At 41.5% G+C, this 44,611-nt stretch carries 39 protein-coding genes and 1 tRNA gene; 21 read left to right on the top strand and 19 right to left on the bottom strand.

All coding sequences use genetic code 11. The features are described from left to right. Positions 1-49 precede the first annotated feature (49 nt). Positions 50-125 (top strand) — tRNA-Val (locus BCU84_RS03250). Between the two features lie 332 nt (positions 126-457). Here BCU84_RS03250 and BCU84_RS03255 read toward each other — a convergent pair. After that, a complete protein-coding gene (locus tag BCU84_RS03255; RefSeq protein WP_102526672.1) occupies positions 458-2,287 on the bottom strand; it encodes an ABC transporter ATP-binding protein in 1,830 nt (609 codons plus the stop codon). Between the two features lie 184 nt (positions 2,288-2,471). On the opposite strand from BCU84_RS03255, the gene BCU84_RS03260 reads away from it, so the two are divergent. The 7 genes from BCU84_RS03260 (at position 2,472) to sstT (ending at position 10,806) form a co-directional block, all read left to right on the top strand. Beyond that, the gene (locus BCU84_RS03260) at positions 2,472-4,100 is read left to right on the top strand and encodes an Ada metal-binding domain-containing protein (protein WP_241906348.1); all 1,629 of its coding nucleotides are present in this window, start codon (positions 2,472-2,474) and stop codon (positions 4,098-4,100) included. Beyond that, on the top strand, positions 4,090-4,602 hold the full coding sequence (locus BCU84_RS03265) for a methylated-DNA--[protein]-cysteine S-methyltransferase (RefSeq protein ID WP_241906349.1): 513 nt from the start codon (positions 4,090-4,092) through the stop codon (positions 4,600-4,602). Before BCU84_RS03260 ends, BCU84_RS03265 begins: the two co-directional genes overlap by 11 nt. 253 nt (positions 4,603-4,855) lie before the next feature. After that, positions 4,856-6,199, top strand: a complete 1,344-nt coding sequence (locus BCU84_RS03270) for a DEAD/DEAH box helicase (protein ID WP_102526674.1) — start codon at positions 4,856-4,858, stop codon at positions 6,197-6,199. A gap of 97 nt (positions 6,200-6,296) precedes the next feature. Next, positions 6,297-6,767 (top strand): dual specificity protein phosphatase family protein, encoded by a 471-nt coding sequence (locus BCU84_RS03275; protein ID WP_102526675.1) that lies wholly within the window; start codon positions 6,297-6,299, stop codon positions 6,765-6,767. 114 nt (positions 6,768-6,881) lie between these two features. Continuing rightward, a complete protein-coding gene (locus BCU84_RS03280) occupies positions 6,882-8,399 on the top strand; it encodes a phospholipase D family protein (RefSeq protein ID WP_102526676.1) in 1,518 nt (505 codons plus the stop codon). 88 nt (positions 8,400-8,487) lie between these two features. Next, positions 8,488-9,366 carry a chemotaxis protein CheV gene (locus BCU84_RS03285; protein WP_102526708.1) on the top strand — a complete coding sequence of 293 codons (879 nt, stop codon included), beginning with the start codon at positions 8,488-8,490 and terminating at the stop codon, positions 9,364-9,366. 216 nt (positions 9,367-9,582) lie between these two features. Continuing rightward, positions 9,583-10,806: a serine/threonine transporter SstT gene (gene sstT, locus BCU84_RS03290; protein ID WP_102526677.1), complete on the top strand. Its 1,224-nt coding sequence runs from the start codon at positions 9,583-9,585 to the stop codon at positions 10,804-10,806. Between the two features lie 128 nt (positions 10,807-10,934). Here sstT and BCU84_RS03295 read toward each other — a convergent pair whose 3' ends face one another. Continuing rightward, positions 10,935-11,594, bottom strand: coding sequence for an RluA family pseudouridine synthase (locus tag BCU84_RS03295; protein WP_102526678.1), 660 nt, complete (start codon positions 11,592-11,594; stop codon positions 10,935-10,937). Positions 11,595-11,733: 139 nt separating this feature from the next. Beyond that, positions 11,734-12,330: an ACP phosphodiesterase gene (locus BCU84_RS03300; RefSeq protein WP_102526679.1), complete on the bottom strand. Its 597-nt coding sequence runs from the start codon at positions 12,328-12,330 to the stop codon at positions 11,734-11,736. Between the two features lie 183 nt (positions 12,331-12,513). On the opposite strand from BCU84_RS03300, the gene BCU84_RS03305 reads away from it, so the two are divergent. The 6 genes from BCU84_RS03305 (at position 12,514) to secF (ending at position 18,414) form a co-directional block, all read left to right on the top strand. Continuing rightward, entirely contained in the window at positions 12,514-12,708 is a 195-nt protein-coding gene (locus BCU84_RS03305) for a hypothetical protein (protein ID WP_133146614.1), read from the top strand. Positions 12,709-12,902: 194 nt separating this feature from the next. After that, positions 12,903-13,943: a tRNA preQ1(34) S-adenosylmethionine ribosyltransferase-isomerase QueA gene (gene queA / locus BCU84_RS03310; protein ID WP_102526681.1), complete on the top strand. Its 1,041-nt coding sequence runs from the start codon at positions 12,903-12,905 to the stop codon at positions 13,941-13,943. A gap of 144 nt (positions 13,944-14,087) precedes the next feature. Beyond that, on the top strand, positions 14,088-15,221 hold the full coding sequence (gene tgt, locus BCU84_RS03315; protein WP_102526682.1) for a tRNA guanosine(34) transglycosylase Tgt: 1,134 nt from the start codon (positions 14,088-14,090) through the stop codon (positions 15,219-15,221). A gap of 31 nt (positions 15,222-15,252) precedes the next feature. After that, the gene (gene yajC, locus BCU84_RS03320) at positions 15,253-15,585 is read left to right on the top strand and encodes a preprotein translocase subunit YajC (RefSeq protein WP_102526683.1); all 333 of its coding nucleotides are present in this window, start codon (positions 15,253-15,255) and stop codon (positions 15,583-15,585) included. Between the two features lie 17 nt (positions 15,586-15,602). Next, a complete protein-coding gene (secD, locus tag BCU84_RS03325) occupies positions 15,603-17,453 on the top strand; it encodes a protein translocase subunit SecD (RefSeq protein ID WP_102526684.1) in 1,851 nt (616 codons plus the stop codon). 13 nt (positions 17,454-17,466) lie between these two features. Beyond that, positions 17,467-18,414: a protein translocase subunit SecF gene (gene secF, locus BCU84_RS03330; protein ID WP_102526685.1), complete on the top strand. Its 948-nt coding sequence runs from the start codon at positions 17,467-17,469 to the stop codon at positions 18,412-18,414. A 90-nt stretch (positions 18,415-18,504) separates the two neighbouring features. On the opposite strand, the gene BCU84_RS03335 is transcribed toward secF, so the two are convergent. Next, on the bottom strand, positions 18,505-18,729 hold the full coding sequence (locus tag BCU84_RS03335) for a hypothetical protein (RefSeq protein WP_102526686.1): 225 nt from the start codon (positions 18,727-18,729) through the stop codon (positions 18,505-18,507). Next, positions 18,726-19,124, bottom strand: a complete 399-nt coding sequence (locus BCU84_RS03340) for a DUF3224 domain-containing protein (RefSeq protein ID WP_102526687.1) — start codon at positions 19,122-19,124, stop codon at positions 18,726-18,728. The genes BCU84_RS03335 and BCU84_RS03340 overlap by 4 nt, the downstream gene beginning before the upstream one ends. A gap of 130 nt (positions 19,125-19,254) precedes the next feature. Between BCU84_RS03340 and BCU84_RS03345 the strand changes: the two genes are divergently transcribed. The 5 genes from BCU84_RS03345 (at position 19,255) to BCU84_RS03365 (ending at position 22,848) form a co-directional block, all read left to right on the top strand. Further along, a complete protein-coding gene (locus BCU84_RS03345; protein ID WP_102526688.1) occupies positions 19,255-19,572 on the top strand; it encodes a DUF2007 domain-containing protein in 318 nt (105 codons plus the stop codon). 164 nt (positions 19,573-19,736) lie between these two features. After that, entirely contained in the window at positions 19,737-20,690 is a 954-nt protein-coding gene (locus tag BCU84_RS03350; protein ID WP_102526689.1) for a bifunctional precorrin-2 dehydrogenase/sirohydrochlorin ferrochelatase, read from the top strand. A gap of 144 nt (positions 20,691-20,834) precedes the next feature. Further along, entirely contained in the window at positions 20,835-21,371 is a 537-nt protein-coding gene (locus tag BCU84_RS03355; RefSeq protein ID WP_102526690.1) for a YaeQ family protein, read from the top strand. A 297-nt stretch (positions 21,372-21,668) separates the two neighbouring features. Continuing rightward, on the top strand, positions 21,669-22,244 hold the full coding sequence (locus BCU84_RS03360) for a CBS domain-containing protein (RefSeq protein WP_102526691.1): 576 nt from the start codon (positions 21,669-21,671) through the stop codon (positions 22,242-22,244). A 142-nt stretch (positions 22,245-22,386) separates the two neighbouring features. Continuing rightward, a complete protein-coding gene (locus tag BCU84_RS03365) occupies positions 22,387-22,848 on the top strand; it encodes a GNAT family N-acetyltransferase (protein ID WP_102526692.1) in 462 nt (153 codons plus the stop codon). Between the two features lie 158 nt (positions 22,849-23,006). On the opposite strand, the gene BCU84_RS03370 is transcribed toward BCU84_RS03365, so the two are convergent. The 14 genes from BCU84_RS03370 to BCU84_RS03435 all read right to left on the bottom strand — a co-directional run bounded on the left by BCU84_RS03370 (position 23,007) and on the right by BCU84_RS03435 (position 39,990). After that, entirely contained in the window at positions 23,007-23,393 is a 387-nt protein-coding gene (locus BCU84_RS03370; RefSeq protein ID WP_241906350.1) for a rhodanese-like domain-containing protein, read from the bottom strand. A gap of 11 nt (positions 23,394-23,404) precedes the next feature. Continuing rightward, a complete protein-coding gene (locus tag BCU84_RS03375) occupies positions 23,405-23,623 on the bottom strand; it encodes a DUF2892 domain-containing protein (RefSeq protein WP_102526693.1) in 219 nt (72 codons plus the stop codon). Between the two features lie 23 nt (positions 23,624-23,646). Beyond that, positions 23,647-27,027, bottom strand: a complete 3,381-nt coding sequence (locus BCU84_RS20795; protein ID WP_198589522.1) for an efflux RND transporter permease subunit — start codon at positions 27,025-27,027, stop codon at positions 23,647-23,649. Between the two features lie 4 nt (positions 27,028-27,031). Next, entirely contained in the window at positions 27,032-28,066 is a 1,035-nt protein-coding gene (locus tag BCU84_RS03385) for an efflux RND transporter periplasmic adaptor subunit (RefSeq protein ID WP_102526694.1), read from the bottom strand. A gap of 222 nt (positions 28,067-28,288) precedes the next feature. Continuing rightward, complete coding sequence (locus BCU84_RS03390; protein ID WP_102526711.1) at positions 28,289-29,545, bottom strand: outer membrane protein transport protein; 1,257 nt, start codon at positions 29,543-29,545, stop codon at positions 28,289-28,291. Positions 29,546-29,916: 371 nt separating this feature from the next. Beyond that, complete coding sequence (gene putP, locus BCU84_RS03395; protein ID WP_102526695.1) at positions 29,917-31,368, bottom strand: sodium/proline symporter PutP; 1,452 nt, start codon at positions 31,366-31,368, stop codon at positions 29,917-29,919. Between the two features lie 153 nt (positions 31,369-31,521). Further along, the gene (locus BCU84_RS03400; protein ID WP_102526696.1) at positions 31,522-32,226 is read right to left on the bottom strand and encodes a DUF3379 domain-containing protein; all 705 of its coding nucleotides are present in this window, start codon (positions 32,224-32,226) and stop codon (positions 31,522-31,524) included. Beyond that, positions 32,219-32,782 (bottom strand): sigma-70 family RNA polymerase sigma factor, encoded by a 564-nt coding sequence (locus tag BCU84_RS03405; RefSeq protein ID WP_102526697.1) that lies wholly within the window; start codon positions 32,780-32,782, stop codon positions 32,219-32,221. Before BCU84_RS03405 ends, BCU84_RS03400 begins: the two co-directional genes overlap by 8 nt. A 72-nt stretch (positions 32,783-32,854) precedes the next feature. After that, complete coding sequence (locus tag BCU84_RS03410) at positions 32,855-34,483, bottom strand: BatD family protein (protein ID WP_241906351.1); 1,629 nt, start codon at positions 34,481-34,483, stop codon at positions 32,855-32,857. After that, complete coding sequence (locus BCU84_RS03415) at positions 34,477-36,495, bottom strand: VWA domain-containing protein (RefSeq protein WP_102526698.1); 2,019 nt, start codon at positions 36,493-36,495, stop codon at positions 34,477-34,479. Before BCU84_RS03415 ends, BCU84_RS03410 begins: the two co-directional genes overlap by 7 nt. Then, positions 36,495-37,499 (bottom strand): VWA domain-containing protein, encoded by a 1,005-nt coding sequence (locus BCU84_RS03420; protein WP_102526699.1) that lies wholly within the window; start codon positions 37,497-37,499, stop codon positions 36,495-36,497. Before BCU84_RS03420 ends, BCU84_RS03415 begins: the two co-directional genes overlap by 1 nt. After that, positions 37,487-38,026, bottom strand: a complete 540-nt coding sequence (locus BCU84_RS03425; protein WP_102526700.1) for a DUF4381 domain-containing protein — start codon at positions 38,024-38,026, stop codon at positions 37,487-37,489. The genes BCU84_RS03420 and BCU84_RS03425 overlap by 13 nt, the downstream gene beginning before the upstream one ends. Then, on the bottom strand, positions 38,027-38,971 hold the full coding sequence (locus BCU84_RS03430) for a DUF58 domain-containing protein (protein WP_102526701.1): 945 nt from the start codon (positions 38,969-38,971) through the stop codon (positions 38,027-38,029). 62 nt (positions 38,972-39,033) lie between these two features. After that, complete coding sequence (locus tag BCU84_RS03435) at positions 39,034-39,990, bottom strand: MoxR family ATPase (RefSeq protein WP_102526702.1); 957 nt, start codon at positions 39,988-39,990, stop codon at positions 39,034-39,036. A 397-nt stretch (positions 39,991-40,387) separates the two neighbouring features. On the opposite strand from BCU84_RS03435, the gene fadI reads away from it, so the two are divergent. Together fadI and fadJ are read left to right on the top strand one after the other, a co-directional pair. Next, on the top strand, positions 40,388-41,698 hold the full coding sequence (fadI, locus tag BCU84_RS03440; RefSeq protein WP_102526703.1) for an acetyl-CoA C-acyltransferase FadI: 1,311 nt from the start codon (positions 40,388-40,390) through the stop codon (positions 41,696-41,698). A 5-nt stretch (positions 41,699-41,703) separates the two neighbouring features. Then, positions 41,704-43,824 carry a fatty acid oxidation complex subunit alpha FadJ gene (fadJ, locus tag BCU84_RS03445; RefSeq protein WP_102526704.1) on the top strand — a complete coding sequence of 707 codons (2,121 nt, stop codon included), beginning with the start codon at positions 41,704-41,706 and terminating at the stop codon, positions 43,822-43,824. The last annotated feature ends 787 nt before the right edge of the window (positions 43,825-44,611 follow it).

Consider the following 44,611-nt stretch of genomic DNA (forward strand, 5'->3'; position numbering starts at 1 on the left):
TATCGACCACCATTCTTTTCGTAAAGAATTAAAACATTATGAAATCCCAGGTCGATTAGCTCAGCTGGGAGAGCACCTCCCTTACAAGGAGGGGGTCACTGGTTCGAGCCCAGTATCGACCACCATTTCTTTTTTATTCCTGTTTTACCTATCTAAAAATTCTTCATTTCAAATATTAAATTCGTACTTTAAAGTCGTTGTGTTTTCTTTACTTACTTCATAAATCTAAGTCTATTTTTGTGTCTGTCTCTAACTCTATTTCTATCTCTATTTCTATTTCTAATTCCCTCTACATCTCTGATCTTTTTTGTGGAATGCTCAGTTTTCGCAGGTAACCCAATACATGTGTGATTGACTGGGTTCGTTTAATTAGAGCTTGATTAAACCACTAAAAAAGCCGCTCAACATGCATTGAACGGCTTAGTAGGGGATAACGAATCGTTATTTTATTAAGCGATTAATCTATACCGAGGAAGCCACCTGTTTGGTGTGCCCATAACTGCGCATAAATACCCCCCGACTTTATCAATTCCTGGTGCGTACCTTGTTCAACAATCTTGCCCTTGTCCAAGACAATTAACCTGTCCATTGCTGCGATGGTTGATAAACGATGGGCAATGGCAATCACAGTTTTACCTTGCATTAATTCATATAAACTTTCCTGAATCGCTGCTTCTACTTCAGAATCGAGAGCTGATGTTGCCTCATCGAGTAACAAAATTGGCGCGTTTTTAAGCAGCACACGGGCAATCGCGATACGTTGGCGTTGACCACCTGATAATTTAACACCGCGCTCGCCGACCTGTGCATCAAGTCCAGTATTACCAAAGGGATCTGATAAGTCTTTAATGAACTCACTAGCTTGGGCTTGTTCAATCGCTGCTAATAATTGTTCATCAGATGCGGTTGGGTCGCCATACAAAATGTTTTCACGAATTGAGCGATGCAGTAATGAGGTATCTTGAGTCACCATGCCAATCATCGAGCGCAAAGAGTCCTGAGTGACATCGGTGATCTTTTGGTCATCAATTGCAACGTGGCCTTTTTCGACATCATGAAATCGCATTAGCAAATTTACCAATGTAGATTTACCTGCGCCAGAGCGGCCGACTAAACCAACTTTCTCGCCCGCTTTGATGTTCAAGTTCAAGTCGTTAATGACATCAGATGCTTCACCATAATTAAAGCTGACATCATTGAAATCAATTTTACCATTGTCTACAACGATATCTTTCGCATCTGTTTTATCTTCAATTTCAATCGGTTTCGATAAGGTGTTCATCCCATCTGTTACTGTACCTATGTTCTCGAACAGTGAGCTGATTTCCCACATGATCCATTGAGACATGCCATTTAGGCGCAATGCCAAGCTGACAGCGATTGCAATCGCACCCACAGTGATGGCGTTATCTGCCCATAACCAAATCGATACTGCCGCAATGGTAAATGCCAACAAATAGTTAATTGCTTGAACCAGCACGTTAATGATAGTCACTAGACGCATTTGACCATACACAGTCTGTAAGAAGCCCATCATGCTGTCTTGGGCGTAATCTGCTTCTTGTTTGGTGTGCGAGAATAACTTTACAGTTGAAATATTGGTGTAACTGTCAACAATTCGTCCTGTCATGGTCGAGCGTGCATCAGCTTGCTTAGTAGAAATTGCTTTTAGTTTCGGCACGAGTTTCCACTGAATAGCAACATAAGCAAATAACCACACTAGCATCGGTAGCATTAAACGCACATCAGCACTGGCAATCATCACTAGCATTGAGGTGAAATAAATAATGATGTACATCAGTACATCAAGCAATTTCATCACGGTTTCTCTGACAGCTAGTGAGGTTTGCATGACTTTGGTGGCAATACGTCCGGCAAAGTCGTCCTGATAAAACGAAACGCTTTGTTTAAGCAAATAACGGTGTGCTTGCCAGCGTATCGCCATCGGGTAGTTACCCAGAAGTGTCTGATGAACAATAGAAGCATGCAGCCAGACCAATGCAGGGATCACCACTAAGACAATTACGGACATACCAATGAGGGTGTTCCCTTCATCCTGCCATAATGTCTCAGGGTTTTTAGTGACTAACCAGTCTACTAATTTGCCCATAAAACCAAATAAAGACACCTCTAAAATGGCCAAAATAGCGGTTAATATCGACATAATGATTAGATGCTTTTCAAACCCGCGAGTGTAATGACGGCAGAAAGCATATACGCCTTTAGGGGCTTGCGACGGCTCTTCTTGAGGAAGGGGATTGGTTAACGATTCGAAAAATTTAAACATCAACAGCTCAAACAAATATTAGTTAACGATAGGATACCGTAACTTGTGAACGAAGTGTTGAATTGATTATGACAATTGATGTCAGCATTAAATCTACATTGAGTTCCGTTTTCCGCTAGTGAGTGGCGACAACTTTGGTTAAAGTAGATTCACATTTTAAGATTGTGAGTTAGTTTACGCCGCCATGAAAACTATTAATAAAACGGATACCCATCAATCAAACGAGATGCCAGTGGGTTTGTCTTCGCTTGCTTACAATCATTGCCATTTACCTGATGATACCTGCAGACAAGCAAGACTAAGTCGAGATGCACGTTTTGATGGCCGATTTTTCATTGGGGTTAAAACCACAGGTATCTTTTGTCGCTCAATTTGTCCAGCATCGCCGCCAAAAGAGCAAAATGTGATTTATTTTGATTCAGCGATCAAAGCTGCAGAAGCAGGGCTTAGACCTTGTTTACGCTGCAGGCCTGACAGTGCGCCGCAATCTAACGCTTGGAAAGGCACCAACACCAGTTTACTGCGGGCCATTAGCTTGATTGATGCAGGGTGTTTAAGTGGTGAGAATGCAGAATCTTTAACCCAATTGTCTGCACGTCTTGGCATAAGTTCTCGCTATTTGAGTCAGTTATTTAACAAACAGCTTGGAACATCGCCCAAAAAATATGCTCTATACCGCCAGTTAATGTTTGCTAAACAATTATTGCATCAAACACAGCTACCTATTACTGATGTGGCCATGGCGGCAGGTTTCAATAGTATTAGACGATTTAATGAAGTGTTTAAAGCGCAACTGCAACTGACGCCATCTCAATTAAGGCGTTCACCGTCTGCTAAAACGAATACTAATCCTATTGCCAGGAAAGGGATTAAAAACAAACCAGCTCTTGATACACATGCCAGTTTCTCCCATGGGATTAACTTATTGCTGGATTACCGTCCGCCATTTTTATGGTCTGATTTATGGGCATTTTACAAAGTTCGCGCGGTTGAAGGTATGGAGTGGCTTGATGAACAGTCGCTCATATATGGACGTAGTTTTTCACTGGATTTTGATGATATTTCAATTAGAGGCACATTTGAAATCTCAGAAGTTAACGCAAAAAACCAGTTATTACTGAATGTGCAATTCGAACGTGAGCAAGATATTGGCTATTTATTTCAAGTTGTTCAATATGTAAGAAAAATATTAGATTTAGACGCTGATATGGATGTAATAGAAGCTTCTTTTTCTCCATTAGTGTCTATGGGGATGCATGTATCATCTGGCCTTAGGATCCCCGCGGCAGCATCAGTTTTTGAGGCGGGTTGCCGAGCTGTGTTAGGGCAGCAGGTGAGCGTCATTCAGGCGAGTAAATTGCTTAATGTGCTAGCAGTAAATTACGGCGATAAAGCAGTCATAGGCCAGCGAGAAGTGCTGTTTTTTCCTAAAGCTGAACAGGTTGCCACAGCAGGACTTGATGAGTTTAAAATGCCTGGCGCCAGAAAACGTGCATTAAACGGCTTAGGTCAATTCGTTGCTGATAACCCGTTAGCCTCACCCGAAGCCTGGATTGAGGTGAAAGGCATAGGCCCGTGGACGATTGCTTACGCCAGAATGCGCGGAGAAAGTGACCCTAATATCTTTTTAGGTGGCGATTTAGTGATTAAAAATAGACTTAAAGCACTCATAGCAAAGCAAGACATTACTTTAGGAACTACGACAGACTTTACACCTAAATATTATCAACAGCTTGTAGAGAAAATCAGTCAGCAAGTCAGCCCTTGGGGCAGTTATTTAACCTTTCAATTATGGAAAAATGATGAAAATTAATAATCAACCGCCAGTGTTTCAACAGGTTATTGCTAGTCCTGTTGGCTATCTGAAACTACAAGCATCAACGCATGGGCTGACTCACTTACAAGTGGTTGCCGAATCAACCACACTGGATGCGTTATCTAAGGCGGACTCAGGAGAGGTCAATCAAGCGAAAGCTATTGTTATTCAAGCTATTGAAGAATTACGCGAGTATTTTTCAGGTGAAAGGCAAGATTTTGATGTCAAATTAGCAGCCAAAGGAACTGAGTTTCAGCAGCAAGTTTGGCAAGCATTAAAGGCGCTGCCCTTTGGCGATATTTGTAGTTATGCGGCCATTGCCGATACGATTGAACGCCCCAAAGCGGTTAGGGCTGTTGGCGCCGCAAATGGCGCAAACCCAATTGCGATAATTGTGCCTTGTCATCGAGTGATTGGCAAAGATGGCAGCTTAACGGGTTATGCTTACGGACTTGAAATGAAGCAATTTTTATTGAACTTGGAAGGGGTCAACTTGTAAAGGATGGACTCACTAAGATTAAGCTAAGAGCGAATGAAGTCATTCATTAAATATTAGCGAGCTATTGATGAGGGCATTTCTTTAGTTTTAATCATTTCTAATCTAGCTTGAGTCCACTTTTTAGCTGCTATGTATCATTTAGCTTATTAAATGCGCATAGCATGCGCAATATCGCTAACTTAACCTGCTCAAATAAGCTAAAATACTCTCAAAGCTATATCCAATTTCTATTTTATTTGAGCATCCATAATTAATGACATCAGCTAACAACTCTCCTGTTACTTCGCAGACAAGTGCAACATCTTTTGCCGAGCTTGGCCTTATTGCACCTATTAACAATCGTCTTGCGGAAATGGAATATAAAACGCCAACACCTATTCAGGCACAGGCTATTCCGAGTGTTATTGCAGGAAAAGATCTATTAGCTGGCGCCAATACGGGTTCAGGTAAAACTGCTACATTTGTTTTACCTATTCTGCAAAAGATCCATCAAGCCCAACAAGGCGCTAAAAAAGATAAAGGCAACTTTGTTTCGGCATTAGTGCTAGTGCCTACACGAGAGCTTGCAAAACAAGTTGCTGACAGTGTGAAGTCTTATGCTGTTCATTTTAATGGTGCAATTAAATCAACAGCCGTGTTTGGTGGTGTATCAGCCAATACGCAAATGTTAGCGCTACGTGGCGGCACAGATGTCTTAGTGGCAACTCCTGGGCGTTTACTTGATTTGATTTCGAGCAATGCGATTAAGTTAGATAAAGTTGAAACCTTAGTGCTTGATGAAGCTGACCGAATGCTGAGTCTTGGTTTTACTGAAGAGTTATCATCTTTGCTTGCCTTAATGCCACAGAAAAAACAAACCTTGTTGTTCTCTGCTACGTTCCCTGAAGAAGTTCGCACACTGACAGATAATCTGCTGCAAGACCCTGTTGAAATCCAATTGCAGAGCGCGGATGCCAGCACATTAGTACAACGGGTGTTTACGGTAAATCGTGAAAAGAAAACTGCGCTTCTTGCTGAGCTAATTAAGCAAAATAAATGGCGCCAAGCGCTTATCTTTGTCAATGCGAAAAATAGCTGTAAGCATCTAGCCGATAAATTATCAAAGCGTGGCATTACTGCGGAAGTCTTTCATGGTGATAAAGGTCAAGGCGCACGTAACCGCGTTTTAGAGGGCTTTAAAGCAGGCGATATTGAAGTGTTAATTGCCACTGATATTGCAGCCCGTGGTTTAGATATTGAGAAACTGCCAGTGGTGATTAACTTTGATTTACCACGAAGCCCAGCTGATTATATGCACCGTATTGGTCGCAGTGGCCGTGCTGGTGAAGTGGGCTTAGCGTTATCTTTGATTGCCCATGCTGATTACCATCATTTCAGTATTATCGAGAAAAAGAACAAAATTCGTTTAGAGCGTGAAACCTTTGTTGGCTTTGAACCTGATGAAGAAATGCCTGACGATGAATATGCTGTAGAAAAGCCAATGGCAAAACCAGCTGGTACGGGTAAGAAAAAGAAGAAAAAACAAGCACCTGTTAATGTTGATATTTGGGCTGGTATTGCTAAAGAAGATAGCGATAAAGATGACAGTGCTCAATAACACCATTTGAATAATGGAAGCTTATGAGGTTCAGGGATTGATTCTACGTTAAATGATAAATAAACCCGAATCATAAATTTAAGAGTAACCATTAAATATGAAGCAGTTATTTTGGTTAGTAGATGGCGTTATCGCCGGTCGAAGTGGTCCCAATAAACATGAATGGGATGTCGCAGAGTTAAAAGCCGCTGGTATTGGTGCGATTGTATCGCTCAATAACGGTGAAGGTGTCGATGAAGATCAACTAGCAGCGTTAGGTATTCGCTACCTTTGTACGCCTTTTTCAAGAAATATTCCGCCACAGGAAGGTGACGTTGCTATTTGCACTGAACAAGCGCCAAAAGCGCTGGCATTTATTCGTCAATGTGAGGCTGATAATATTGCCGTGTTGATACATTGTCGCTCAGGCAAAGATAGAACGGGTATTATGATGGCGTATTATTTGATGGATAATGGCGCTGCCCCTGTTCACGCGGTAAGCCAAGTGCGCAGTATCCGCGATATCGCATTTAGTTCAGAAGGCTGGGATCAATTAGTTTTTGACGTGCTATATGCTTTGCAAGATTAGTTAGCCTCAAATTAGTTAGCCTCAAATTAGTTAGCCTCAAGTTAGTTAGCCTAGAATGAGTTGTCCTAGAATAGGATCAAAGGTTTAAATCCATAACGAGAAAGGAATCGGTGAATGCACAACAATAAATACATATTTATCTTATGTTTTGTGTTTGCTTTTTTTATTTCCGGTTGTGCATCTCAGGTGGAATTTGAACCTTTAGAGCCTCAATATAAACTTGCTCCCCCCAAAGATTCAGTGTTAGCGGAATATGTCGAATCGCATAAAAAACCAGAATTAACCGGTGTTAAAACCTTAGCTGATGGCCTTGATGCATTCATCGCTCGTTTAGCAATGATTGAAAGCGCAACAACAAGCATTGATTTGCAGTACTACATTTATCGCAATGATGATGTCGGTAAGATGCTCACGCTGTTTTTATATCAAGCAGCTGAGCGTGGTGTGAGAGTGCGTATTTTATTAGATGATATGACCACTGCTAGCTATGATGATGGATGGATGGTGATTGCTAATCATCCTAATATTTCTGTAAGGCTATTTAACCCTTCCTATGAAAGACATTATCGTGGCATTGCATTCATTACTAATTTCACTCGCATGAATCATCGCATGCACAATAAGTCATTAACCATAGATAACTTAGTGAGCATTGTGGGCGGCAGAAATATTGGCGCTGAATATTTTTCTGCAAACGAAGATGTCGAATTTGGTGACTTAGATGTACTGACTATCGGTGAGGCTGTTGATGACGTCTCAACCCAGTTTGATACCTATTGGAATTCTAAACAAGTTCAAAGCATTCAACAACTTGTTCCTGCCAACGATATAAATACCAACCTTGAACTACTGATCCAAGAAGCGGCAAATTATAAAGCGACATTAGCGAGTAGTGAATACTATAAACGCCTTGAGAACAGCAGTCTGCTAGAAAGGCTTAAAAACCAGTCTGTGCAGTGGTACTGGGGTAAAGCTGATGTTGTCTATGACCCACCTAATAAGCTCAAAGCGAGTAGCGACACTCCCATTTTACTTGATGATCTAAACTACTTTTTTAATCAAACTCAGCAAAGATTAGTGATTGTGTCACCGTATTTTGTTCCAGGAGATGCGGCAACCAATGCTTTTATTAAAGGAGTAAAACAAGGTAAAGACATTACCATTGTTACAAACAGCTTAGCGGCGACGGATGTACTTGCTGTTCATGCTGGTTATCAGCAGTACCGTCAAAAGTTGGTTGAAGGCGGGGTTAAAATTTACGAAGTAAAAGGCAGTCCAACTGAGAAAAAATCTAGCTGGAAGGGCAGTAGTCGTAGCAGCCTGCACGCTAAGACATTCGTCATTGATGAAGACATGGTCTTTGTCGGCTCTTTTAATTTCGACCCTCGTTCAGCATTGATTAATACTGAAATGGGCATTGTGATTGAAAGTCAACAATTAGCCAAAGACATGGTTGCAGGGTTAACTGAGTCAGCCGTTTCTAAAGCCTATGAACTCGCTATCGAAGATGGCGACTTGGTCTGGATAGACAATACAGATGGCAAGGTTATTTATGCAGAACCAGGCGCAGGTTTTTGGCGCAAATTCTTTGCGGATTTTCTTGCATTATTGCCAATAGAGTCACAACTTTAACCCCTAAAACTCAATTAGTTTCGCCTAAATTTGATATGTTATTATCGGTATGGTTAACTCAATTTAATGTATTTTAATGGGTGATTTTATGAAGAGCAAAGCGAGCCAATCTCAGGGGCTGTTACTGTTTCATCTCTCTCATATTCAGCAATTTGCCTTAGGTACGTTGAAGATCCGCGAAATTGTCCCATTTAGTAATTTATCCAAAATTCCACGTTCTCACCCATCAATTCTGGGTGCGGCGACTATTCGCGGTAATACTATTGCCGTGATTGATATGGCAGCAGCTATTGGCTTTAAAGCTATTTCGCCAGATGAGCAAAAAGATTGTTATGTGATTATCACTGATTGCCAGAGAATGGTGATTGGTTTTCTAGTCAGAGCCATTGATAAAATCATTGAGTGTAATTGGCGCGACATTGAAGCGCCAGCGTCCAACCTAGGTCATAATGTGTTTTTAACTGGGGTGACGCGCTTAGATAATAAATTAGTTCAACTACTCGATGTTGAACTTCTGATGGCTAAAATATTCCCACATGATCCTGCTGCAAACCGCGCAATACTGACAGATGTTCAGCGTGAACAATTAAAGCCGATGCGTATTTTATTGGTGGATGATTCCAAAGTTGCCAGAAAGCAATTATCCGATGCGCTCGACTCGATTAACATTCCATATGATGTGACTTCAGATGGTCATGATGCATTGCAAATAATGCGTGATGCAGCAGCCCAACAAAAACCTATTAATATTTTAGTCAGTGATATTGAAATGCCAGGGCTTGATGGCTATGAGTTAGCATTTGAAGTAAAGAACAATCCTGAGCTAGCGAACGCGTACATCATTTTGCATACTTCGCTTTCCAGTGAGATAAGTGTCAGTCAAGCTAAGCAAGTCGGCGCCAATGAAGCGCTGACCAAATTTGATGCTCATGAATTAATCGATGCCATGCTACGTGGTGCTAAATAGTGGTTTTGCTAGGGTTTTAACCTACTGCATTATAATTGGTCACATGTTGGCTAAATGTGGTTTGTTTGGAACTAGTGAGTAATATTAGCGTATCATTTTGCCCTCAGACTAGACTTTAGCCATTTCATCCGATATATACCTATCAGAGCTTATTAAAAGCCGCACAAATATTAGAGCTTATTAAAAGCCATAAATATAATAATCATAGGTCAAGCAATGAATCAAAATCAATCACTGTTAGCGCGGGTTGCTAACGGTAGCTTAGTGCTACAAATTCTCGTCGGTATTGTTCTCGGTGTTATCCTCGCCACAGTTTCAACCTCAGCAGCTACTCAAGTGTCATTTTTAGGTAGTTTATTTGTTGAAGCGTTGAAAGCTGTTGCACCTATTTTAGTGTTTGTCTTAGTGGCATCATCAATTGCAAATCAAAAGAAAAACACCCAAACCAATATGCGACCTATTATCGGCTTGTATTTGGTTGGCACGTTAGCTGCTGCATTAACGGCTGTGGCATTTAGTTTTGCATTTCCAACAACGTTATTACTTGCAGGTGGTGTTGAAGGGTCTAACCCGCCACAAGGCATTGCAGAAGTATTGAATACATTGCTATTCAAAATTGTAGATAACCCAGTAAATGCCATTTTAACAGGTAACTATATTGGTATTTTAGCGTGGGCTGTGGGTCTGGGGATCACATTACATCATGCGAGTGATTCAACGAAGAAAGTGGTGTCAGATTTAAGTGACGGCGTAACTAAAATCGTTCGTTTCGTAATTCGTTTCGCACCTATTGGTATCTTTGGTTTGGTTTCTGGCACAATTGCAGCGACTGGTTTTGAAGCATTAGCGGGATACGCTCAATTATTGGGTGTGTTAGTGGGTTCAATGCTGTTTATCGCATTAGTGGTTAACCCGATTATTGTGTACATAAAAATCAGACGTAACCCTTATCCATTGGTACTGAAATGTTTACGTGAAAGTGGCGTGACTGCATTCTTTACGCGCTCAAGTGCAGCGAATATTCCAGTGAATATGGCATTGTGTGAAGAGTTAAAACTTCATAAAGATACTTACTCAGTATCCATTCCATTAGGTGCAACCATTAACATGGGCGGCGCGGCAATTACGATTACAGTGCTGACGCTTGCAGCTGCAAATACCTTAGGTATTCAAGTCGACTTCTTAACCGCTGTGTTATTAAGTGTGGTTGCAGCGGTATCAGCTTGTGGTGCGTCAGGTGTTGCTGGCGGTTCGCTATTATTAATTCCATTAGCTTGTGGCTTATTTGGCATTTCAAATGATGTGGCGATGCAAGTGGTTGCTGTTGGTTTCATTATTGGTGTGGTTCAGGACTCTGCTGAAACAGCATTAAACAGTTCTACCGATGTCGTATTCACTGCTGCAGCATGTGAAGCTGCGGAAGCGAAAGAAAACAGCTAATAAATCACTATTTATAAGCTATAAAAAAAACCGCTCATATGAGCGGTTTTTTATTTTAGTCATTGGGTCAATATCAATTACTAATCATCAATCACTATTCACTAAATCTTAGCTGCTAGCCCTTTACCTTAGTCACTAAAAGGGTGCTTGCTGAAAAAGGTTCGCTGCTTTTGCGTGTAAGGATGGGTAATTGTTAGCATTTGCGCGTGCAGGCTCAATCTATCTCTTAGCGAGACGGTATTCTCATCAGCATAAAATGCATCACCTAATATCACATGGTTGAGTGCTAGCATGTGAACGCGCAGTTGATGTGTTCTACCTGTTTCTGGCATCAGTTTAACCAGAGTATGCTCTGGGTGTCTTTCAATCACTTCATAATGCGTAACCGCTGTTTTTCCTTGTTCAGATACAATCTGAAAAGGCGGGTTAGTTTTGTCGGCTGCTAATGACAAATCTACAGTGCCTGAGTCACTCTCAAGTTGGCCCTTAACCTCTGCGATATAAACCTTTTTGGTTTTACGGTCTTGAAATTGGGTCTTTAAATGAGATTCGGCCTTCTTATTACGAGCAAATACCATTACACCTGAGGTATCACAGTCTAAACGATGCACTAAGATGGCTTCAGGAAATAGTTTTTGCACTCGTGTAATAGCACAGTCATGTGTCGCAGGTGCTTTACCCGGATTAGCGAGTAATCCAGCTGGCTTATTGATGACAATGATATCGCGGTCTTTATAACGGATATCTAGCCAAGGAATACTAGGTGGTTGGTAATCAAAAATTTGCATGAAGTCGCATCGGTTTACAAAATAGTGGGGTATTTTAGCAAAGTTTTCGCTGTGCAGTAATGATTAACGCACAGCGAATAACAATAATGGTCTAATCTAGCTTGCTCTGGTGGATTATACGCGTCGGTGCTTGACCTGACTATGGCAGGTATTGCTCAGGTGTTTTTCTACTATAAATTCGACTGTATGCCATTAATTGCGGATAAAAGGTTCTAAATGCAATTTCAATATCGACATATAATGTATCTACATCTTTGATGGCCGTGTTAAACAATTCAGGTTTTGAAATTCTCCGACTCACGCCTTCAATGGCTTTATTCAATCCTTGTTTAGTTTGATAGCTGGATAGCCAATCTTGTTCGATAATGCTGGGAATGATGAGTTGCAACTTTTCCGGTAAGTCAGAAGTGTCCTCAAGACTGCGATAAGCTTTTTGAGTAAAGTCAGCCAAAGGCTCCTGATGATATTCATCCCAATAAAAGGCCAAGTAATGGTCAAAGGCTAAATCCACCAATATTGGTGCGACTCGGCGAGATGATTTTGGGAATAATTTGATTAAGTCCACAATTAATTCATGGCTATCAGTTATTTGATCTATCTGCCTATGAAGCCAAATCCCTTGCTGTAAATGCTGTGGGAAGTGTTTTATATCGCCTTTTGCAAAGTCACCAGCGAGATTGGCTGCCAAATGAGTATTGCTGATATCGGCTAAATGTAGGTGAGCAAGAAAGTTCATATTTTGTACTTTTATTTTTTGAATTTTTCAGTATGATGCTTAACCACGTAGTGAAAAGTTAAACGCCTGCTGACATCTTTTAAGTCTAGTTTCAATCATATAGATTTCTACTCAAATGTCATTGGTATTATTTTTCAGGGATGTTACGTCTAATTATAAAAATCGGTTTAAGGATCATGGATGATGAAAAACTGGATAATGTCAGTACTGGGTCAACAACCTAATCGCAAGCGTACCAAAATTGAAGTTGACCTTCGATTCGAAAAGCAATCTTTTCTACCTGAAAATAACTCTTTAGCTGAAGAAACTGATGCAGCAAAATCTGCTGCAGAATTAGATAGCAATATCCATCAATTCAAATCGCCCAATATTAAGTAACCCTCCGAACGGTTAAAAGCTGAACTGAAATTTGGTTCAGCATTCAATGTAGATCGATTCTTTACTCAATCACATTCAGATATTTGTTTCCTGCTGCTGGCAAACCAAAGATTAAATCACCGTCTAAACTTGATATTCATGGGCGGTAGTCCTAGACTAGCGGCCGTTTTTATTGTCTTTAAAAGAGTATAGATATGCGCGTTGCTGATTTTTCTTTTGATTTACCAGATGAACTTATTGCCCGCTACCCAATGGCGGAGCGAAATGCATCAAGATTATTGACCCTTGACGGCAATAGCGGTGCATTAGCAGATCAGCAATTCACTGACGTGTTGTCGAAAGTAAACAGTGGCGATTTGATGGTGTTTAATAACACTCGTGTTATTCCCGCGCGTCTATTTGGCCAAAAAGCCTCAGGCGGTAAACTCGAAATTCTTGTTGAAAGAATGCTTGATGATAAGCGTATTCTTGCTCACGTTCGTTGTTCAAAATCGCCGAAAGTTGATTCAATTGTCATCCTAGATGGCGGTTATGAAATGAAGATGCTTAAGCGTCATGACGCGCTATTCGAATTAGAACTGGATTCTGATAAAACGATTCTTGAAGTGCTAGAAGAAGTGGGTCATATGCCACTTCCTCCATATATTGACCGTCCTGACGAAGATGCTGATAAAGAGCGTTATCAAACGGTTTACAATCAAACTCCTGGCGCAGTAGCTGCGCCAACTGCAGGCTTGCATTTTGATGATGCAATGCTGGCTGCATTAAAAGACAAAGGCGTGAATATTGCTTTTGTGACTTTGCATGTCGGGGCTGGGACTTTTCAACCTGTTCGTGTTGATACCATTGATGAGCATGTGATGCATTCTGAGTGGGCTGAAGTCTCTCAAGAAGTGGTTGATTTAATCGCGGCAACCAAACAAGCAGGTCATCGAGTCATTGCAGTGGGTACTACGTCGGTTCGTTCACTTGAAAGTGCGGCCAAAGCAAGTGGTGATAATCCATTAGCTGAGTTTAAAGGCGACACTGATATTTTTATTTTCCCAGGTTACGAGTTCAAAGTCATTGATGCCATGGTGACTAATTTCCATTTACCAGAATCAACTTTGATCATGCTAATTAGTGCATTTTCAGGTTTTGATAATGTAATGAATGCCTATCAACACGCGATCGAACAAAAATACCGCTTTTTTAGCTATGGCGATGCCATGTTTTTAACGAAAAAAGCCCCGTAACGATTGATTTTGATCTAAAATACCCGCCCACAGAGGTGGGTATTTTTTTGGGTTAATTTTAACTTATTACTTGAAGTTATCACTTATGCCCTCATGTCTTATGCAACAACAACGAGTCAGACTGTTTATCTGGCAAGGTGATTTATGAATTTTGAACTTGATACAACAGACGGACGCGCACGTCGCGGCCGCTTAGTTTTTGAACGTGGCACGGTTGAAACACCTGCTTTTATGCCAGTTGGCACTTACGGCACCGTTAAAGGTATGACACCAGAAGAAGTTCGTGCGACGGGTGCGGATATTTTACTGGGTAATACATTCCATTTATGGCTACGTCCTGGTGAAGAAATTATGCGCAAGCATGGTGACTTACACGACTTCATGAACTGGCAACGTCCTATTTTAACCGATTCAGGTGGATTCCAAGTATTTAGCTTGGGCGACATCCGTAAAATTACCGAAGAAGGTGTACATTTCCGTTCACCAATTAATGGTGAAAAGATTTTCTTAGACCCTGAAAAGTCTATGCAAATCCAAAACTCATTAGGCAGCGATGTCGTGATGATTTTTGACGAATGTACTCCGTATCCAGCAACGCATGACGAAGCACGTAAATCAATGCAGATGTCTCTGCGTTGGGCACAACGTTCACGTGACGAGTTTAACCGCTTAGAAAATCCAAATTCTTTATTTGGTATTGTTCAAGGTGGTGTATATGAAGATTTACGCGACGAAAGCGTTAAAGGCTTAACTGACATCGGTTTCGATGGTTACGCCGTGGGTGGTTTGGCAGTTGGTGAGCCAAAAGAAGACATGCACCGCATTTTAGAGCATGTTTGTCCTCAGCTACCAGAAGAAAAACCGCGTTACTTAATGGGCGTGGGTAAACCAGAAGATTTAGTGGAAGGCGTTCGCCGTGGTGTAGACATGTTTGACTGTGTTATGCCAACTCGTAATGCCCGTAACGGTCACTTATTTACTTCTGAAGGTGTCATCAAAATTCGTAATGCTCGTCATCGCGATGATACCGCTCCTTTAGATGAAAGCTGTGATTGTTATACCTGTAAGAATTATTCACGTGCTTATTTATATCACTTAGATCGCTGTAATGAGATCTTAGGTGCGCGTTTAAACACCATTCATAACCTACGTTACTATCAAATTTTGATGGAAGGTTTGCGTGGTGCTATTCAGACGGGTACATTAGACGCCTTCGTTACGGATTTTTATACTAAGTTGGGTCGTGAAGTCCCACCAGTACCAGAATTACAAGACTGATTTTTAATCTAGAAAACAAGAAGAGAGTAATATGTTAATTTCAAATGCATACGCAAACGCAGCTGGCGCACCACAAGGTGGCGGCACGATGGAACTGATTTTCATGCTAGTAGTTTTTGGCTTGATTTTCTACTTTATGATTTTCCGTCCTCAGTCAAAGCGCGTTAAAGAGCACAAAAGCCTAATGTCAGCATTAAGCAAAGGCGATGAAGTGCTAACAAGCGGCGGCATTTTAGGCAAGATTGCTAAAATCAGCGAAGACAGTGATTACCTTTTATTGAGCATCAATGAAACAAGTCAAATCACTATCAAGAAGGATTATGTTGCAGCGGTATTGCCTAAAGGTTCTATCCAGTCGTTGTAAGCCAAGAGGGCTCAGGTGTGTTAAATAAATACCCAATGTGGAAAAACATCATGGTGTTGCTTGTCCTCACCATTGGTGGTTTCTATGCAATTCCAAACCTTTATGGTGAGGATCATGCGGTACAAGTCGTAGCGACTCGTGGCGCAGAAGTAACAGCTTCAACACTATCGTCAGTAAATGGATTACTTGAGAGTAAAGGCATTGCGGTAAAGCGCGCTGAGCTCGAAGATGGACAATTAATTGTCCGTGTTCAAAATGCTGAACAGCAATTATTGGCAAGAGAAGCAATTGCAGAAAGTTTAGGTGACAAATATACCGTTGCATTAAACTTAGCGCCAGCTACCCCTGAATGGCTTGATGCCATGGGTGGGACGCCAATGAAATTGGGTCTTGATTTACGTGGCGGTGTTCATTTCTTAATGGAAGTGGATATGGGCGAAGCCATTCGTAAGATGGAAGAAGCCAAAATTGCTGATTTCAGAAGCCAATTACGTGAACAGAAAATCCGTTATGCCGGCGTTCGTAAAACGGCTAAAGGCTTAGAAATCAAGTTCCGTGATGCTGACAATCTTGCTAAAGCTGAACGTTATTTAAAATCGTTAAGCAATGAAATGGTATTCACCGACGGTAGCGTTGGCGAAAACTATGCTTTATACGCAAGCATGAGTGATGTTTATTTGAGTCAAATCAAAGAAGACGCACTTCAGCAAAACATCACTACTATTCGTAATCGTGTTAACGAGTTAGGTGTTGCTGAGCCAGTTGTACAACGTCAAGGTGCAGAACGTATTATTGTTCAGTTACCAGGTGTTCAAGATACTGCGCGCGCAAAAGAGATTTTGGGTGCAACCGCATCGATTGAATTTCGCATGGTAGATGATAAAGCTGACCAAGCCGCAGCTGCTGCTGGCCGCGTTCCTGCATCATCTGAAGTTTACCCACGTCGTTCTGGCGGTATTGCTGTATTGAAAAAAGAAGTGATGCTAACGGGTGATCATATCACTGGTGCTCAACCTTCATTTGACGAATACAGTCGTCCACAGGTGTCAATTAACCTTGATGCTAAAGGCGGTAATATCTTCTCAAACGTGACTAAAGACAACATTGGTAACCCAATGGCGACTTTATTTATTGAGTATAAAGATAGCGGACAACGTAACCCAGATGGCACAGTGAAAATGACTAAGATTGAAGAAGTCATTTCAGTTGCAACTATTCAGGCACGTCTTGGCCGTAACTTCGTGATTAATGGACTTGACCATGCTGAAGCACAAAGTTTAGCGTTACTGCTACGTGCAGGTGCTTTGATAGCGCCGGTAACGATTGTTGAAGAACGCACAATTGGTCCAAGTCTTGGTGCTGAAAATATCGAAAACGGTAAAATGGCGATGATATGGGGCATGATAGTTGTCTTAATCTTTATGCTTATTTATTACCGTGCATTTGGCGTCATCGCAAACTTAGCGCTAACTGCTAACTTAGTGATGGTTGTGGGTGTAATGTCGATGATCCCAGGTGCAGTATTAACCCTGCCAGGTATCGCAGGTATGGTACTAACAGTCGGTATGGCTGTTGATGGCAACGTGCTTATTTTCGAACGTATTCGTGAAGAGTTGTTAGCAGGTCGTAGTGTTCAACAGGCAATTCATGAAGGGTATGCGAATGCATTCTCTACCATTGCCGATGCGAACATCACAACCTTTATGACTGCCTTGATTCTATTTGCTGTGGGTACTGGTGCTGTAAAAGGTTTCGCAGTCACACTAATGATAGGTATCGCAACGTCTATGTTTACATCTATTGTGGGAACACGTGTCATCGTGAATCTCATGTGGGGTGGTAAACGCGTTAAGAAACTGTCTATTTAAGGAGACGTCGACTATGTTACAAATATTTTCAGTTACCAAAGCGATCGACTTCCTTAAGCATGCGAAGGTTATCAGTCTTTTATCGGTTATTCTTGTTGTTGGTTCTCTACTCTCTTTAGGGGTTAAAGGCATCAACTGGGGACTTGATTTTACTGGCGGTACCGTCGTTGAACTTGAGTTTTCTCAGCAGGTTGATTTGATTCAACTGCGCAGCGGACTTGATGCTGATGAAGCAGAAGGTGCGGTGGTTCAAAACTTTGGCTCAAGCCGTGACGTATTAATTCGTCTTCCGGTACGAGAAGAAATCAAAAGTGATGACCAAGTTAGTGCCGTTATGGAAGCTGCTCGTTCAATTGATTCGAACGTGATTCAAAAGCGTGTTGAGTTTGTTGGACCTCAAGTCGGTAAAGAGTTAGCCGAGCAGGGCGGTCTAGCCGTTATTGTTGCGTTAATTTGTATTTTGATTTACGTATCATTCCGTTTTGAATGGCGCTTAGCAATGGGTTCAGTTGCGGCACTTGCTCATGACGTTATTGTTACTTTAGGTGTTTTCTCAATCTTACAACTTGAGTTTGATTTGACTGTATTAGCGGGCTTATTGACCGTTGTCGGGTATTCATTGAACGATACGATTGTTGTATATGACCGTGTTCGTGAAAACTTCCTCAAGATGCGTAAAGGCGGCCCTAATGAAGTCGTCAATAAGTCAATTACTCAAACTATGAGCCGTACCATTATTACAACAGGGACAACCCTTGTGGTAGTGATTGCACTGTTCCTTAAAGGTGGCACGATGATCCACGGATTCGCAACAGCATTGCTGTGCGGTATCTTTGTGGGTACCTATTCATCTATTTACGTTGCAAGTTTCTTAGCGATTAAGCTTGGGATCTGTCGTGAACATATGATGCCTGTTGAGATTGAAAAAGAAGGCGCTGATCAAGACGCTGTTATGCCTTAATGATTAACTTATTAAGGAAATAGCTAATAATTAGCGAACCCAAAAGCCACTCAATATTGAGTGGCTTTTTTGTGAATGTCATTTAGCGAATTAAGCGCTTTGTTGGGATAACAAATGTTGGAAGACGAGAGGAGAAATTGCAGCAATAAACTGGCCATTAGCAGGGTGTAATACATCGAGCTCAACCCAACCATCCGTTGAAAGTTGCTCTAAAACGTTAACCTGGGTACTGTCCACCGCTTGAGCCTCCCACAGCCCTTTTGCTTTGATAATGCCAAAATTGGTATGTAACCGAGTAATCGTAAATGGGATCATAATTGAGTCACTTCGATTTGATAATGGGCTTGGCCTTTTTCACCAGAAGTAAAAGTACCGTGTCCTTGAATATTAACTAACTCACCTTGGCCAGAATTAGGCACAATCATAAAACGGCTGCTGGCAATGCCATTTTCAAACTTGCCATCATGCTGTAATACGAAACTGCCAGATTTACCACTAACACTCACTTCAACGTTCTCATAACCGCAAAATACTGCCATGCCGTCGGCGGTATAGCACATAATGTATTTAGGCTGGCTGACCCCTTCAAGATCACCAGAATACATTTGGGTAATACTTGCTGACGTTTGTTTCGCGCCATCAGGGTGCTGGATATCGGTGGTTTCATCCCAGCTGGTAATTTGAAAGATGCCTGATATTTGAAGATTCATATTGTTCTCCTTTTAGAACTAACATGAGCATATATTGAGTATAAAGTTTAATCAATGCTCGACAGCAAGAACCATTTGCAAGTAGGATAATTAAAAATTTGCCAGCAGAGCAATAGCAGTAAGGATAATAATGGAAGATAGAAAAGTACTATTAACTGGTGGAAACTTGCTCCAGGCACACACTTGGAAAGGACTACTGGAAACAAATGGCATCATGGTCGAGCTCACAGGCGAAGCATTAGTGGGGGGCGTCGGCGAACTTCCTACTGAAATGCAAACTGTCGATCTATGGGTTAACCAAAATCAATTAGAGCAAGCTCGCTCAATTCTTGAATCACATGATATGGATCGTCCTCAATGGCAATGTTTACATTGTCATGAAATGAATGACGGCAGTTTTGAATTGTGTTGGCAATGCAGTTCGCCCCAAAGTACACCTCATAACTAATATACATAATGAATACCAATAGCGAATAGCCATAACCAATGACCCAAAACTAAGATAATGAGTTAAATCATATTAATTGATTATCTTTGATAGCCAAATTGACTAGGACAATCACTGATTAAATTGGTTATAGTCAGGTCATTGTGATATTTCGAGACGAATCAATGCAATACTTTCCATTGTTTGTGGATACTAAAAATTTAAGTGTATTAATTGTTGGTGCTGGTGAAGTAGCAACCAGAAAGTTAGATTTATTATCTCGTACAGAAGCCGAAATCGACGTTATTGCGCCAGATATTGCTGCCGAAATCCGTGTTTATGAACAAAAGGGTCGTATCAAGCTTTATCAACGTGCAGTTCACGCTGATGACATTGCCGATTATGATGTTATTTACATGGCGACGGCTAATGAACAGCTGAATATGGATTATGCGGTTTTGGCCACTCAAAAAGGAATTTGGGTAAATGTTGTCGATAATCCAAGTTTCTGCCGCTTTATTACCCCGTCAATTGTCGACAGAGGAAGATTAGTCGTCGCGATTAGTACTGCTGGTGCTGCGCCTGTATTCGCTCGTACCATTCGCTCACGCCTTGAAACGTTATTACCGCAATCATTGAGTCCATTATTTGATTTCGTCGCTTCTAAGCGCATTGAAGTACAGCATCAAATTACTTCAGGTAAAGACAGACGATTATTTTGGGAACGTTTTTTTAATCTCAATAATGATCGTTTTGATAGTGGCACGCAAAGCCATTACCAAGATGCATTTGAAAGTTATGGCGCCGAAGGTGAAATTTTATTATTTAATGAAAATGATAATGCAGGATTGCTTCCTATTGCCGCCATGCCATTACTACAAAAAATAGATACGTTTTATTCTGATATGACTCAAAATGGTGTTAATCATGAGGCAATTAGTGCTAACCACCATAGCTTAACCGATATTAATGAGTTAGTAAGACGTGATGCCAGTCGTGAAAGCATTCCTACATTGAGCGAAATTGCTGAGAAATATCAACATGGCGATAGGATGTTACTGGTGGTCAATCAAGAAAAACTGAATAAGCTTAAAGCGCATTTTCCTATGGCCAAACATCTACAACCTGGCGCTTTATAATATTAACGTGATTGAGTTCATTTTTATAAAATTGATGCCGAGAGTGGTAAAATAAGGTCTGTTTGATAACCGCGTATCATAAACCGAGTTTCATACTGAAGTTAAACAGTATAAACTCGGTTTTTTTATTTGACTGGAACCCTCATGGCGCCTAAAGCTACCGTCTTTAAAGCTGCACTTCAAATTGCTGATATGGACAGAAATTACTATGCTGACCATCAATTAACGATTGCTCAGCATCCTTCAGAAACTGATAGCCGTATGATGGTAAGAATTCTTGCGTTTATTATGAATGCCTCAGACGCTTTGCAGTTTAGCAAAGGCCTTTGTGTTGATGATGAGCCTGAGCTATGGGAAAAGAGCCTTTCAGATGAAATCATGCTTTGGATTGAATTTGGTCAAGCTGATGAAAAATGGCTACGCAAAGCGTGCGGCCGTTCAAAGCAAGTGCAATTAATCACATATGCGGGTCGCAGTGTACCTATCTGGTGGCAGCAAAATGAACAGGCGCTTCAACGCTATAAGAACCTGTCAGTATTTAATATTGATGAAGACAGTGTTAAAGCTATGGAAGTGTTTGTCGCGCGCAGCATGAAGATTCAAGTGAGCATTAGTGATGGCGAGATTTGGCTGTCTGATGACACTAACAGTTTGATGATCCAACCTGAGCAGTTAAAGTAACAGCAAACTAAATATGGACTATAATTTGTAGGTTACCAAGTCTTAGTAACCTTGCCTTAGTTATAACGACGTGCGCCATTTTTAAAATGGCTAATATAATAACTTTTATGGCTGTGACCGTTTTAAACAGCGGTTTCAGAAGGTTATATATTTAGTTTTCAATATATTTACTGACTCTGTTTTTTACAAAATATGTTTTTTACAAGATATGTTTTAACGGGTAAATGTTGAAGCAACCAGAATAGACTCGATAACAAATTGGGATTTGTACTAGAACAGTCTACGAAGGATGTGACAATGAAGACGCTATCGTTAAAAACTATTGAAAAAATAGATCTACTCGCTCGGCCAGAAGTGGCTGAGCATATCAATATATTCTCTGCCGCCTCTGCAGTTTTCACCGATTTTAAAACCCTCAAACCTTTAGTCATTAAAATGAACACCGCAGCTGTCGATGTTGAACATTTGATGAAACAATCCCATGTTAGGCTCAAAATAGTGATTGATGAAAAAGGCCACTTTATGGGCTTAGTCAGTTTGCAAATGCTTCATAGCCAAGAAATGCAAAAACATGTCGCACAAGGCTTCCCAAGGGAGCAGTTATTATTGTCCGACTTCATGCTGCCAAAAGATGCCTTAAAAGCCATTGATTACCAAGAACTTTCAAAAGCGCGCATTTGTGATGTGATTGATACGCTTAAACATTCTCAGCATCAGCATTGTTTGGTTGTCGATGAGCAACGAGATGTGATTCGGGGACTTATTTCAGCAAATGATATCGTGCGAAAATTAAAACTCCCGATCGATGTGAGCCTTAATCCTAGCTTTATGGAAATAGCCGATAGCATCGAGAAAGTAAAAGTCGCTAGCTGAATGTGGTGAATTGCATACAGTTATTGAAGTTACTTAGGTCATTGAAGTTTTGTTCTGAAATGATTAAATCAAATCATCTTTGGTGTTGTTTTTCAAAAGTATAATCATTAATGTCTAATAAACCTTTTTAGATGGAGTGATTATGCATATTCGAAAGGCAACCATTGACGATGCTCCAGACGCATTTGAAATTCGTAATCTGGCGATTTTATCACAATGCAAAGGCCACTATAGCGATGATATATTGACTAAGTGGACAGATGGAGAGTTACCGACAGAGTTTGCTCATGCATTCGCAAAATATGGTTTTGTTTCTGAAATCGAAAACAAAGTGGTTGGTGTTGGTATGCTTGATGTTGATAACGGTATGGTCGATGCCATATTTGTTCGCCCAGAGTCTTTCGGTAAAGGCTTAGGTAAGCGAATGCTTAAGCATCTAGAAGCTCAAGCAAGGCGAGTAAACTGTAAAGAACTGAGGTTGGATGCCACGTTAAATGCAGCCGCATTCTACAGAAGTTGTGGTTTTGAAGGACATAATCAGTCTGTTTGGCATTCTCCTAGAGGGATCGATCTTGCCTGTATTCCGATGGTTAAAGTCCTTTAGCGTCAGTGCTATCATTTATGTTCGGCTATACAAATAAACCGAGTTCACGAGTAATGAATGATAAAGAGTTAGACATTAAAAAAGCCTCATCAATGAGGCTTTTTTGTGTCACAAATAGATACCAATATTGAGATCGTTGTTGGGATCAGTTAACGAGGTTAATTAGCCTCATGTGCGCGCAATATTTCAAATCCACCGCCATTATAGCTTTGAGTAAAACCGGCTTTGACCAGTTCTGCAGTAGCAATGCCACTGCGTCTTCCACTACGACAATAGAGTACGATTGACGTATCTTTTGACAGCTTTTGCTCGGTTAATTTGTTTAGCACCACTTCAAAAGGGATATTGATAGCCCCTTCTAAATGTCCTGCTGCAAACTCTTGTTCAGTGCGGACATCAAGCAGTATCGCTCCAGCATTAATTTTATCCCAAGCCACACTTGGAACCTTATCTTCAGCACTTGAAATAGCTGAAAACATCAATGCTAAGCAGCCAATAACCAGTAATGCTGTTTGATGAAAAAAGCGAGAGTGTCGTTGTTGCACAGGCGTTCCTTTTATTCTTTTTGTAGCATTGCTAATTCAGTGGCCGTTTTGACACCTAGCTTTTTAAACAGCATTGCAGCTGGGCAAAAGCCAGTGAAGGCACTTTGTAATAGATTAGCGCCAACAAACACGGTTAGCCAGATAAAGTTATGATCTAGCCAAGCTGTTAATGCCAATGACAACAACACCATAAAACCGGCAAATGCCATAATAACTCTTTCTAAAGACATGTGAATCTCCTTAAATACCTTGTTTATTCTTGTATAAATTGTTTATTTTTCATTACGCTGTAATACAGAATTGGAATAACCACCAGAGTTAAAATACTGGATATAAAAATCCCGAAAATCAGACTGATAGCTAGACCATTAAAGATAGGGTCATCAATGATAAATAGGGCACCGATCATGGCTGCAAATGCAGTCAACATAATGGGTTTTGCCCGCACAGCGCCTGACTGAATAACTGCTTGTTCCAGCGGCACACCTTTGGCTGTTTCTAAATTGATGAAATCAACGAGTAAAATCGAATTCCGTACGATGATCCCGGCAAGGGCAATCATGCCAATCATTGACGGGGCGGTGAAATGAGCGCCCAATAAAGCATGGCCCGGCATCACGCCAATAATAGTCAGCGGAATAGGCGCCATAATCACTAAAGGAACGATATAGGACTTAAAGTGGCCCACAACCAACAAGTAAATCGCTATCATCCCAATGGCATAGGCAATTCCCATATCTCTGAAGGTTTCATAGGTAATTTTCCATTCACCATCCCATAAAATAGCCACTTCATCTAAGCCATCGGGTTGATTAATCAAATGCTGTTTAATTGGGTAAGGGTTAACGCCGGAGTCATTATCATCTTCTATGCCTGCAAACATGCTGAACATGCCGTAAAGTGGGCTATCTGTTGGCCCTGCCATATCAGCAACCACCATAATCATCGGCACCATGTTTTTGTGGATGATTGGGGTATTGATGTTGCCGTACTCAATTGATACAAGGTCGCTTAAGCTAATGCTTGTGCCCTCGGCATTGGTCAATCTTAATGACAATATCTGTTGTAAATTAAGCTTAGATTCTTCGCTTGCCTGTAATCTAATTGGGATCGGTAATTGATAATCTTTATTATGCAAATAACTCACATCTGCACCTTCTACCGCAGTGGCGATGGTATTGACAACTTGAGTGTATTGAAGACCCAATAATTGCGCCTTGCTTCTATCAATATTTAAGCGCCAGTGCGCCGCATCACTGGGCAGATAAATATCCACATCGACCACATGTTCAGTTTGCTTAAAGCGTTGCTCTAATGCTTTGGCGGTTTGCTCACGCAATTCAGTCGTGGGGGCATAAACCTCTGCCAAAATCGGTGACCACACAGGTGGTCCAGGTGGCACTTCAACAATTTTAATATTGGCTTGATAGGGTTTAGCTATCTCATGCAGTTTATTGCGAACTGAGGTTGCGATTTCGTGGCTATCTCTACTTCTATCTGATTTGTCGACAAGGTTTACTTGGATATCACCCAACTCTTGGCTTTGTCGCATAAAATAATGTCTGACAAGGCCATTGAAGTTTATTGGTGCGTGAGTACCAGCATAAAGTTGTAGATGTTCAACTTCATCTACGCTGAGCAAGTAGTCACTTAAGTCTTTAAGGACTCGCTGAGTTTGCTCCACTGGGGTACCTTCGGGCATATCCACCAACACTTGAAACTCAGACTTATTATCAAATGGCAGCATTTTTAAAATCACAGCCTGGCCAACTGGCAATGCTACAGCGATAGCAATTAATAATAAAATGGCACCTGTTAAGCCAAAGCGGGCTAAACGCGCTTTGCTACCTATGAGAAACGGTGTCATTAATCGTGTGAATAAAGCCTGTAGTTTATCGTCTGTATTATGTGACTGTGGCTTTAATTGTGTCTGACGAACCGCTTGTTTTGTATCAGGTGTAGCCGAACTTGATGCGGTAACACCTGAATTGTCTTGTTGACCTGAATTTAATTGTGTCTGACGAACCGCTTGTTTTGTATCAGATGTAGCCGAACTTGATACGGTAACATCTGAATTGTCTTGTTGACCTGAATGACTGTGTCTGAGCAGTTTTAAACTCAACCAAGGTGTGACGACAAATGCGACGACTAATGAGATCAACATACCCATACTGGAATTTATCGGAATAGGGCTCATATAAGGCCCCATAAGACCAGAAACGAACGCCATAGGCATAAGTGCAGCAATAACAGTAAAGGTGGCTAGAATCGTCGGCCCGCCGACTTCATCAACTGCAAGAGGTATCAGTGTTTTAAAGTCTTTAGTCCCCATTGCCATGTGTCGGTGAATATTTTCGACCACCACAATGGCATCGTCGACCAAAATCCCGATGGAAAATATTAACGCAAATAAGGATATTCGATTAAGGGTAAAACCCCATGCCCACGATGCAAATAATGTCATGGCTAAGGTGACGATAATTGCGATACCGACCACTAGGGCTTCACGCTTGCCCATGGTGATTAATACCAATAGCACAACAGCCATCGTGGCAAACATGAGTTTTAAGATGAGCGTATTGGCTTTATTACCAGCGGTTTCACCATAGTTTCTTGAAACCGTCACTTCAACATTGTCTGGAATTAATAGATTATCGACCTTGGCGAGGCGCGTCATGATTTGCTCAGTGATATCGACCGCGTTTTCGCCGCCTTGTTTACCAATGGCAATCGTGACAGCTGGGTAGGTGCCTGATGAATCAACATGCCAAACGTTATCGGTTGCGGTATCAGCTTGTAAGCTGATGTCAGCAATATCTGATAAATACACAGGGTTTGCTTGGTTATTGACTTGGCTAACTTTAACAATCAATTGGCTCACATCTTCAATGCTTTGAAGAAACTGACCAGTTTGAACCTTGATGAGTTGATTCTGCTGGATTAAGTCACCAGGCATGGATATTTGATTATTATCAGTGAGGACATGTGTTAACTCTGAAAAACTGACGCCATAGTGGTTCATTTTAAGTGGATCAAGTCGAACATTTACCGCCAGCTCTTGGCGTCCCATCGAGTAAATTTCTCGAGTGCCTTTAACTCGCTTAAATTCATTTTCAAGTTCAGTGGCGACAATGGTTAAATCTTCAGCATTCACATTAGGATCTTTCGACCAAAGGGTTAAGCCTACAATTGGTACATCATCGATACCGCGAGGTTTGATTAAAGGTGTGCCAATGCCTGCAGCTTGATTAAACTTATCTTGGTTTGATTGCAGTTGGTTGTATAAATTAACAATGGCGTGATCGCGAGCAACGCCCACATCAAACACTGCGATGATGAGCGCACCGTCATTCATCGAAAAGGAATATAAGGTGTCTATTCCTTTAAGTTCAGAAATAATCTTTTCAGCGGGTAATGTGACCTGTCTAGACACTTCTTCAGGTGTGGCGCCAACATAAGGAATATAAACATCAGCAAAAGTGACGTCTATTTGTGGTTCTTCTTCTTTAGGCGTGACTATGATGGCAAATAAGCCTAATAAAAGCGCTAAAAGAGCCAACAATGGCGTGATAGCACTTGATTGGAAGGCTTTTGCGATTTTACCTGAAATGCCAAGAGTAGTAGGTTCAGTCATGATATTACTCGCCTGATTTTTCGGTGTTGAGTAGGTACTTTGTTGCACGCTTAATAATCTTATCGCCAGCAATTAAACCCGCTTCGACAACATATTGTTGATTGTCGATTTGGCGTAATCTAACTTGTGTTTGCACGAACTTATCATTTTGCTGACGAAATACGGCGGTGTAGTCGCCTCGTTGAAAGACCGCAGAATGTGGAATGATAATTTGATCTGTTGCTGTATCGGCAATCATTACTTTTACCCATTCACCTGGCGAGAGAGCGGCGTTTGTTTGTGGTAGGTTGATACGTACTTGGTAGCTTTGACTTGCAGTTTGTAAGAACACATATGGATTGATATCAGTGGAGCTAATACGCAAGCCAGAGTTGAGCTCAACGGTAATCTTTGCGTTAGCATCGAGGAGTTGTCGATATTGCTGCGGCAGTTGAAAGATCGCACGCATATTGTCGGTAGAGTAACCAGCATATAGGGCTTGGCCAACAGTGACGGTTTCGCCTTGCTCAACAAAACGCTGGGTAACCCGGCCGCTAAAAGGGGCATTAACCGTGGTGTAGTTTAAGGTTTCATTGGCTTGAATTAACTTGGCTTTAGCAGCTGATACGGCTTGTAAACTTGAGGCAGAGTTAGCTGTCGCCTCGTCCATAGCGCCTTTAGAAATCGCGCCCTTAGGAAACAGCTCTTGATAACGCTTGAACTGGGCTTGAGATTCAATATTTCTCGCTTTGGCTTGTGCAAGTTCAGCTTCAGCAGTCGCAAGTCCAGCGCCTTGCTCTTTACTGGTTATTTCAAGTAAAGCAGCGCCTTCTGGGACAGTATCATTTACATCATAGTTAAGTTTAAGAATTCGCCCAGCAGTTTGCGCAGAAACCGTGGCAGCTTTGATTGCTTCAATCTGCCCATCAAATTGAAGGTAAGGAATATGACTTTGCGGTTGGATATGGATGGTTTCGGGCGCCGCAATTGCCAATGGGGCAAAAATGCTGATTTGCGAAATTGATAAAACCGTAATTAACATCGAACGTGTGCGCCACATAAACTTATCCAACAATAGAGAAATAATCCATAAGAAAATTCTAATAGACTTTATTGTCTTGTGCAATCTATTTATGAGGAAAATCTAATGGATGTTGTGTTAATAGGGATTGTGTTAATAGGGATTGTGTTATTAATCGTTGGAGAGAATTTAGACACAAAAAAGCCGCCTAATAAAATAGGCGGCTTTTAACTAGTAAATTAAACGTTTAAATAGATTAATTTAGAAAGTGTGGTTGTATTGCAGTGAGAAGTAGTTTGCGCCTGATTCTGTATAAGCACTCACTTGACCGACTAGTGCGCTATCTTCTAAAACATGCACCTTTTCACCAGCAACTAGAGTGTAACCGAAATCAATGCTTGATTTATTACTCAAGTTATAAGTGAAACCTGCTGAATACCACATGCGGTCTGAGTCAGGAATTGACAATGATGATACTTCGCCAACTACGCCTTGATCACTTGCTATACCAGCACGAACTGTCCAAGTTTCATTGATATCGTATGTTGCACCAAGGCTTAAGAACCAAGAGTCTTTCCAGTTATAATGCTTGATAACATCATTAGCAGTGCCAAGATCACCATCTACAACACTGATGTTGTCAAATGAACTCCACTGAGTCCACTGTGCGGTATAATGAACAGCAAACTTTTCCGTTAATTGATGGAAACCAGCAAGCTGTGCGATATCGGCAATTGGAATTTCAATGCTGTCAAAGTTTTGTGGGAACAAAACAGAAGGGTTATACATGATGTCGCCACTAGCTTCCATTTGTGGGCTATAACGGTAACTCAAACCAATTCTGTTATTTTCGTTAAACTCATAAGCTAAACCGACTATACCACCAACAGCCCAGCCGTCAGCATCAACGTCAACTAGATTTAGCGGCATGTCACCAAGACCGATATCTATATTACCGTTACGTGTTAATGTTCCTGAACCATATACAGCATCAAGACCTAAACCTAAACTTAATGAATCGTTAATACGGTATGACACGCTAGCGTTGAAGTTAATTGTGGTTACTTCAGTATTACCCAATAAATCGATTGGGGTATTGAAGTCGTGACCGCTATTTAGTGATGAAAGATCAGTACCTGTGCCGTAATTTGAGAAGGCAGCAACACCGTAAGCCCATTTATCATTGATAGGGCTAATGTAGTAGAAGTTAGGAATTAACTTAGCTTCAGCTGCATTGTCTATACTTCCGATATGGTTATTGCCATATTGGACATCACTAACTTCAACGTTCACATCAGCATAAGATGCACCAATCGAAAGTGTTTTTTCATCAAACAATGCCATAGCTGCAGGGTTACGTGATAATACTGACGCGTTATCAGCGATGATTGCATCACCCGCCATCGCACGGCCAATACCAGTTGCAGATTGGCTGTTTAACTGAAAACCAGCTGCCATTGATTGTGTGCTTGCTAGCGTTACCGCTACTGCAAGAAGTGTCTTGTTGAATTTAGTCATCATTTTGCTCTCATCGTTGTACGTCAGTTTATTAATTCGCGCCATGCTTAGCATAGGGCTCCCCAATCAACACCAACTTAGTAATTGCGGGCATATTAGGTAACAGTTGTTACCTCTACAACTCCGACCAGTTGCTAGTTATTGTTACTGTTAAGTTAATTTTTGTTTTTGACGTATTTAGGTCAAACTGAGTAAATACTCTATAAACGCTGTGCTGTAGGGCAGTTGTGAATTTGGTTCTGGAGGCTGAAATATTATAACGAAATAACAGGTAACAAGTGGGTAACAAGATTATTTTGTAAAAAAGCGTACAAGTGTACGCTGAGAGGTTCGATTACCAGTTTTACACCAGTAATCGAACCTTTTGGAGATTAAAGCGAAGCTTTAAAGTTAGCGAATTGCGTCTTAATTGACTCAGCTGGTGGTGAGATTTTACTGACTACAACACCGACAACCGTGGCGAATAGGAAACCTGGTAAGATTTCGTATAAGTCGAAGATACCGCCAGAAAGCTGCTTCCACACGACAACCGTTATCGCACCAACAAGAATAGTGGCGATAGCACCATTACGACTATAGCCTTGCCAAAATAGTGACATTAACACTACAGGTCCAAATGCTGCGCCAAATCCTGCCCATGCATAGCTCACCAGCTCAAGAACTTTACTGTCAGGGTCAAGTGCAATCACAATTGCGATAACAGCAATGGCCAACACACCAAAGCGGCCCACTAGCATTAACTCTTTGTCTTTCGCGTCAGGACGTAACCATTTACGGTAAAAATCTTCAGTGATGACACTTGAGCAAACAAGGAGCTGTGAATCGATAGTGCTCATAATCGCTGATAAAATTGCCGCGATTAAGATACCGCCAATCCAAGGATTAAAAGCAACTTGGGCTAAGTGAATGAAAACGGTTTCAGAATTAGCTAATGGTGCATCAGCAAAATAAATCGTACCGGCTATCCCCGTTGCTAATGCGCCGATTAATGCAACAAGCATCCAGCTCATTGCAATGCGGCGTGATAGCGGGATGTCATCTGGGCTGCCAATTGCCATAAAGCGAGAAAGAATATGTGGTTGGCCGAAGTAACCTAAACCCCAAGCCAGTAGTGACACAAGACCAATCGTAGTCATATTACTGTGTAAGAAAGACAGCATTTTCGGGTCAAGTGTTTCTAAAGCCACTTGCGTATCAGGTTTGCTGAAAATGGTTATTGGTACAATTAACAGTGCAAGCAACATCAGACAACCTTGGAAGAAATCTGTCCAGCTCACAGCAAAAAAGCCACCAACAAAGGTATAAGCGACAATGATGACTGAACCAATCAATAATGCGATGGTGTAATCGAGACCAAAGATTTGTTCAAATAAGATTGCACCGCCAACCATGCCTGATGAAGTGTAGAAAGTGAAAAACACTAGGATAGTAATAGCAGAAACTAACTTTAAAAAGCCTTGCTTGTCTTCAAAGCGCTTTTCAAAAAAGTCGGGTAGGGTAAGGGCATTATCTGCCGCTTGGGTGTAGATACGAAGACGTCTGGCAACGAATAACCAGTTAAGCCATGCGCCAAAAACCAAACCGAAGCCAATCCAAGCTTCACCTAAACCACCTAAATAAACCGCGCCAGGTAAACCGAGTAATAGCCAACCTGACATATCTGACGCACCGACACTCAGTGCTGTTACGGCTGGGCCCATTTTGCGGCCGCCTAGGATGTAATCGTCTACTGTGTCTGTTTTGCGATAGGCCCAATAGCCTATGCCTATCATAAGGGCGAGATAACCAATGAATGTAATTAGAATTGGAGCTTCAATTGCCATGCTACTTCCGTATTGTTCTCATTATTGTGCGGCATATGCTAACAGATGTTTGACACAGTGCACAATTTTGACCGGAAGTATGAAGAGTTATTGACCAGTCAATGAAATTTCACTAGCTGGTCTGTGAACGCTTTGTTTGCTAAATGTTTGAATTTAAATAAAAGTTTGCTCAATCTCGTTTTTTACGTATTGCAGGTCAGCATCTTGTTCACCTACCAGTAACATGAAGGTGTCGGCTGTTTGAAAACCTAAACCATGATAATTCTGATCTGCAAACGATTCTTCAGTGACCATTCTGTTTTCGGTGGGGATGATAAAGAGGGTAACTTTCCCTTGCTCACCTTCCATCACAAGGTGCAAACTCTTTACACCTTGGAAATCACAGTAAGAAGTGTAAAACACTTTACCTGGTTGTTGGATGAACTTGGCGTTCTCTAATCCACCAATACCAGCCAGTTTAAAGTTTACATCTTCAAAGCCAACATTTTGATCGACATTCATTGCCTTTGGCTCATGATAAACATGTGCCAGAGCATGTTCTGCTAAATCAACTGGCGTAAAACGAAGCATACTGACGCTTAATCCAATCACTAATGCAACTGACGCGGCCATCGCCATTAAGTAGCGAGTGTGCTTTTTTTGCTGCTGATGCTTGCTGAGTTGCTGACGTAAAATCAGTTTGTCAGCTAAGTCATCAGGCACATCAATATTCAGTGCATTGGTCAGTTTACTGTCTAATGCTTTTAGCTCGTTAACGAGTTTTGCATCGGATTCAGACGCTGAAATTTGTGCAAGAAATTCTTCATCTTGGCTGTTTGGGTCACCATATGCATGGCGACGAAATTTTAGATCATCCATTTGATTGACCTCTAACTTCAGGAGACTCTAAAGCGTCTTTTAATTGATTACGGGCGCGAAATAAACGCGTCATGACGGTGTTTCTATTTAACTCTAATAAATCAGCAATTTCTTCACCGCTAAAACCGCCAATCAGTTGCAGTAATAGTGGTTCACGATATTCGACTTCAAGTTGTCCAATTTGCTTACGTAGCCAATATTGCTCAGTTTGTTCTTCATTGGTCGATGATTTTTCATCTTCAAGCAATTCTTGCTCAACATCACTGTAGTCAAACTGTTTACGCTCAAACCTGCGTGCATTCTCACGGCGTAATATGGTAATTAGCCATGCTTTTGCTGCTTTATCATCTTTTAACGAATCTAAAGCGCGCCAAGCACGAAGAAAGGTTTCTTGAGTGACGTCTTCAGCAATATGCTTATCGCCGATTAACCAGTAGGCGTATCGGAAGATATCAGTGTGAAGTGCCCTGACGAGGCTGTCGTATCGTCGCTGTTTAGTTAGCATGTCAGATAAGACCGTGGGTTCGGACTTTTTATTTCGCAAGCTATCGAACATTTTATGACTTATTGTTAAATATTATGTTCGATAGCTTAAAAGGTTAGCTGTGAATAGCAAGTATAAATATGCTTATGGATTCAGTGAACTTAGCGCTGATGGAGGCGTTTGCTGTTGATTTATCTGGGTTTGTTCAATTGCTTTTAGTAGTAAACCTTTATCAATACTTGACGTTGACTCACTGTATTTAGCTTGTTGTAACTGATGAATCGCTTTTGAAAGCAGCGTAGATAATTGCGCTATATCAGACAATGTCATCGATTTGGCAAACTGAGCACTATAGTAGTGTTGCAGTAATGAAATCACTAAGGTGACATCATTTTTATCACAAGCTTGAGCAATATCATTCATATTAGCAGCTAGTGCCAACGGCACTTTTGATGGCGTAGTTGCAACAAGTTTAGTGGTGTGTTGTTGACGACGAGCATTAAACCACAAGGCTAAAGTGATAAGCCATAACGTCGCAAATAATAGCGTTAGCCACGGCCAAATACCTGAACTGTTATTGCTTGTTTCAGTTTGCTCTATTATTTGAGCAGGCTCAGCCGCCACTGTGCCGGTAATGGTGACGATTCTTGCTGGTATGGTGGCGAATTGCTGCTGTCGCAAATGTGGGTTCCACCAAGGAATGATAATTTCAGGCAAAGTAAAAGTACCAGGTTTTGTTGGTACAATCGCGCTGGTTAAACTGTATTGAGCGATGACTTGATTTTCACGTACCACAGTTTGTCTTACTGGTTTTTCTGGGTAAGATTTAAGCCCGTCAGGCATGGTTAATTTGATGTCAGGTAAACTGTTACTATCTGCATTTGATGCCACGACATTAATCGTTCGGGTAATGGGCGTTCCTATTTCAAATTCATTACCTTGCTCATCAGGCCATATCTCTTTCGCAATTAATAAATCACTCACCAACCAATCACCTTGATATACATCTGGAATAGGCTTGATGGTAATTTGAGTGTCTTCTGCTTTAGCTTGCATCGGTCTGCTTTCATTAAAGCCGAACATACCGCCGCGTCTTGGCGCTTCGACTAAGATATCACCTGAAAATCCTGCGCCTTTAATGGCTAACGTGCCAGGGGTGTCGGCAATAATTGAATAGGTTCTTTCAATCACTCTAAAGCGGCGACCATCAACAACTTCAACTGCATCTGTGTCATCGCCTATTTGTTTAATTTCGGTTCCAGCTATTTCTGGCGAACTGATAACGCCACGCTGTAACTCGGCTGCTAAAAACAGTTTAACCTTGTAGGTAATTAGCTGGCCTACATACGCTTCATTGGTGCTGAGCTGACCCTCAACAAATAAATTGCGCATTTGTTGCGGTTGGCTGCCCGCTTTAGCGACGGTGAGGTTTATAGGATTGGATTTAACCCCTTCCATGGTAAATGCGGGGATTGCCACTGTACCGGCGTTTTTAGCCGATAGCAGCACTTGCCAACGAGTCTCTTTAGATGAATCAAAGTTAACGATTTGCGTACTTCTGCCGACACTGGTTCGTCCGACGATGAAATCCTTTAATAAGATAGATGTATCTAAAGAACCCGCATTTAAATCTGCGTTTGCGGTGACATTTAAGACAAAGTATTCACCTTGCATCACAGGGTTTCTGTCAACAGTCGCTTGAATTTGAGTGACTGCGTAAACTTGCCCTGTAAAAAGAATTGCAAGAAGGCCGATAACGATTCTATTTACCACTGTTGTTTGTCCTTAGGCAGTTGGCCGCTTTGGCGACGCTTTTGATATTCAAGTTGCATTTTGTTTCTAATAAGCACTTGCGGATCTTCACTCACAGCCCGAAGTGCGCGTTCTAAATCTGCTGGTAAAGGTTCTTCAGTCAGCTGTGATGATGCAATGGGCTGAGAAGATTCTGGCTGTTTGCCAGATTTTTCAGCTTCAGCTTGCTCCGCTGACGTCTGTGCTTGTGCTTGTTGCTCTAATTGTTCAGGTGTTGGTTCTGCTTGGTTATTTTGTTGAGCATCCGCCTGCATTTGAGCTTCATTTTCTGTTTGTTCATTCTCACTTTCAGCATTATCACTTTGTGAAGTGTCTGATTGAGATTGATTTTCTTCGCTACTTTCTTCGTTTCGTTCTTCGTTACGTTCTTGCTCATTTTGCTGTTTGTCTTGTTCAGCACTATTTTTCTGGCTGTTTTGTTGTTCTGAATCTTGTTGCTCAGATTGGTTTTGTTCGGCATTTTGTTCAGCATTCTGGTCGGAGTTTTGTTGCTGGGATTGGCCTTCGCCATTCTCACTGGGATTATTTTCATTCTGTTCAGACTCACTATTGTCTGAGTCGCTTTGATCAGATTGATCCGAACCTTCACCAGATTGTTGTTCTTGTTGCTGTTGTTTCATATTTTCAGCAAGTTCGAGGTTTTTTTGTGCTTGAGGGAAGTCAGCTTGCTGTTTTAAAGCGTCTTGATAACGTGCGATAGCATCATCCAATTTATTCAATTGCATTAAGCTATTGGCCTGATTATATAAACCTTGTGCAGAGTTATCTTGTTCAAACCCTGCGAGTGCATTTTCATAGTCACCCGCTTTGTACTGGGCACTGGCTTGCCATAACGGCTGGTTAAATTGCTCGGCGGCGCTGGCATAATCTTCAGCAGATTGTGCTTGGTTAAAGGTGTCGCTTGCTTGTTGGTCTTGAGTTTGCCATAAATCATCCCAAGTGTTGGCCATAACAGGACTTGGTTGAAACAATAAACCTAAGGTTAGGGCAGTAAATACTGGTACTAGAGTAAATCTAAAGCTGAGTAACACAGGAATAATCAAGAGCATGGCGATGTATGGACCTAAATCTTGCCAGCTTTCACCTTCAAGCTCAGTGGCTTTAGCATCGCCATCATTAGCAAGCCAGCGCTCTAATCGGCTTAATGAACTGCCATCTGCAGTGGCAGGGATCATTAATCCACCAGTAGGGATAACTAAGTTTTCAAGTCGTTTAAAATCGGTTTTATCTATGACTATCTCACCGCGATTATCACGCATTAATTGACCATCAGGTAACTGTATTGCTGCGCCTTGTTGTGTGCCAAATGCCATCACAGATACACGGTAACGACTGCCATCAAGCACATTAGCTGCATCAACATATTGTTGTGGGTTTCCCCCGTCTGTCATGACGATAATATCACCGGTAATATGCCCGCCTTGGGACAGTAATTGCTGAGCGAGTTCAAGTGCAGCAGATAAATCAGACCCTCTAACAGGCATGATATCAGGCGTCAGTGTTGGTAATAAGTTGAGTAGTGTTGATTTATCTCGGGTAAGAGGACTAATTGTAAAGGCATCGCCAGCAAAGGCGATTAAACCTGTTTCACCTTCAGTTAAGTTCGTTAAAAAATCAGTGGCCCTAAATTTTGCTTGGGATAAGCGATTAGGCTTTTGATCGGTTGCATACATAGACAAGGACATGTCCATGACCAGCACTCGACCTTGCTCGTTGCTGTAAACAGGCAAACTCTGTTTATTGACTGCTGGACCCGATATCGCGATTACAGCGATAAACCAACATATCATAAGTAACCACTTAGGTTGCTTTTTCACTTGGTTGGTTTCACTGATTAATGTGTTTGCCAAATGCGGTGCAATATAACTTTGCCAAGCCGAATTACGCTGTTGGCTGCGCCATAAAAACAACGTAATTGCGATTAAAGGGATTAAGGCAAGCAGCCATTCTGGACGAATAAAATGTAAACTCATTATCGCCCTCCAGATGTTGTTTTAGCGTTTAAAGGTGATGAAGAAGCTAATTGGCCGCGTAAACTGATAAACACACTCATCAATAAGGCTAACAATAATGGCCAGTAAAACAGTTCACTTTTGGGACGATAGGTCAATTGATCACGACTCACTGGTTCTAACTCATCAATCTTTTGGTAAATTTGTGCCAACTCTTCACTATTTCTTGCTCTAAAATAATGACCGTTTGTCATATCTGCGAGTTGTTGTAGTTGTTCTTCATCTAAATCAAGCGATGGATTTACCCGTTCGGTACCGAAAATACTGCGGCGTTCAAGTACTTCTGCGCCAACACCCACGGTATAAATGGTGACATTTCGTTTAGCTGCAATTCTTGCCGCAACTTCAGGTTCAATGTTCCCTGCGTTATTAGACCCATCGGTTAATAAGATTAATACTCGATTGCTGTCATTGACCATATCAAAACGTCTTACAGCAAGTGCTATCGACTCACCAATGGCCGTTTGTTTACCTACTAGGCCAATTTCACTGTCGGCAAGAAACTTGGCAACTGAGCGTCTGTCTTGGGTGAGTGGCGCTTGAAGATAAGCGTGATCGGCAAATAAAATCAGGCCGAGCCTATCGCCGTTTCGTCTTTCAATAAAATCACCGATGACGTGTTTGATGAGGGTTAAACGATCGACTGTTTTGCCATTTACCACCATGTCTTCTATTTGCATACTACCTGATAAATCAACCGCTAACATGACATCTCGGCCTTCTGAAGGCAGTTCGATAGGCTCGCCTAACCATTGTGGTCGAACTAAGGCACACAATAGGCATAACCACATAAACCAGTAAGCTTTGCGGCTTGATTTATCTTGATGGACTGTTAATTGTTGTTCAGCGCTGCCAATACCTGGGAGTTGCAGTTGGCCGCCACTATTTTTAACAAGATGTTTTTGTTTGAGTAAAAAGGGCAGTGGCAATAATAAAAGCAGCCATGGCCAAGCTATTGAGAACATGATGCCTCCGATTGATGACTTGTCGGAGTGATATTTTCAGCCACATCAGATAGCGCGATAAAGCGACTACGTTTATTTAACCATTGTTCAGTATAAGTGTGTAACTGTGTCGACTCGGTTAAAGTCAGGCCGTCTTTCTGGTATCGCTTTTTCAGGAGTTGCCCCATGTTTATTGCATCTTGTTCGGATAAGCGTAACCCTAGCCATTGATACCAACGCTCGCCGTCTAACTTAGCAAAATCCTCACGAGGGAAGTAACTCATCGCGGTTCTTTTTAATAGCGTATTAATGTCACTTGCATATTGGTTATTAGCAGGTTCTAGTTGTTCAAAATCCGCTAATGCTGCTTTTCTCGGGAGATGATAGCGGCGATGCTGCTTTATTTTAACCACAGCAAAAATGATGATCGCGATAATGAATAGTGCGAGTATCCAAAATCCTGGTGCAATAGGGAACTGGCTAATTTTTTCTGGTAGTACGATATCTTCCAGTTGCATTAGTGCAGGGTTTATTTGAGCAGTATTCATTTAACGTAATACTTCCAATTGGTCACTAAGACTTTTTCCGGCATCGATAAATCGAGTCGGCACCTTAATCATTTTCATTAGTGCGATAAATTGTTGCTGGCTAGCCAGTTGTTGACTCAGCCATGCATCATAGCTGTCTCGGGTAAGTGTTAACTGCTGCTTGCCATCCCTCACTGGTAAACTAAAACGTTTAGGCAAGGTGAGTGTTCCTTGTCTCAGTGGATCGCTAATAATAAATGCACCTACATCACAGTGACGTTTAAGTTCTGTTAATGCCGCTAAGCATTCCTGAGTAAAGTGCTGCCCATCGGTAATAATCCATACTAAGGAGCCTGGTTTTGCGATTCTTTGCAGGCGTTGACAGGCACGAAGAATATGCTGTGGGTCTTGGGGCAGTTCATCAAAATGATTTAACTGATTTTCATGTACTTTAATTAATGCAGAAGTAAGTTGCAGTATTCCTTGGCGGCGGCTTCTTGGTTTTAATTCAAGGTGTTCAGTTTCACTTGCGATAAAAGCGCCAAGGCGATCGCCATGGTTTATCGCATTCCAGCCGAGTGTTGCAGCAAGGTGGGCAACTTGTACTGATTGCAATAACAAGCGCGAACCAAAAAATAAGCTATGGCTAAAGTCGACAAACAAAATAATGGGGCGTTCACGTTCTTCAACAAACAGCTTAGTGTGCGCTTTGCCAGTTCGAGCGGTGACTCGCCAGTCAATGGTTCTGACATCATCACCATTTTGATAATGACGTACTTCGGCAAATTCCATCCCACGGCCTTTAATCAGGCTACTGCGATGACCTGCTTGGCTGGCTTTTGCTCTGCTGCGTTTATCCGGCATCGCGCGAGCGGTGCTTTGGCAGCTAATGAGTTCTTGCTCAGTTAAATTCACGCCATTACTGAATAATGGCAATGAATTTTCAAGCGTTTGTTCAACTGGCATAGTGCTATTGTTCCAATTTAAAAGCGTTAAAATTAACGGTACTTAAATGCGAGCTCGCCCATTTAAGGTACTGCAACTTGGCTTAAAATATGGTTGATAACATGGTCTGCATTAATGCCTTCAGCCTGTGCTTGATAACTGAGTAATAATCTGTGTCTCAGTACGTTGGGCGCTACTGCTTGAATATCTTCTGGCGAGACAAAATCTCGCTCTTGTAACCAAGCTCTTGCGCGGGCACAGCGCTCGAGTGAAATAGATGCACGAGGGCTGACACCGTATTCAAGCCATTTAGCCAACTCAGGGCTATAGCGTTCAGGTTGACGAGTTGCCATGATAATTTCGACAATATAACTTTCGAGTGGCTCAGCTAAGTACAATCCCATAGCTTGTTCGCGGGCAGCAAACACATCAGATTGAGCCACAGGTTCAATGGTAGGTAACTGTTTAGTGACGGCTTCGTTTCGCGATTGACGCAAAATTTTACGCTCTGTATCAGCACTTGGATAATCGAGATTTAAATGCATTAAAAAGCGGTCAAGTTGAGCTTCTGGTAGCGGGTAGGTACCTTCATTCTCTAGTGGGTTTTGAGTCGCCATGACTAAAAATAAATCTGGAAGTGGGTAGCTTTTTTTACCTACGGTTACTTGACCTTCAGCCATTGCCTCAAGTAGTGCTGATTGCACCTTTGCAGGGGCACGGTTGATTTCATCCGCCAAAATAAGGTTATGAAATATTGGTCCTGCTTCAAATTCAAATGTGGCTGTTTGCGCACGATAAATATCTGTACCGGTTAAATCGGCAGGTAATAAATCGGGAGTAAATTGAATACGGTGGAAGTCACCTTCAACCCCATCACACAAGGCCTTTACAGCGCGTGTTTTTGCAAGACCTGGAGGGCCTTCAACCAGTAAATGCCCATCGGCAATTAATGCGATAAGTAAGTTCTCTGTTAATACAGGTTGTCCCAAAATAACATTATCTAAATAAGCGCGTAAGGAATGAAATCGACTCAAAGGCATGATGATACTCAATTATTTGCTGAATTTTGTTCTAATTAAACCCATGTTAATGAATTTCATTAGCCTTTGGCTAGTATGATTAACAGATTTTCATTTTTATTTATTCATTAGTAAAGGTGAACTGAGTTAAGTTCGCAAATAATGAGTGAATATATACAAAAAATGACAAATTAAAGCTAAAGCTCTAAATTTTAATTAGATGATTTTATTACTATAAATTGTGTATTCAGGCAAGGTATGTCTTTAATTTGAGCTTATTTTCATACAGATGTTTAAAACTTCGCAATTAAAAGTTAGAATCAGATCACACTTTTATGGTCAGACCAGATCTGTCTGACATTAATCGATATTCACTGATAAGCCAGTTAAAGGCTAAACAATTACAAGAGGGTGAACAATGAGTGATAGACAACAAGTAACCAACGCCCGCGGAGAGCGCATTGCAATCGTGGCGGGCTTACGTACCCCATTCGCAAAACAAGCTACCGCATTTCATGGCGTATCAGCATTAGATATGGGCAAAATGGTGGTTAATGAATTGCTATCGCGTTCAGAGTTAGACCCTAAAACTATTGAGCAGCTTGTGTATGGTCAAGTGGTGCAAATGCCAGCCGCGCCGAATATCGCCCGTGAAATTGTGTTGGGCACAGGCATGGATGTTTCAACCGATGCTTACAGTGTGACCCGAGCTTGTGCTACAAGTTTTCAGTCTGCAGTAAATGTGGCTGAATCTATCATGACAGGCAATGTTGAAATAGGTATCGCAGGTGGTGCTGACTCTTCTTCTGTATTGCCAATTGGCGTTTCAAAAAAATTAGCACATGCTCTGGTTGATTTAAATAAAGCGCGTAGCTTCAAGCAAAAATTCGCGATTGCTCGTCGCTTAGGTCTTAAAGATTTAATGCCTGTACCGCCAGCGGTAGCTGAGTACTCAACTGGCCTTTCTATGGGGCAAACAGCTGAGCAAATGGCAAAGACCTATGGCATTAGCCGTGCTGATCAAGATGCATTGGCGCATCGCTCGCACACATTGGCTACAGAAACCTGGAACACAGGTAACTTACGTGACGAAGTCATGACCGCTCACGTACCTCCTTATAAGCAATTCATTGACCGTGATAATAATATCCGCGAAAACTCAGTGCTTGAGTCTTACGCAAAATTACGTCCTGCTTTTGACCGTAAACATGGTTCTGTTACTGCAGCTAATAGTACGCCATTAACTGATGGTGCTTCAGCCATTATTCTAATGAGTGAAGGCAGAGCTAAAGCGTTAGGTTATCAGCCTATTGGTTATATTAAGAGTTATGCATTTACTGCCATTGATGTTTGGCAAGACATGTTAATGGGTCCGTCATACGCTACGCCGCTTGCATTAAAACGTGCAGGAATGGAGCTTGAAGATCTAACCCTTATTGAAATGCATGAAGCGTTTGCTGCGCAAACACTAGCGAATATGCAAATGTTTGGTTCTAAAAAGTTTGCCGAAGAAAAGCTTGGTAGAAACCGCGCAATCGGTGAAATCGATATGAGTAAATTTAACGTTTTAGGTGGCTCGTTGGCTTATGGACATCCATTTGCAGCTACTGGTACACGTTTAATCACTCAAGTGTGTCGTGAATTAAAACGACGTGGTGGTGGTACTGGTCTAGCAACAGCTTGTGCTGCTGGTGGTCTTGGCGCAGCAATGATTGTTGAAGTGGAGTAATTCTGATGGAAAAGACATTTAATTTATCTCGCCGCGAAGACGGTATTGCTATTTTGACTATGGATGTTCCTGGTGAAACCATGAACACCTTAAAAGCAGAGTTTGGCCCTGAAATAAGCGAAATTTTAGCTGAAATTAAACACGACGCGAGTGTAAAAGGCTTAGTGGTTATTTCAGGGAAATCAGATTCTTTTGTCGCAGGTGCTGATATTAGTATGCTTGACGCATGTACCAGTGTGTCAGCTGCGAAAGAATTATCACAACAAGGCCATGTCGTTTTCAATGAACTTGAGAAACTATCAATACCTGTTGTTGCTGCAATTAATGGTGCCTGTTTAGGTGGCGGTTTAGAGTTAGCTTTAGCGTGTCATTTACGCGTGTGTACTGATGATAAGAAAACCATCATGGGCGTACCTGAAGTTCAGCTTGGTTTATTGCCAGGTGGTGGCGGTACGCAACGTTTGCCAAGAAAAGTAGGCATCACAACTGCACTTGATATGATGCTAACGGGTAAGCAAATCCGCCCTAAGCAAGCACTTAAAATGGCGCTTGTTGATGATGTTGTTCCTGAGTCAATTTTGTTGGACACCGCCATTGCGATGGCCAAGAAAGGAAAATCTGCGGCTAAAGTTGCCAAGAAGAGCGCACTAAATAAGGTGCTTGAATCCACAAGTACCACTCGCGATATCATCTTCGATCAAGCCGCAAAACAAGTACAAAAGAAAACACTGGGTAATTATCCTGCACCAGCTAAAATCATCGACTGTGTTAAGCAAGGGATGAATAAAGGCATGATTAAAGGGCTTGAGGTTGAAGCAAGCCATTTTGCAGAACTCGTCATGTCTCCTGAATCTGAATCACTTCGCAGTATCTTTTTTGCAACGACTGAAATGAAAAAAGAAACTGGAGCAGAAGGTGCTGAGCCGCGCAAAGTGAATAAAGCACTCGTGATTGGTGGTGGCTTGATGGGAGGCGGTATCGCCTCGGTTACAACCACTAAAGCTAAAATTCCTGCTCGTGTGAAAGACATCAATGACAAAGGCTTAAGCAACGCATTAGCTTATGCCTATAAATTATTGGCGAAAGGGGTCAAGCGACGTCATATGACACCCGCTGTTAGAGATAATTTAATGGCGTTAATGACGACGACAACAGAATATAAAGGCGTTAAAGATGCGGATATCGTCGTTGAAGCGGTATTTGAAGATTTAGCACTCAAGCATCAGATGGTGAAAGATGTAGAGCGCGAATGTCATGAAAACACAATTTTTGCATCTAACACTTCATCTTTACCTATTGGTCAAATTGCAGAAGCGGCGCAAAGACCTGAAAATGTCATCGGTTTACATTATTTTTCTCCTGTAGAAAAAATGCCGTTAGTTGAAGTTATTGCACATAAAACTACATCACCTGAAACCATTGCTACCACAGTTGCTTTTGCGCGTAAGCAAGGCAAGACGCCTATTGTTGTTCAAGATGGCGCAGGTTTTTATGTTAACCGTATTCTTGCTCCTTACATGAATGAAGCCGCTCAAGTTTTATTATCTGGCGAGAAAGTAGAAAGCCTTGATAAAGCCTTGGTTAAATTCGGTTTCCCTGTCGGACCTATAACACTACTTGATGAAGTTGGGATAGATGTAGGCGCTAAGATCGCGCCAATCTTAACGCAAGAATTAGGTGAACGTTTTAGAGCGCCAGATGCGTTTGATAAGTTACTTGCTGATGACCGTAAGGGACGTAAAAATGGCAAAGGTTTCTATCAATATGGCAATAAAAAGTCTAAAGCTAAATTAGTGGACGAGACTGTCTACCAAGTACTGGGTGTCAGCAATCAAACAACAGGCTCAGCAAGTGACATTGCGATGCGCTGCGTTGTACTCATGTTGAACGAAGCGGTGCGCTGTTTAGATGAAGGAATAATTGCAAACCCTCGCGACGGTGATATTGGCGCTATTTTTGGTATCGGTTTTCCACCATTTTTAGGTGGTCCATTCCGTTATATGGACTCAATGGGCATCGCGACACTAGTGTCAAAGTTACGTCAATATGAACAACAACATGGTGAACGTTTCACACCATGTGACAAATTAATTCAAATGGCGGAAGAGGGGACTAATTTTTATTAGCCTTAATTAATACTTTTTGCTATTGATAATTTTACAAAGTGGCAACATTGTGCCGCTTTTTCATGCGAAAGTGGCAGTTATTTGCCTAGAAAATAGCCCGTTTGTGTATTTTATTGATTATTGCATTTAAAGGCTATTAGTAAATACGCTTAGGTTTGGTTATAATCTGAACGTTGAGGGTGATGACAATACATATTAATTTACCCATACATTAAGGAATGATGTTAACTGAATGAATTATAGAGGTTTCAGTGATATTTCTACTTATCTTATTATCGTGTGCATCAGGCTATTACCTAGGTAACCAGGCTTTTAGTAACGGCATGGCTGTTAAAAGGTGGTCATTGGCGGGATTGTTAATGGGGCCATTAGCGTATCCGTTATTTAATAGTCACAAATACTTATTGCTTAGAAAGCTCTCTATTGAGAGTGAGCAGACCAATCATTTCTGAATTGATAACACCAATAAAAAAGGGAGCATTTGCTCCCTTTTTTATTGGCTATAGTTGATTGTTAAATTACACAAATTTAACTCCACCAAGCTTTAGCTTTAATGACTTCTAAATGTTCTAAACCTTCAGGTAGCTTTACCTTTTTACGTTGTGGTTGAGCAATACCAAGGGCTTTCTTTAATGAATTAAACATAATGATTTCCTTAAGCAATGCTTGTGTTGCTGAATTTAATGTTTGGTAAACCTGCTACATGTATATTAGTTTCTGCAAATTTAATGTTTGGCAAGCCAGCTACTTGAGTGTTTGTGTTGCTAAATTTGATGTTTGGCAGACC

It is taken from the genome of Shewanella sp. 10N.286.51.B7 (genome assembly GCF_002873615.1).
GTDB classification, from domain to species: domain Bacteria; phylum Pseudomonadota; class Gammaproteobacteria; order Enterobacterales; family Shewanellaceae; genus Shewanella; species Shewanella electrodiphila.

Bases quoted from the DNA above. Each gene is read 5' to 3' on its own strand.
- BCU84_RS03430 (WP_102526701.1), bottom strand. From the start codon at position 38,971: ATGCCAGTTGAACAAACGCTTGAAAATTCATTGCCATTATTCAGTAAT.
- BCU84_RS20795 (WP_198589522.1), bottom strand. From the start codon at position 27,027: ATGACTGAACCTACTACTCTTGGCATTTCAGGTAAAATCGCAAAAGCC.
- BCU84_RS03355 (WP_102526690.1), top strand. From the start codon at position 20,835: ATGGCGCCTAAAGCTACCGTCTTTAAAGCTGCACTTCAAATTGCTGAT.
- BCU84_RS03340 (WP_102526687.1), bottom strand. From the start codon at position 19,124: ATGAATCTTCAAATATCAGGCATCTTTCAAATTACCAGCTGGGATGAA.
- BCU84_RS03420 (WP_102526699.1), bottom strand. From the start codon at position 37,499: ATGTTCTCAATAGCTTGGCCATGGCTGCTTTTATTATTGCCACTGCCC.
- yajC (WP_102526683.1), top strand. From the start codon at position 15,253: ATGTTAATTTCAAATGCATACGCAAACGCAGCTGGCGCACCACAAGGT.
- BCU84_RS03270 (WP_102526674.1), top strand. From the start codon at position 4,856: ATGACATCAGCTAACAACTCTCCTGTTACTTCGCAGACAAGTGCAACA.
- BCU84_RS03415 (WP_102526698.1), bottom strand. From the start codon at position 36,495: ATGAGTTTACATTTTATTCGTCCAGAATGGCTGCTTGCCTTAATCCCT.
- queA (WP_102526681.1), top strand. From the start codon at position 12,903: ATGCGCGTTGCTGATTTTTCTTTTGATTTACCAGATGAACTTATTGCC.
- BCU84_RS03435 (WP_102526702.1), bottom strand. From the start codon at position 39,990: ATGCCTTTGAGTCGATTTCATTCCTTACGCGCTTATTTAGATAATGTT.
- BCU84_RS03265 (WP_241906349.1), top strand. From the start codon at position 4,090: ATGAAAATTAATAATCAACCGCCAGTGTTTCAACAGGTTATTGCTAGT.
- BCU84_RS03390 (WP_102526711.1), bottom strand. From the start codon at position 29,545: ATGACTAAATTCAACAAGACACTTCTTGCAGTAGCGGTAACGCTAGCA.
- BCU84_RS03300 (WP_102526679.1), bottom strand. From the start codon at position 12,330: ATGAACTTTCTTGCTCACCTACATTTAGCCGATATCAGCAATACTCAT.
- BCU84_RS03375 (WP_102526693.1), bottom strand. From the start codon at position 23,623: ATGTCTTTAGAAAGAGTTATTATGGCATTTGCCGGTTTTATGGTGTTG.
- BCU84_RS03260 (WP_241906348.1), top strand. From the start codon at position 2,472: ATGAAAACTATTAATAAAACGGATACCCATCAATCAAACGAGATGCCA.
- BCU84_RS03400 (WP_102526696.1), bottom strand. From the start codon at position 32,226: ATGGATGATCTAAAATTTCGTCGCCATGCATATGGTGACCCAAACAGC.
- sstT (WP_102526677.1), top strand. From the start codon at position 9,583: ATGAATCAAAATCAATCACTGTTAGCGCGGGTTGCTAACGGTAGCTTA.
- tgt (WP_102526682.1), top strand. From the start codon at position 14,088: ATGAATTTTGAACTTGATACAACAGACGGACGCGCACGTCGCGGCCGC.
- BCU84_RS03345 (WP_102526688.1), top strand. From the start codon at position 19,255: ATGGAAGATAGAAAAGTACTATTAACTGGTGGAAACTTGCTCCAGGCA.
- BCU84_RS03385 (WP_102526694.1), bottom strand. From the start codon at position 28,066: ATGTGGCGCACACGTTCGATGTTAATTACGGTTTTATCAATTTCGCAA.
- secF (WP_102526685.1), top strand. From the start codon at position 17,467: ATGTTACAAATATTTTCAGTTACCAAAGCGATCGACTTCCTTAAGCAT.
- putP (WP_102526695.1), bottom strand. From the start codon at position 31,368: ATGGCAATTGAAGCTCCAATTCTAATTACATTCATTGGTTATCTCGCC.
- fadJ (WP_102526704.1), top strand. From the start codon at position 41,704: ATGGAAAAGACATTTAATTTATCTCGCCGCGAAGACGGTATTGCTATT.
- BCU84_RS03360 (WP_102526691.1), top strand. From the start codon at position 21,669: ATGAAGACGCTATCGTTAAAAACTATTGAAAAAATAGATCTACTCGCT.
- BCU84_RS03275 (WP_102526675.1), top strand. From the start codon at position 6,297: ATGAAGCAGTTATTTTGGTTAGTAGATGGCGTTATCGCCGGTCGAAGT.
- BCU84_RS03295 (WP_102526678.1), bottom strand. From the start codon at position 11,594: ATGCAAATTTTTGATTACCAACCACCTAGTATTCCTTGGCTAGATATC.
- BCU84_RS03305 (WP_133146614.1), top strand. From the start codon at position 12,514: ATGAAAAACTGGATAATGTCAGTACTGGGTCAACAACCTAATCGCAAG.
- BCU84_RS03255 (WP_102526672.1), bottom strand. From the start codon at position 2,287: ATGTTTAAATTTTTCGAATCGTTAACCAATCCCCTTCCTCAAGAAGAG.
- BCU84_RS03285 (WP_102526708.1), top strand. From the start codon at position 8,488: ATGAAGAGCAAAGCGAGCCAATCTCAGGGGCTGTTACTGTTTCATCTC.
- fadI (WP_102526703.1), top strand. From the start codon at position 40,388: ATGAGTGATAGACAACAAGTAACCAACGCCCGCGGAGAGCGCATTGCA.
- BCU84_RS03405 (WP_102526697.1), bottom strand. From the start codon at position 32,782: ATGTTCGATAGCTTGCGAAATAAAAAGTCCGAACCCACGGTCTTATCT.
- BCU84_RS03425 (WP_102526700.1), bottom strand. From the start codon at position 38,026: ATGAATACTGCTCAAATAAACCCTGCACTAATGCAACTGGAAGATATC.
- BCU84_RS03335 (WP_102526686.1), bottom strand. From the start codon at position 18,729: ATGATCCCATTTACGATTACTCGGTTACATACCAATTTTGGCATTATC.
- BCU84_RS03350 (WP_102526689.1), top strand. From the start codon at position 19,737: ATGCAATACTTTCCATTGTTTGTGGATACTAAAAATTTAAGTGTATTA.
- BCU84_RS03365 (WP_102526692.1), top strand. From the start codon at position 22,387: ATGCATATTCGAAAGGCAACCATTGACGATGCTCCAGACGCATTTGAA.
- BCU84_RS03280 (WP_102526676.1), top strand. From the start codon at position 6,882: ATGCACAACAATAAATACATATTTATCTTATGTTTTGTGTTTGCTTTT.